This is a genomic window from Lysobacter arseniciresistens ZS79 (assembly GCF_000768335.1).
In the GTDB taxonomy this organism is placed as follows: Bacteria; Pseudomonadota; Gammaproteobacteria; order Xanthomonadales; family Xanthomonadaceae; genus Novilysobacter; species Novilysobacter arseniciresistens.
This window is the reverse complement of record NZ_AVPT01000018.1, coordinates 1-50,627: the sequence shown is the minus strand read 5'-3', so window position 1 is coordinate 50,627 and position 50,627 is coordinate 1. Positions and strand designations below refer to the sequence as shown.

The window sequence follows — 50,627 nt, the reverse complement described above, 5'->3', positions numbered from 1 at the left end:
GGTCGGCCGCGCGCGGTGCGGGCGCTGCGCCCAGCTGCGCCGAGCCGTCGGCGGCGGCCTGCTTGACGTCGGCCATCGTCACCACGCCGTCGGCGCCGGTGGCGCGCACGCGGGTCAGGTCGACCTTGAGCTTGCGCGCGAGCGCGCGCACCGCCGGCATCGCCTTGACGCCGCCGACCGTGCTGGCCTGCTCGCTGCGCACCGCATCGGACGACTGCATCGCGCCGACCACGGTGCCGCTGTCCTGGCGCGGCTGGCCCTTGGCGGCGGGTTCGCCCTCGTCCTGGATCGCGCCGCCGTCGTCCGAGGCGACCACCCGGTGGTCCGGCGCCGGGTCCTCGCTGCCCACGCCTTTTGACGGCTGGCCGCCGCCGTGGTGGTGGCCGGTGTCCTGGCCCTCGGCGCGCTGCGGCATCGACGGGTCGACTTCGAACTCGGCCAGCATCGCGCCGGTGGTGATCACGTCGCCGGCGGCGCCGGCCAGCTTCAGCACCTTGCCGGACACCGGCGAGGGCACCTCGACCACGGCCTTGGCGGTCTCCATCGAGACCAGCGCGTCGTCCAGCTTGATCGTGTCGCCGACCTTGACCGTCCATTCGACGATGGTCGCGTCCGGCAGGCCTTCGCCGAGGTCGGGCAGGAAGAAGGTTTTCTTGTTGCTCATGGCAGTCCTTCGTTTTGCGGGGGCGCCGCGGCGCCCGGGCAGTGCATCGGTGGGTGCATGGCGGCCGGTGGGTGCCGGCCACCGCGGCCGGCGGTCAGCCGGCGACCATCGCCCGCTTCGCCGCGGCGACCACGCGGTCGACGCTCGGCAGGTACTTCATCTCCAGCCGGAACAGCGGGATGTGGGTGTCGTAGCCGGTGACGCGCTCGACCGGGGCGAGCAGGTCGTACATCGACTCCTCGGCCAGGCGCGCGGCGATCTCGGCGCCGAAGCCGGCGGTCTTGGGCGCCTCGTGCACGATCACGCAACGGCCGGTCTTGGACACCGACTCGGCGATGGTGGCGAAGTCCAGCGGACGCAGGGTGGCGACGTCGATGACCTCGGCGCTGATGCCTTCCCCGGCCAGCTGTTCGGCGGCCTCCAGGGTCTCCTTCACCTGCGCGCCCCAGGTCACCAGGGTCACGTCGGAGCCGTCGCGCAGGACGTAGCAGACGTCCAGCGGCAGCGCCTCGCCGTCGTCCGGCACGTGTTCCTTGTACTGGCGGTAGATGCGCTTGGGCTCGAAGAAGATCACCGGATCCGGCTCGCGGATCGCCGCCAGCAGCATGCCGTAGGCGCGCTGCGGCGAGGACGGCATCACCACGCGCAGGCCCGGCACGTTGGTGAAGATCGCCTCGTTGGCCTCGCTGTGGTGCTCCGGCGCGCGGATGCCGCCGCCCCACGGCACCCGCAGCACCATCGGGCAATGCAGGCGGCCGCGGGTGCGGTAGCGCATACGCGCGGCGTGGCAGACGATGAAGTCGACCATCGGGTACATGAAGCCGTCGAACTGGGCTTCGGCGATCGGCTTCATGCCCTGGCTGGCCATGCCGACGGTCAGGCCGGCGATGGTGGTTTCGTCCAGCGGGGTGTCGATCACCCGCTCGGAGCCGAACTGCGCGTGCAGGCCGGCGGTGGCGCGGAACACGCCGCCGTTGACGCCGACGTCCTCGCCGAGCACCACCACGCTGTCGTCGACGCGCATCTCGTGGGCCATCGCCTGGGTCAGCGCCTCGATCAGCGTGATCGGGGCTGCGGTGTCGTTGCTGCTCATGCGCGGCCCTCCCGTGCGATCGCCTGTTCGCGCTGGGCCAGCAGGTCCGCCGGCGGGTCGGCATATAGGTGGTCGAACATCGCTTCGACAGGCTGCACCGGGGTCTCCAGGTAGGCGTTGATTTCGACGTCGACCTTCGCGCCGCATTCCTCGATCCAGGCCTTCTCCTCGGCGTCGCTCCACACGCCGGCGGCGGTCAGGTAGGTGCGCAGGCGGGTCATCGGCTCGCGGGTCCAGCCGTCCTTGACCTCGGCCTCGTCGCGGTAGCGGCTGGCGTCGTCGGCGGTGGTGTGGTCGTGCAGGCGGTAGGTCATGAACTCGATCACGCTGCCGCCCTCGCCGTTGCGCGCGCGCTCGGTGGCGCGGCGCATGCCCTCGAGCACGGCGACCAGGTCGTTGCCGTCCACCTGCAGGCAGTGCAGGCCGCCGGCCAGGCCCTTCTGGGCGAGCGTCTGCGCGCCGGTCTGGGCATGCCGCGGCACCGAGATCGCCCAGCCGTTGTTGACCACGCACAGCACCAGCGGCGACTTGTAGGCGCCGGCCGAGTTGAGCGCGGCGTAGAAGTCGGTCTTGGACGAGCCGCCGTCGCCGCAGCAGGCCACGGCCACGCGGTCCTGCTTGCGCAGCTTGAACGACAGCGCCGCGCCGGCGGCCATCAGGCACTGGGTCGAGATCGGTACGCACCACGGGTAGTCGTTCTTCGCCTCGGCGAAGTCGTTGCCGCGCTCGTCGCCGCCCCAGTACAGCAGCACCTCGCGCGGCTTCACGCCGCGCATGAACTGCGCGCCGTACTCGCGGTAGCTGGGGGCGAACACGTCCTCGGGCCGCATCGAGGCGCCGATGCCGACGTGGGTGGCCTCGTGGCCGAGGCAGGCGGCGTAGGTGCCGAGCTTGCCGGTGCGCTGCAGCTTGATCGCCTTGCTGTCGAAGGTGCGCACGAACAGCATCTGCTTGAACAGCGGCAGCAGGGCCCTGGGGTCACGGAAGGCTTCGGGCAGCTCGGCGACGGGCTGGCCGTCCGGCCCGATGTATTGCAGGTACTCGATCTCGAACGATGCGGCGACCGTCATTGCGCGCGTTCCTCGGTCATGCGAAAGACCCCCGATGATACCGGCGGCCCCGGAAAAATCCGTTGCGCGATGCGGCAAGCGGCCGGCGTACGGCGCGCCGCCGGGACGGCCTGGCGATCGCGCCTGATCCAGGTCAGGGCGTAGCGGCCGCGCATGTGCGATACCCTTTCGCCCCCCGCAGGAGCAGGCGATGAGCGTCGACAGGAACGAGCGAGCACTGGAAACCGGCATCCACACCGACCTGTCGGGGCGGCTCAGCTATGGCGGCTACCTGCACCTGGACCGGCTGCTCGATGCGCAGCATCCGCTGTCGAATCCGGCCGAGCACGACGAGCTGCTGTTCATCGTCCAGCACCAGGTGTCCGAGCTGTGGATGAAGCTGATGATCCACGAGCTCAAGGCGGCCACCGTGCACCTGCGCGCCGACGAGCTGGGCAGCTGCCAGAAGATCTTCGCGCGCTGCAAGCAGGTGCTGCGCCAGCTGACCGAGATGTGGTCGGTGCTGGAAACGCTGACGCCGTCGGACTACATGCGCTTCCGCGACATCCTCGGGCCGTCGTCGGGTTTCCAGTCGCTGCAGTACCGCACGATCGAGTTCCTGCTCGGCAACAAGAACGCGGCGATGCTGAAGGTGTTCGCCCACGATCCGGCGGCGGAAACTTCGCTGCGCGAGGTGCTGGAGTCGCCCAGCCTGTACGACGAGGCGCTGCGCTTCCTCGCCCGCCAGGGCCACCCGGTGCCGGAACACCTGCTCGAACGCGACTGGTCGCGCCCGCACGTGTCCGAGCCGGCGCTGCTGCCGGTGTTCGGCCGGATCTACGAGGACCCCGACGCGCACTGGGCCGCCTACCACCTGCTGGAGGACCTGGTCGACCTGGAGAGCCAGTTCCAGCTGTGGCGCTTCCGCCACATGCGCACGGTGATGCGGATCATCGGCTTCAAGCGCGGCACCGGCGGCTCGTCGGGCGTGGGCTTCCTCAAGCAGGCGCTGGACCTGACGTTCTTCCCGGAGCTGTTCGAGGTGCGCACCTCGATCGGCACGGGCCGCTGAACCGCTGCTTGTGCTGCGTCGCAGCATCGCGCGCGTTCATTTGACGTGCTCGTTACATAGCGGTTAAACCTTCCCCCGTTTTCGCCCCTGCCGGCTCGCCGCCGGCCGAGGGGGGATTGCCACGAGACCGCCCAGCAGGGCGGCAGACCGACAGATTCCTTCAGGGGAGAAAAACCACCAGTGGCCACCAATCCAGTCCCGGCGGGGGAGAAGACCTTCCTCGGCCATCCGCGCGGCCTGTTCGTGCTGTTCTTCGCCGAGATGTGGGAGCGCTTCTCCTACTACGGCATGCGCGCCATCCTGATCTTCTACCTGGTGCAGCACTGGCTGTTCTCGGAGCAGAAGGCCTACCTGATCTATGGCGCCTACACCGCGCTGGTCTACATCACCCCGGTGATCGGTGGTTACCTGGCCGACCGCTACATCGGCCAGCGCAAGGCGGTGCAGTACGGCGCGGTCCTGCTGGTGATCGGCCACGGCCTGATGGCGTTTGAAGGTACCGGCGGGCAGGACTCGCCGATGCTCAACGTGTTCTGGCTGGCACTCGCGTTCATCATCATGGGCGTCGGCTTCCTGAAGGCCAACATCTCGGCGATCGTCGGCCAGCTGTACCGTCAGGGCGATGCGCGACGCGATCCCGCCTTCACGATCTTCTACATGGGCATCAACCTGGGCGCGGCGATCGGTTCGGCGCTGGTCGCCTACCTCGGCCAGGAGATCGGCTGGTCCTGGGGCTTCGGTGCGGCCGGCATCGGCATGCTGCTGGGCCTGATCGTGTTCGTCTGGGGCCGCCCGGCACTGCTCGGCAAGGGCGAGGCGCCGGACCCGGCGCTGCTGAAGAAGCCGATGCTGGGCGTCCCGACCGAATGGATGGTCTACCTGATCGGCCTGGTCGGCGTGGTGGTGGTCTGGTTCCTGGTGCAGTACCAGTCCGTCGTCGGCTGGCTGCTGGCGCTGTTCGGTGCCGTCGTCGTCGCCTACCTGCTGTTCACGGCGGTGTTCAAGCTCGACCGGGTGTACCGCGACCGGATCCTCGCCGCGCTGTTCCTGATCGGCCTGCAGCCGCTGTTCTGGGCGCTGTTCGAGCAGGCCGGTTCCTCGCTCAACATCTACACCGACGAGCAGGTCAACCGCGAGCTGCTGGGCTGGGAAGTGCCGGCCGGCATGTTCCAGTCGCTCAACGCGATCTACATCATCCTGCTCGGGCCGGTGTTCGCGTGGCTGTGGCTGGCGCTGGCCAGGCGCGGGCTGGAGCCGTCCACCCCGGCCAAGTTCGGCCTCGGCCTGGTGCAGCTCGGCCTGGGCTTCCTGGTGCTGGTGGCCGGTGCGGTCGCGGCCGGTACCGGCAACCCGACCCCGGTGATCTTCATCTTCGCCATCTACCTGCTGCACACGATGGGCGAGCTGTGCCTGTCGCCGGTCGGCCTGTCGGCGATGACCAAGCTGGCGCCGGCGAGCATGGTCAGCCTGCTGATGGGTACCTGGTTCCTGGCCAGCGCGGCCGGCAACTACATCGGTGGCCTGATCGCCCACGCAACCGGTGCCGAAGCCGCCGAAGGCGCCGCCGCCACGCCGGTGCTGGACGTCTACCAGCAGATCGGCTGGATCGCGATCGCCGTCGGCGTGGCCGTGGTCGCGGTGTCGCCGCTGATCCGCAAGCTGATGCACGAGGACGTCGACACCGAGCGCCACGACCGTGCACTGGCCGGGCAGGAAGAAGTGGGCGAGCCGGCCGCGGCCGGTACCCGTACCGACCAGGAACTGCGGTAACCGCGACCCGGCCATGCCTGGCGCATGGCCGGTATGCGCGCGAACGGAAACGGCGGCCTCCGGGTCGCCGTTTCTTTTTCAGGTACCGCCCTCGGCCTGCAGTTCGAGCTCGTCGAGCCGGTCGAGCAGGCGGAACAGCAGGTCGCGCTCGGCCGGCTGCATGCCCTTCAGCAGGCGCTGCTCGAACTCGATCGCCAGCGGCGCGACCTCGTCGTAGATGCGGTAGCCGTCGGCGCTGAGGCGCAGCACCGAGCGGCGGCGGTCGTCGCCGTGGGTCTCGCGCCGGAGCCGGCCGGCCTCGACCAGCCGCGCGACCGCACGGCTCACCGCCACCTTGTCCATCGCCGTGCGCTGGGCGACCTCGCCGGCCGACAGGTCGGGATAGCGGCCGAGCACCGCCATCACCCGCCACTCGGTGACGCCGAGGTCGAAGCGTTCGGCATACATGCGGAAGATCGAGTCGCTGACGCGGTTGGACAGCACCGACAGCCGGTACGGCAGGAAGTGTTCGAGGTCGAGTTCGACGTGTCGCGGGCGTCGCGCGCCGGGGCGGGGGTCGTTCATGTTGCGCCGCGCCTTGTGTATGGTTTCATGTGAAACTATAACGTCGTTCCGCGGCCGCCGTGCCGCGCACCCTTCCCGTGCTTTCCAAAGCCGCAGATCCGGAGTCCCCCATGAGCGCCCAGCCCAACCTCGGCATGCAGGTCACCACTTTCGAGAACCCGATGGGTATCAACGGGTTCGAGTTCGTCGAGTTCGCCGCGCCGGCCGGGCAGGGCGAGAAGATGCGCGACTACCTGCGCAAGCTCGGCTTCACCGCGGTCGCCCGCCACCGCGAGCGCGCGATCACCCTGTTCCGCCAGGGCACGATCAACTTCCTGCTCAACGAGGAGCCGGGTTCGTTCGCCGCCGACTTCGCCGCCGAGCACGGCCCGTCGGCCTGCGGCTTCGCGATCCGCTTCCGCAAGCCGGTTGGCGAGGTGCTCGACCACGTGCTCGCCAACGGCGGCGAGAAGGCCGACCACAAGCCGGAGACCGGCGCCGTGTCCGCGCCGGCGATCAAGGGCATCGGCGACTGCATGCTGTACCTGATCGACGACTCCGCCGAGGACATCTACGCCGGTTACGAGCCGCTGCCGGGCGTCGACCAGCACCCGGAGGGCTTCGGCCTGACCTTCATCGACCACCTGACCCACAACCTGTTCCTCGGCAACATGCAGAAGTGGTCGGACTACTACGAGAAGCTGTTCAACTTCCGCGAGATCCGCTACTTCGACATCAAGGGGGCCAAGACCGGCCTGCTGTCGAAGGCGATGACCGCGCCGGACGGCATCGTGCGCATCCCGCTCAACGAGTCGTCCGACGAGAAGAGCCAGATCAACGAGTACCTGCGCGACTACAAGGGCGAGGGCATCCAGCACATCGCGCTGTTCACCGACGACATCTACGCGTCGGTCGAGAAGATGCGCGAGGCCGGCATCGCCTTCCTCGACACGCCCGACACCTACTTCGACGTGATCGACCAGCGCGTGCCGGGCCACTCCGAGGACGTCGAGCGCCTGCGTCGCAACGCCATCCTGATCGACGCCGACATGGAGACCAAGAAGCGCCTGCTGCTGCAGATCTTCACCCAGAACGCGTTCGGCCCGATCTTCTTCGAGATCATCCAGCGCAAGGGCAACGAGGGCTTCGGCGAGGGCAACTTCCAGGCGCTGTTCGAGTCGATCGAACGCGACCAGATGAAGCGCGGCGTGCTGTAAACCACTTTCCGGGCCGGAGGCAGTCGCGTGAAGGGATACATGTCGGGGTTTGGCAACGAGTTCGCGACCGAGGCGGTCGCCGGCACGCTGCCGGAAGGACGCAACTCGCCGCAGCGGGTGGCGCACGGGTTGTACGCCGAGCAGCTGACCGGCTCGGCGTTCACCGCGCCGCGCGGAAGCAACCGCCGCAGCTGGCTGTACCGGATCCGCCCGGCCGCGGTGCACGGGCCGTTCGAGCCGATGCGGCGCGACGACGGCCCCGCGCGCTTCCACAACGATTTCGGCGACGGCCCGGTGACGCCCGATCAGCTGCGCTGGGACCCGCTGCCGATGCCGGCCACCGACGCGCCGACCGACTTCGTCGACGGCCTGTTCACCATGGCCGGCAACGGCGGCCCGGCGGCGATGACCGGCATGGGCGTGCATCTGTACGCCGCCAACCGCTCGATGGACGGGCGGTTCTTCTACGACGCCGACGGCGAGCTGCTGATCGTCCCGCAACTGGGGCGGCTGCGGATCGCCACCGAGCTGGGCGTGCTCGAGGTCGAACCGCAGGAGATCGCGGTGATCCCGCGCGGCGTGCGCTTCCGGGTCGAACTGCCCGACGGCACCGCCCGCGGCTACGTCTGCGAGAACTTCGGCGCGCTGCTCAAGCTGCCCGACCTCGGCCCGATCGGCAGCAACGGGCTGGCCAACCCGCGCGACTTCCTGACGCCGCAGGCCGCGTTCGAGGACGTCGAGGGCGACTTCGAACTGGTCGCCAAGTTCCAGGGCCACCTGTGGCGCGCCGACATCGGCCACAGCCCGCTCGACGTGGTCGGCTGGCACGGCAACTACGCGCCGTACAAGTACGACCTGCGCCGCTTCAACACGATCGGCTCGATCAGCTTCGACCACCCGGACCCGTCGATCTTCCTCGTGCTGCATTCGCCCAGCGACACCCCGGGCACCAGCAACCTCGACTTCGCGATCTTCCCGCCGCGCTGGCTGGTGGCGCAGGACACGTTCCGGCCGCCCTGGTTCCACCGCAACATCGCCAGCGAGTTCATGGGCCTGGTGCACGGCGCCTACGACGCCAAGGCCGAGGGCTTCGTCCCCGGCGGCGCCAGCCTGCACAACTGCATGACCGGCCACGGACCGGACGCGGCGACGTTCGACAAGGCCAGCGCCGCCGACCTGTCCCGCCCCGACGTGATCCGCGACACGATGGCGATCATGTTCGAGGCGCGCGCGGTGATCCGGCCGACCAGCCAGGCGCTGGCCGCGAACCACCGCCAGCGCGGGTACCAGGCCTGCTGGGACGGGCTGGGCAAGCACTTCCGCGGCTGAGCACCGTGGGCGTCGACGCGCGCGGGGCATTCGCGCGCTGTTGACGACGCGGTGCAGAAGATCGGGCGCCGTCCTCCACGAGTGTGCCCATGCCGAGCCGTCCCGACCGCATCCTCGCCGCAGCGTTGCTGGCGCTGGCGATCACCGCCTGCAGCGCCGACGATGGGGCCGCCGTCGACCCGTCCGCCGCCGCTGGCGACCCGCCGACCACGATCGGTCCCGATGCGCCCAAGCCGGCCGCGCCGGCGCCCGCGCCCGCCGAGCCCACCGCCACCGGCGACGCACGCTTCGATGGCTACGGCCCCGCGCGCTTCGGCATGAGCGCGGACGCGGTGCGCGCGGCCTGGAACGGCGGCGACCTCGGTGAACCCGGCGACGCGCCCGCCGGCGGTCCGGACGGCAGCGACGCCTGCTTCCACCTCAGTCCGGTCGGCCAGCCGGACCAGGCCTATTTCGCGATGATGTTCGAGGGCGGCCGCTTCGTCCGCTACTCGGTCGCCAACGACGGCATGGCCGCTCCCGGCGGCGGTCGCCGCGGCATGGACGAGGCCGGGCTCGAAGCGCTCTACGGACCGGTCACCGACCGCAGCCCGCACAAGTACGTCGACGGCGAATACCTGCGCGTCGCCGACCCGTCCGGCAGCGACGCGGTTTTGTTGTTCGAGACCGATGCCGACGACGTGGTGACCGAGTGGCGGGTCGGGCTGCCGCCGCAGGTCGATTACGTCGAAGGTTGCTCCTGAGCCGCGGCTCAGGCCTAGAATCGACCCGTTCACACCGGAGGATCCGCGATGCTGGCAGCACTTGGCTTTTTCGTGCTCGGACTGCTGCTGCTGGCACTGGGCGGCGACTCGCTGGTGAAGGGCGCCTCGGGACTGGCGCGGCGCGGCGGGCTGTCGCCGTTCGCGACCGGGCTGGTGCTGGTCGCGTTCGGCACCTCGCTGCCGGAACTGGCGGTCAATCTGCGCGCGATCGCGGTCGGCCAGCCGGAGCTGGCGCTGGGCAACGCGATCGGCAGCAACGTCGTCAACTTCGGGTTGGTGCTCGGCGCGGCCGCGGTCGCGGCGCCGCTGCTGGTGCGCTGGCGCGCGCTGTCGCCGCTGCTGCTGGTGCTGGTCGTCGGCACCGCGGCGGCGATCGTGTTCGGCCTCGACGGCCGCCTGTCGCGGATCGAGGGCGGGATGATGCTGCTGGCCTTCGTCGCGGTGCTGGCGTTCGCGTTCTCCCGCGCGCGACAGGAGGTGCCGGAGCTGCGGGCCGAGCTGGAAGCGTTCGCCCACACCGGCACCGACCTCAAGCTCAACCTGCTGCGGCTGGCAATCGCGCTGGTGCTGCTGTATTTCGGCGCGCGCTTCGTGGTCGACGGCGCGCTGGAGCTTGGCACCGGCTGGGGACTGTCGCCGCTGCTGACCGGCCTGGTCGCCGTCGCGATCGGCACCGCCCTGCCGGAGCTGGCCGCCGCGGTGGCCGCCGCGCGGCGGGGGCAGGGCGACATCGTGCTCGGCCACGTGGTCGGTTCCAGCGTGTTCAACCTGCTGGTGATCGTCGGCGCGATGGCGCTGTGGCAGCCGCTGGTGCTACCGGGTGTGCTGGTGCGCTACGCGCTGCCCGCGGCGCTCGCGTTCGCGCTGGTGGTGTACCCGATGCTGCGCGGCGACCTCGAGGTCAGCCGGCGCGAGGGCGGGGTGCTGTTGGCGGGCTTCGTGGTGTGGCTGGCGTTCGAGCTGGTGCTGCTCGACAGCGCCGGCCGGGTCGCCGCGATCGGCTGACCCGCGTGCCGCGTCGATGCGCGCTGCACGGCACGGACGGTAAGGTTGGGGGCGGTCGCGCGGTTGCTACACTGGCCCGATGAACCGTTCCCCCGAAACATCCCCGCCCGCCCGCCCGTTCTCGCGGCGCGCGGTCAATGCGCTCGCGCGCTTCCTCCGCCTCGAGGCCGCCGGCGGCATCATGCTGATCGGCGCGGCGGCGCTGGCGATGATCTTCGCCAACTCGCCGCTGGAAGAAGTCTACGAAGGCTTCCTGGAACTGCCGGTGCAGGTCCGCATCGGCGAGCTCGACATCGCCAAGCCCGCGCTGCTGTGGATCAACGATGGCCTGATGGCGGTCTTCTTCCTGCTGGTCGCGCTGGAGATCAAGCGCGAGGCGCTGACCGGGCAGCTGGCCGGGCGTTCGCAGCTGATCCTGCCGCTGGTGTGCGCGGCCGCCGGCGTGATGGTGCCGGCGCTGATCTTCACCTCGCTCAACCAGGGTGACAGCGAGGCGATGCGCGGCTGGGCGGTACCCACCGCGACCGACATCGCCTTCGCGCTCGGCGTGCTGGCGCTGCTGGGTTCGCGCGTGCCGGTCGGGATGAAGCTGCTGCTGTCGACCATCGCGGTGGTCGACGACCTGATCGCGATCGTGATCATCGCGCTGTTCTATTCGCACGGCATGTCGCTGGTCGCGTTGGCGTGGGCCGGTGCGGCGCTGGCGCTGATGTGGCTGCTCAACCGCCGTGGCGTGACCGCGCTGACGCCGTACCTGCTGCTGGGCGTGGTGCTGTGGGTGTGCGTGCTGAAGTCGGGCGTGCACGCGACCCTGGCGGGCGTCGCGACCGGCCTGATGATCCCGCACGTCAATCCGCGCAACGACATCGACGACGAGGTCGAGCATTCGCCGCTGGAGCACCTCGAACACGCGCTGCACCCATGGGTGGCCTACGCGATCCTGCCGGTGTTCGCGTTCGCCAATGCCGGCCTGGCGCTCGGCGACCTGAGCATCGAAGCGGCCTTCGCGACGCTGCCGCTGGGCATCGTGCTGGGGCTGGTGGTCGGCAAGCCGATCGGCATCGTCGGCGCGGCGGTGTCGATGCGGGCGCTGGGCTGGGCGCGCTTCCCCGACGGCATGGACCTGCGCGCGATGATCGGGCTCGGCCTGCTGTGCGGCATCGGCTTCACCATGAGCCTGTTCATCGCCTCGCTCGGCTACCGCGACCCGCTCAACTACGAAGCGGCGGTGCTCGGCGTGCTGTGCGCGTCGGTGATCGCGGCGCTGCTCGGCTACGGCTGGCTGCGCGCGGTGATGCCGGCGCCGCGCCGGCCCGGCTGAGCCATGCGCCACGCGCTGGTGTTCGGCGGCAGCGGCCAGGTCGGCCGGCCGCTGCTGGCGCGGCTGTGCGGGGCCGGCTGGCGGGTGAGCGCGGTGTCGCGCGCGCCGGCAGCCGATGCCGGTGCCGGCGCGCTGCGCTGGCTGGCCGGCGAGTTCGACGCGATGCCGGCCTTGCCGTCGCAGGTCGATGCGATCCTCAGCTGCGGGCCGCTGGACCGGTTCGCGCGCTGGTACGCGGCCGCGGCACCCGAGTGCCCGCGGGTGGTCGCGTTCGGCTCCACCAGCATCGACACCAAGCACGATTCGGCCGATGCCGGCGAGCGAGACATCGTCCGCCGCCTGCGCGAGGGCGAGGCGGCGGTGTTCGCGGCCGCGGCCGGGCGCGGTGCCGCCGCGACGCTGCTGCGGCCGACCCTGGTCTACGGCGCCGGCCGCGATGCCAGCCTGAGCCGGATCGCCGCGCTGGCCGGCCGCGCGGGGGTGTTCGCGCTGCCGCGCGGGGCCACCGGGTTGCGCCAGCCGGTGCACGTCGAAGACCTCGCCGACGCCGCGATGGCCTGCCTGGGTGCGCCGGCCAGCCACGGCCGTGCCTACGCCCTGCCGGGCGGCGAGACCCTGCCGTACCGGGAGATGGTCGGCCGCGTGCTGGCCTGCCTGCAGCCGCCGGCACGGCTGGTGGAGCTGCCGGCGCCGCTGTTCGCGATCGCGCTGCGGCTGGCGCAGCTGACCGGCCGTGCACGCGGCCTCGGCGACGCCGCGATCGGCCGCATGCGCGAGGACCTGGTGTTCGACATCGACCCCGCCGCGCGCGACCTGGGCTACGCGCCGCGACCGTTCCGGCCAAGCCCGGGAATGTTCATGCCCTCCGGGCCGGTGCGGTAATCCCGGAATCATCGGTAGGAGCGACGCCAGTCGCGACCCACTGACAATCGGATGGGTGGCGAAGGCGCGCACCCGCGGGCATGGCGCGGTCGCGCGATCGCGAATGCGCGTTGAACGCAGGTGTCGGGCGGGTCAGTGGGTCGCGCCTGACGTCGCGCCTACCTGGCGGGCGCCGCGCCGGTGGCCGGTCAGATATCCCGCGCCGGCGGCAGCGTCCGCGACTTCTGCAGCGCCCGCAGCGCCACCACCAGCACGCCGCCGAGCACCATCGCGCCGCCGATGAACAGCCGCGGCCCCGGCCGGTCGCCCCAGAACGCGATGCCCAGCCCGACCGCCAGCACCGGCACCAGCAGCAGCCACGGCGTCACCTGCGCCACCGGGTGGCGCTGCACCAGCACGTAGTACAGCCCGTGGCCGAGCAGCGACGACACGAACGCCGCATAGCCCACGCCGACCCACGCGACCCAGCTGGCCGATGGCAGCGCCGCGATCGCGCCCGGTTCCAGCCACGCGCTGACCGCCAGCAGCGGCAGCACCGCGATCACCGCGGTCCAACCCTGCATCGCGAACGCGTCGATCCCGCGCAGGCCCTTCATCAGCACCGTGCCGATCGCCAGGAACAGCGCCGCCGCCAGCATCATCGCCAGCGCCAGCGGGTCGTCCAGCACCAGCGGGTCGAAGCCCAGCACCAGCACGCCGCCGAAGCTGATCGTGATCGCCAGTCCGGTGCGCCAGGCGAACCGCTCGCCCAGCGCGAACCACGCCAGTAGCGTCGTCATCGGGATGTAGCTCTGGATCACGATCGCCGGCGATGACAGGTCGCCGGCCATCTTCAGCGCGACGAAGCTCAGGCCGAAGTGCAGCACGCCCACGCACACGCAGGTCGCCAGCAGCCGTCCCCACTGGCCCGGCGCCGGTCGCCGCAGGAAGAACACCAGCGGCAGCCCGAGCGCGACGAAGCGAAGCGCTGTGAACAGGAACGGCGGCACCTCGCGCAGCGCGTAGGCCGAGGTCAGGAAGTTCCCCGCCCAGGCCACCACCACCACCATCACCAGCAGCAGGTCGCGGGCCGGCATCGGTGCGCTCAGTAGCCCAGCCCGAGCCGCCGGTACAGCTTGGCCAGCACCCACGCGGGGCCGATCAGCAGGTAGCGCAGATCGGTCAGGAAACTCGGGCGGCGGCCCTCGAAGCGCGCGCCGTGGCCGATGAACTGGCCGATCCACGCCACCACGAACACCACCGCCGCGCTGCACAGCAGCACCGGGCGGCCGAAGGCTTCGAGGATCGCGTTGGACAGCAGCGCCATCAGCGCGAACATCGCCAGCATGCCGAGCCCGAGTGCGCGCGACTGGCGGTAGTAGAACAGCGTCGCGGCGAACATCGCCAGGCCGGCCCAGAAGCCGTCGCGGAACCACGTGCCCGGCGCCGGGATGCACCACAGCAGGGCGACGATGCTCCACACGATCGCCGGCACGCAGACCACGTGGATGCGCTGGTTGCCGGGGTTGCGGTGGTCGGCCGCGTAGCCGGCGAACCAGCGGTCGATCGGGCGCTGGGTGGCGGCCATGTCAGTCGACGCTGATCCCGGCCAGCTTCCACAGCGCCTCGGCGTAGCGCGCGCGGGTGCGCTCGATCACCTCGGCCGGCAGCTTCGGCCCGGGCGCGGTCTTGTCCCAGTCCAGCGTCTCCAGGTGGTCGCGCACGATCTGCTTGTCGTAGCTCGGCGGGCTGGTGCCGACCTGGTACTCGTCGGCCGGCCAGTAGCGCGAGGAGTCCGGCGTCAGCATCTCGTCCATCACGTACAGCCGGCCGTCGGCGTCGGTGCCGAACTCGAACTTGGTGTCGGCCAGCAGGATGCCGCGCTCGGCGGCGTGGCTGGCGGCGTAGCGGTACAGGCGCAGGGTGGCGTCACGCACGGCCTCGGCCAGCTCGGCGCCACACAGGCGCACCGCGGTGTCGAAGTCGATGTTCTCGTCGTGGTCACCGACGGCGGCCTTGGTCGACGGGGTGAAGATCGGCTCGTCCAGCTGCTGCGCCTGCTGCAGGCCGTCGGGCAGGGCGATGCCGCTGATCCGGCCGGTGCGCTGGTAGTCCTTCCAGCCGCTGCCGATCACGTAGCCGCGCGCGATGCACTCGATCGGCACCGGCTTGAGGCGCTTGGTGACGACGGCGCGCTTGGCGTAGCGCGCGGCGTCGACGCCGGCCGGCAGCACCGCGGCGACGTCGATCCCGGTCAGGTGGTTGGCGACGATGTGCTCGGTGCGGCCGAACCAGAAGTTGCTGATCTGGCAGAGCATCTCGCCCTTGCCTGGGATCGGGTCGGGCAGCACCACGTCGAACGCACTGAGGCGGTCGGTGGCGACCATCAGCAGGTAGTCCCCCGGCGGGGTGCCGGCGGGCAGGCGGTCGGACGGCAGGTCGAACACGTCGCGGACCTTGCCGCGGTGGCGCAGCGGCAGGCCGGGCAGGTCGGATTCGGAGAGCGCGGAGCGGAGCACGGTGGTGGACAACGTCGGTTCCCTGGATGGCACACGTGGCGCGGTGGCCCGCCGTCGCAATCCGCACCGGTGGTCGCGCGCGTGCGCGACGGGGTCGGGCAGTGTACGCCGGCCGGGCGCCGGCTGCAGGTAGACTGGCGGGCCATGCCGGGCGGTCTGCGTGCCCGGCCCGCCACGAGTCGATGAAGGGGCCGCCGATGGGGCGCTGGTACGGCAAATTGCTGGGCGTGTTCGCCGGTGCCGCGCTGCTGCGGGCCAACCCGTTGCTGGGCGCGCTGGTCGGCCTGCTGATCGGCCACGCCTTCGATGTCGACTGGTTCCGCCTGCGCCGCGACGACCCCTACGCGGTGCTCGGGCTGACCTCCGACGCCAGCGACGAGGAGCTCGACCGCGCGTACCGTCGCCTGATCGGCCAGTACCACCCGGACCGCGTCGCCGGCGCCGCCAGCGAGTTGCGCCGGCAGGCGGAGACCCGGGCGCGCGAGATCAACCGCGCCTACGACCGGATCAAGACCCTGCGCGGGCGGAAATGACTCTGAACTCCCCCTTCGTTGTACGAGCGACGTCAGTCGCGACCCGCCGACCGCCCGATTCCTTCCGCGTTCGCGACTGACGTCGCTCCTACGGATCACCGAGACCACCACATGCAACCGACCATCATCGCCCCGTCCATCCTCTCGGCCGACTTCGCCCGCCTCGGCGAGGAAGTCGACAACGTCCTCGCCGCGGGCGCCGACTGGGTCCACTTCGACGTGATGGACAACCACTACGTGCCCAACCTGACGATCGGGCCGATGGTCTGCGAGGCGCTGCGCAAGCACGGCGTCACCGCGCCGATCGATGTGCACCTGATGGTCGAGCCGGTCGACCGGATCGTGCCGGATTTCGCCAAGGCCGGCGCCAGCATCATCAGCTTCCACCCCGAGGCCAGCCGCCACGTCCACCGCACCGTGCAGCTGATCAAGTCGCACGGCTGCCAGGCCGGGCTGGTGCTCAACCCGGGGACGCCGGTCGAGGTGCTCGACTACGTGCTCGACGAGCTCGACATGGTGCTGCTGATGTCGGTCAATCCGGGCTTTGGCGGGCAGGCGTTCATCCCGTCCACGCTCGACAAGCTGCGCCGCGTGCGCGAGCGGATCGACCGCAGCGGCCGCGCGGTGCGGCTGGAGATCGACGGCGGGGTCAAGGTCGACAACATCGGCGAAATCGCGGCCGCGGGCGCCGACACCTTCGTCGCCGGCTCGGCGATCTTCAACGCCAGCGACTACGCCGATGTGGTCGGCCGGATGAAGGCCGCGGTCGCCGGCGTTCGCGGCTGAGCGGACAAAAAAAAAAGACCGGACACCGATGGCATCCGGTCTTCGGGGAATTTGGAGGCAATCCCGCCTCCGCCGGTCGTCCCTGTTATGGCCTCCCATGCTGGGCATCGACCATGACCGGGTGATGACAGGCGCGGCCGTTCACCGCGCCTGCGCGAGCGGCTGCTAGCCTCGCCGCATGCACGCCCCGCCAGCAGCCCCCGCACCCGTTGCCGCGCGGCCGCGCTGGCGGCTGATCCTCAACGGCAAGTCGGCCGGCGACGAGCCCCTGCGCGAGGCCGTCGCGACCCTGCGCGGGCGCGGCGTGCGGCTGGACGTGCGGGTGACCTGGGAAGGCGGCGACGCGGAGCGCTATGTCGCCGAAGCCATTGCCGACGGTGTCGACACCATCGTCGCCGCCGGCGGCGACGGCACCCTCAGCGAGGTCGCCGCCACCCTGGCCCATCGCGACGAGGACGCCCACGCCCTGCCGACGCTGGCCCTGGTGCCGCTGGGCACCGCCAACGACTTCGCCGCCGCCGCCGGCATCCCGCTCGAACCGCTGGCCGCGCTGGAGGTCGCGTCCGGCCAGCCGGCGACGCCCGTCGACCTGCTGCGCATCGACAACCTCGACAGCGACCGCAGCCACTGGTGCGCCAACCTCGCCAGCGGTGGCTTCGGCACCCAGGTCACGGTCGAGACCGACGAGGGGCTGAAGAAGCTGCTCGGCGGCCTCGCCTACCTCGTCACCGGCATCGCCCGGCTCGGCCGGATCGACCCGGTCGAGGCGCGCTTCAGTGCGACTACCGCCGATGGCGCCGACTTCCACTGGCAGGGCGGCTTCATCGCGCTGGGCATCGGCAACGGGCGCCAGGCCGGCGGCGGCCAGGTGCTGTGCCGCGACGCCGTGCTGGACGACGACCTGCTGGAGCTGACCATCGTGCCGACGCTGGAGGGCGAGGTCGCCGCGACCATCGGCGCGGTCATCACCCGTGGCCGGCAGGCGGCGCTGGACCGCGTGGCGGTGCGCGCGCGGCTGCCGTCGCTGCGGATCGAGGCCGACCAGCCGTTCGTGCTCAACCTCGACGGCGAGCCGATCGAGTCGACCCGCTTCCGCATCGACTGCGTGGCCGGCCGCGTGCGCATGCACCTGCCGCGGGGCTGCGCGCTGCTGCGGCCGTCGCGCTCGGCGCCGGAAGCGGATAAAGTAGCGCGATGATCTCCCGGGCGACCCCGATTTCCTGCACTGCCGACACGGGTTGGCGATGGTGGCCTGCAGCCGCCGTCCACGCCCCGTCGCATCCCCAGGAAACGCCCCATGACCACGCCCCACAGCGCCGCGCCCGCCGCGGCCGATAGCCGCTTCGAACGCTTCCAGCAGCAGGCCGCCGCCGGCCACACCCGCATCCCGGTCGTGCGTGAGGTCCATTCCGACCTCGACACCCCGCTGTCGGTCTACCTGAAGCTGGCCGACGGCCCGCATACCTACCTGTTCGAGTCGGTCGAGGGCGGTGAACGCTTCGGCCGCTACTCGATCATCGGCCTGCCGGCCGCGCGCGTGTACGCCTTCGCCGGCCACACCCTGTACGTCACCGAGCACGGCGAACTGGTCGAGGCGCGGGAGGTCGCCGACCCGTTCGCCGAGGTCGAGCGCCTGCGCACGCTGCACTCGGTCCCCGCCATCGACGACCTGCCGGGCTTCACCGGCGGGCTGGTCGGCTGGTTCGGCTTCGAATGCATCGGCTTCATCGAGCCGAGGCTGGCCGGCGGCGGTCCCGATGGCGAGCCCAAACCCGACGGCCATCCTGTTGACGAGCTGGGCACCCCCGACATCCTGCTGATGCAGTCCGAGGAAGTCGCGGTGTTCGACAACCTCAAGGGCCGGCTGTACCTGGTCGTCCACGCCGACCCGTCCGAGCCGCAGGCGTGGGCACGGGCCAACCGCCGGCTCGACCAGCTGGTGCACCGCCTGCGCACCGGCGCCGCCTACCCGGAAACGCTCGACCCGGCCGGGCTGGACGAGGCCGACTTCGTCTCCGGTTTCACCCGCGAGGGCTTCATCAAGGCGGTCGAGCAGTCGAAGGAGTACATCCGCGCCGGCGACATCTTCCAGGTGGTGCTGAGCCAGCGCCTGTCGGTGCCGTTCAAGGCGCGCCCGGTCGATGTCTACCGCGCGCTGCGGGCGCTCAATCCGTCGCCGTACATGTACTTCCTCGACGTCGGCGAGATGCAGGTGGTCGGTTCCTCGCCGGAGATCCTGGTGCGGCTGGAGCACGACGTGGACGGCCGCGGCACCGTCACCGTGCGTCCGATCGCCGGTACCCGCCCGCGCGGGGCGACGCCGGCCGAGGACGCCGCGCTGGAGGCCGAGCTGCTGGCCGACCCGAAGGAGCGCGCCGAGCACCTGATGCTGATCGACCTCGGCCGCAACGACGTCGGCCGGGTCAGCGAGGCGGGCACGGTCGAGGTCGGCGAGCAGTTCGTGATCGAGCGCTACAGCCACGTCATGCACATCGTCAGCGAGGTCACCGGCACGCTGAAGGCGGGCATGAGCTATGCCGACGTGCTGCGCGCGACCTTCCCGGCCGGCACCGTCAGCGGCGCGCCGAAGATCCGCGCGCTGGAGGTGATCCGCGAGCTGGAGCCGATCCGTCGCAACGTCTACGCCGGCAGCATCGGCTACCTCGGCTGGCACGGCGACGCCGACATGGCGATCGCGATCCGCACCGCGGTGATCCAGGACGGCCGCCTGCACGTGCAGGCCGGCGCCGGCATCGTCCACGACTCGGACCCCGGGAAGGAGTGGGACGAGACCATGAACAAGGGGCGCGCGCTGTTCCGCGCGGTCGCCGAAGCGGCGCGCGGCCTGTGAGCGGCGCCCCGTCCGCGCTATCCGGCCGCGCGCGCGTCCGTTCCGGTGGCCGCGGCATGGCCCGGCGTGACCTGCCGGACCCGGACCACCGCCGGGTCGTCGGCGTGCTCGACCAGCAGCCGGCGCACGCGCTCCTGCCAGACCTCGCCGAACTGGCGGCGCCGGGCCTCGTCGGCCTGGCCCTGGATGACCTGCGCGACCAGCATCCGCTGCTCCGGCCGCGCCGGCACCGGGGACGGGTCGAACACGACCTCGACGGTGGCCCCGGTGTCCAGGCGCCGCAGCCGCACCGCGGCGGCCGCGGCATCGCCGTAGCGCAGCAGGTTGTTGCGCGCGTGCTGGCCGCCCAGACCCTTGAACCCGCCGGTACCGGCCGCGCCGGTGACCAGCGTCAGCACCTGGCCGATGACGCCGGCGACGCCTTCGTCCTCGGCTTCCGGCAGGCTCACCGCGACGCCCCCGCGCTCCGGCGTCCGCGTCGCGTACAGGGCGCGCAGGCCGGCGCGCGCGCACAGCCAGGCGCCGGCGACGGTGGGACAGGAGTGCCCGGCCAGCCGCACGGCATCGCCGTAGCGATAGTCGATCACGCCGTCGGGGCTGGCCCCCAGCAACCGGGCCAGCCCGTCGCGCATGCGGATCACCGGTGCCCGCTCGAAGAACTCCGGGAACGCCACGGCTCAGCTCCGGACGATGAAGTCGATCACGATCGCGCCCGGGTCGCGCTGCAGGTAGGCGATCTCCACCGCCTCGCCGAAGCGGTCCTGGATCTGCGCCAGCAGCGGGATCGGGTCGTGGTCGTTGACGAAGCGCATCGCCTCGCCCGGCTGCAGCGCGCCGAGCGCGCCGAAGATCGCCGAATGGCGGAAACGCCGCGCGATGCCGCGCGCGTCGAAGGGGTAGGGGGTGTACTCGGCGGCCGGCTGGGCGTCGGGTGCGGTCATCTGTCTGCTCCGGACTATGGGACCACCAGCCTGTGCCGGTCCGGTCGCCGGCGCGCTGATCCAGATCAGGAACCCGCTTCATGCTGCTGATGATCGACAACTACGACAGTTTCACCTTCAACCTCGTGCAGTACCTGCAGGTGCTGGGGGCCGAGGTGAAGGTGGTCCGCAACGACGAGCTTTCCGTCGACGAGGTCGAGCGGCTGGCGCCGGAGCGCATCGTCATCTCGCCCGGGCCGTGCACGCCGAACGAGGCTGGCGTTTCGATGCAGGTGATCGAGCGGCTCGGGCCGCGGGTGCCGGTCCTCGGCGTCTGCCTCGGCCACCAGGCGATCGGCCAGGTCTACGGCGGCGAGGTGGTGCGGGCCAAGCGGATCATGCACGGCAAGACCTCGCCGATCCGGCACCAGGGCAGGGGCGTGTTCGCAGGCCTGCCGGACGGCTACGAGGCGACGCGCTACCACTCGCTGGTGGTCGCCCGCGACAGCGTGCCGGACTGCCTGGAGATCACCGCCTGGACCGAGGACGGGGTCGACGGCGACGGCGCGCCGGTGTTCGACGAGATCATGGGCCTGCGCCACCGCGAGCACCCGGTCGAGGGCGTGCAGTTCCACCCCGAATCCATCCTTACCGAGCACGGCCACGCGCTGCTGCGCAATTTCCTCGAGCGTTGACGAAGGCCCGTCGACAACCGTTGCCGGTGCCGATGCAGGAGCGACGCGAGTCGCGACCCGCCGAACGCCCGGGGCCATGTACAGGTCGCGACTTGCGTCGCTCCTACAAGAAGCCGCTTTCCAGGAGAGACACAATGCCCATCACCCCCCAGGAAGCCCTGCAGCGCACCATCGAGCACCGCGAGATCTTCCACGACGAGATGGTCGAGCTGATGCGCCAGATCATGCGCGGCGAGGTCAGCCCGACCATGACCGCGGCGATCCTGACCGGCCTGCGGGTCAAGAAGGAGACGGTCGGCGAGATCGCCGGCGCGGCGCGGGTGATGCGCGAGTTCGCCCGGCCGGTCGAGGTCGCCGACCGCCGCCACCTGGTCGACATCGTCGGCACCGGCGGCGACGGCGCCAACACCTTCAATATCTCCACCGCCAGCACCTTCGTGATCGCCGCCGCCGGCGGCCGGGTGGCCAAGCACGGCGGCCGCAGCGTGTCGTCGAAGTCGGGCAGCGCCGACGCGTTCGAGGCGCTCGGCGCGGCGATCGAGCTGGCGCCGCAGCAGGTCGCGCAATGCATCGGGCGCACCGGCATCGGTTTCATGTACGCGCCGCTGCACCACCCGGCGATGAAGGCGGTGGCGCCGGTGCGGCGCGAGATGGGCGTGCGCACGATGTTCAATATCCTCGGCCCGCTGACCAACCCGGCCAACGCGCCGGCGGTGCTGATGGGCGTGTTCCATCCTGACCTGGTCGGCATCCAGGTGCGCGTGCTGGAGGAGCTGGGCGCCGAGCGCGCACTGGTGGTGTGGGGCAGGGACGGCATGGACGAGCTGTCGCTCGGCGCCGGCTCGCTGGTCGGCGAACTGCGCGACGGCAAGGTGCGCGAGTACGAGGTGCACCCGGAGGATTTCGGCATCGCGATGGCCGCCAGCCGCAACCTGCAGGTGTCGGGGCCGGCCGAGTCGAAGGCGATGGTGCTGCAGGCGCTGGAGAACGTCGATGGCCTGCCGAGGGAGATCGTCGCGCTCAACGCCGGTGCGGCGCTGTACGTGGCCGGCGTCGCCGAGGACATCGCCGACGGCATCGATCGCGCGCGCAAGGCGATCGCCTCGGGTGCGGCCCGCGCGAAACTGGACGAGTTCGTCGCCACCACGCGCGAACTCGCGGGACAATAGCCGCATGACCGACATCCTCCAGCGCATCCTCGCCCGCAAGCACGAGGAGATCGAGCAGCGCAGCAAGATCCGCTCGCTCGACAGCGTCCGCGCCCGCGCCGCCGCGCAGCCGCCGGCGCGCGGTTTCGTCGCGGCGATCCGCCGCAGGCACGCGGCCGGCGAGGCGGCGGTGATCGCCGAGGTCAAGAAGGCCAGCCCGTCGAAGGGACTGATCCGGCCCGACTTCGACCCGGCCGCGATCGCCCGCAGCTACGAGGCCGCCGGCGCGGCCTGCCTGTCCGTCCTCACGGACGTCGATTTCTTCCAGGGCAGCAACCGCTACCTCGGCGAGGCGCGCGACGCCTGCACGTTGCCGGTGCTGCGCAAGGACTTCATCGTCGACCCCTACCAGGTGTACGAGGCGCGCATGATCGGCGCCGACTGCATCCTGCTGATCGTCGCCGCGCTGGAGGACGCGCCGCTGGTGGAGATGGCCAACCTCGCCCACGAGCTCGGCATGGACGTGCTGGTCGAGGTGCACGACATCGACGAACTCGAGCGCGCGCTGCAGACCGACTGCGAGCTGATCGGCGTCAACAACCGCAACCTGCGCACGTTCGAGGTCTCGCTCGACACCACGCTCGAACTGAAGAACGCGGTCCCGCCGGACCGCACGCTGGTCACCGAAAGCGGCATCGCCACCCCGGCCGACGTCGCCCGCATGCGCGAGGCCGGCGTGGAGAGTTTCCTGGTCGGCGAGTCCTTCATGCGCGAGCGCGACCCCGGCGCGGCGCTGCAGCGGCTGTTCGCGCGATGAGCACCGCCGGTCCCGGTCCGCGCACGGACGCCGCCCGCGAGGCCTATCCGGCCGCCCGCGACGGTGCGCCGCTGGTGGTGTTCGACTTCGACCACACCCTGTACGACGGCGACTCCGGCGGCCACCTGTTCAAGTGGTTGATCCGGCGCGCGTGGTGGCGCACCGCGCTGGCGGCGCTGATCGCGCCGGTGTTCGCACCGATGATCGCGTTCCTGCCGACCCGGCGGGTCGGGATCTCTGGCTTCGTCTGGGCCGGCACGGTCGGCTTCCACCGCCGGCGCGACCTCGACGCGTTAATCGACCGCTACGTCGCGCTGCACACCGACGGCATCCGGCACCGTTTGCTGCCGGCCGCGCTGGAGGTGCTGCACCGGCACCGGGCCGACGGCGACCAGGTCGTGATCGCGACCGGCGCGCCGCCCGAACTGGCCCGCGCGATCCTTGCCTTCGTCGCCCACGAAGACGTGCCGGTGGTCGGCACCGAGGTCGGTCCGCGGTTCGGCGCGGTGGTCGCCACCCGCCACTGCCACAACGAGATGAAGATGACGATGCTGCGGGAAGCCGGCTTCGCCGCGCCGGTCGCGGTCGCCTATTCCGACAGCAGCGCCGACCTGCCGCTGCTGCGGGCCGCGGCAAAGCCGGTGGTGGTGAACCCCAAGGCCGATCGCGTCGACATGTTCCGGCGCGTGTTGCCGGCCGGCACCCCGATCCTCAACTGGGGTTGCCCGGGGCGGGCGGGGGACCCGGCGTCAGACAGCCATGTAGGAGCGACGTAAGTCGCGACCCACTGACAACCGGATGGCGACGCTCGACGCGAAACCTCGTTCGTTCGACGGGACATGACGTTGACCGACGTGCTTCGACGGGTCAGTGGGTCGCGACTTACGTCGCTCCTACGGGCGCGTGGTCACCCGCCCTGCGAGGGATGCGATCTCCCCCCCCAAATGGAACGGGCGACCCGAGGGCCGCCCGCTCAGCCTTCATGGACGCCTGCGCTCAGCGGGTGCCGTACAGCACCACCGTCTTGCCACGGGCGTGCAGCTTGCCGTCGGCCTGCAGCTTCTTGAGCACGCGGCCGGCCATCTCGCGCGAGCAGCCGACCAGCCGCGACAGCTCCTGCCGCGAGACCCGCAGCTGGGTGCCGTCGGGGTGGCTCATCGCCTCCGGCTCCTTCGCCAGGTCGTGCAGGGCGCGCACGATGCGGTCGGTGACGTCGAGGAACGCCAGCCGCCCGGCCTTCCGGCTGGTGTCCAGCAGCCGCCGCGAGATCTGCGAGCCGATCGCGTACAGCAGCTTCGGCGCGTCCGGCGCCAGCCGCGACAGCAGCAGGTCGTAGAAGCGCTCGTGGCCGATCTCGGCCAGCTCGCACGGCGTGCGGGTGCGCAGGATCACCTCGCGCTGGTCGTTCTCGATGAACAGTCCCAGCTCGCCGACGAACTCGCCCGGGCCGAAGTAGCCCAGTACCAGCTCGCGGCCGTCGTCCTCCTCGGTGATGATGCTGACCGAGCCGGAAACCACGTAATACAGCGTGCTGGCCGGGTCGCCGGGGCGGAACACATCGGTGCGCGAGGGGTAGCGGCGGCGGTGGCAGTGGGCCAGGAAGCGTTCGATCACCGCCCCGTCTGGCATCAGGGGGCTGTTGGTTCGGCTCAGTGCAGTCAAGGGGGCTACCGGATTGGCGGACATGTGAGTGAAACCTGAATGATCAGCGAGCTTAGGTCCAACTGGCGCCGCGAGGCAAATCCTGCCCTTGCGGGACAATCGCCGGGCGGGCGCATTTTCCCATCACGGTCGATTGCCCCATAATCGCCCCCTTGCTCATCCAACCGGAAAACGCCGTGGTCAAGCCGTTGCCGCGCCTGAGGTTGCAGGGTTTCAACAACCTCACCAAGGCACTCTCGTTCAACATCTACGATGTCTGCTTCGCCGCGTCCGAGGACGAGCGGCGACGGTACATCGAGTACATCGACGAGGCCTACAACGCCGACCGCCTGACCCAGATACTGACGGACGTGGCGGACATCATCGGCGCCAACATCCTCAACATCGCGCGCCAGGACTACGACCCGCAGGGCGCGTCGGTCACCATCCTCATTTCCGAGGAGCCGGTGATCGACAAGAAGGACGCCAAGGGCGTGATCTCCGACGCGGTGGTCGCGCACATGGACAAGTCGCACATCACCGTGCACACGTATCCGGAGACCCACCCGGACAACGGCATCGCGACCTTCCGCGCCGACATCGACGTGGCCACCTGCGGCGTGATCTCGCCGCTGAAGGCGCTGAACTACCTGATCGAGTCGCTGGAGTCCGACATCGTGGTGATGGACTACCGCGTGCGCGGCTTCACCCGCGACATCAAGGGCAAGAAGCACTACATCGACCACAAGATCAACTCGATCCAGGACTACCTGGCCAAGAACATCAAGTCGCGCTACGAGATGCTCGACGTGAACGTCTACCAGGAAAACATCTACCACACCAAGATGCACCTGAAGGAGTTCGACCTCGACCGCTACCTGTTCGAGGAGAAGGCGCGCAACCTGTCGTTCAAGGAGCGGATGAAGATCGAGGCGCGGCTCAAGCGCGAGATCGAGGAGCTGTACCACGGGCGCAACCTGGTCGACTGACCGCGTGCGCGGTGGATGCGAAAAGGCCGGCATGTCGCCGGCCTTTTTCGTGTGCGGTTCCGCCCGGGTCAGATCCGGTAGGCGACGGTCTTCATCAGCTTCGACGCGGCCGCCATCACCCGCGGGATCGGGAATGGCAGCACCCGCGCGCCGGCCGCCTCGGCGTTGTCGGCGTGGCGCGCCTCGTCGGCCTTCATCACCCGCAGGATCGCGCGGCTGCGGTGGTCGTCGGCCGGCAGCGAGGCCAGGTGCTCGTCGATGTGGGCCTCGACCTGGCGCTCGGTCTCGACCACGAAACCCAGGTTCCAGCCGTCGCCGCGCAGGCCGGCGGCCACGCCGATCGCGTAGCTGCCGCCGTACCACAGCGCGTTGAGCAGGCTCGGGCGGCTGTCGAGCTCGCGCAGGCGGTCGGCGCACCAGGCGAGGTGGTCGGTCTCCTCCTGCGCGGCGGCGAGCAGGTGGGCGCGGGTGGCCTCGTCGCGGGCGACGGCGGCCTGGCCGGTGTACAGCGCCTGTGCGCAGACCTCGCCGACGTGGTTGATCCGCATCAGCCCGGCCGAATGGCGGCGCTCCTCGTCGGCCATGACGATGTCGGGCTCGCCGGCGGCGGGGTTGGGGCGCTCGGCAACCGGCGCGCCCAGCACGGTTTCGAGCGCGCGCTGGGTCTGGTCGAGGAAGCGGTCGAGCGGGCCGAGATGGCGTGCGGTGGCGGTCATGGCGCCAGTCTAGCGAACCGCCGCGGCCAGCAGTTCCAGCGGGTGCTGGACCGGCGCGGCGGTGCCGTTGGCCAGGTGCAGCCGGCAGCCGATGTTGGCGCTGAGCAGGAGAGTCGCACCGCTGGCGGCGAACTGCTCCAGCAATGGCTGGCGATACTCCGCGGCACCCTCCGGATCGACCAGCATCGCGGTGCCGGCAGCGCCGCAGCAGCCGAATCCGGCGTCCAGTTCGACCACCTCCAATCCCGGCACCGACGCCAGCAGCCGCCGCAGCGCCGGCACCGACTTCACCACGTTGCGCTGGGTGCAGGGCAGGTGCAGCGCGACCCGCTCGCGCCGCTCGGCGAAGCGCAGGCGGTCGCGGTGGCGGTCGAGGAACCCGAACGCGTCGAGGGCGGACGCGCCGACCGCGGCGGCGACCGCTTCGTGGCAGCCGCTGGCGAGCGTCAGCACGGTGTCGCTGCCGGCGAACGCCTCGCGGTTGCGCCGGCCGAGCCGGGCCGCTTCGCCAGCATTGCCGCCGTGGGCGTGGATGGCGCCGCAGCAGCCCTGGCCGGCGGGTGTCCGCAGCTCGACGCCGGCGGCGGTGCACAGCCGCGCGAGCGCGTCGCGCACCGGACCTTCGTAGGCGCCGGCGACGCAGCCGATGAACAGCGTCGCGGTGGTGGCGCCCTGGTTCCCGGTCGCCGGCTGGCCCATGACTCGCGGCGGCCGCGGCAACGGCCGCAACCGGGCGGGCAGGGCCGGGTGGAGCAGTCGGTACAGGCCGAAGGCGCGGCTGAGTAGTTGTGGTCGCGCGGTGAACCATTCGGTCAGCCGTTGCCGCAGGGACGCGCCGCGCCGCGTGCGCCGCCGGGTACGCGCCAGTTGCAGCAGCGCGCCGTACTCGACCCCCGCGGGGCAGACCGCCTCGCAGCTGCGGCAGCCCAGGCACTGGTCGAGGTGGCGGTCGCCGATGGCCGTGGGCTCGATCGCCTGCAGCGCCCAGGCCCGCGCCAGCGCGATGCGGCCGCGCGGGGACTCGGCCTCGAGCCGCCCGCGGGTATAGGTCGGGCACACCGGCAGGCACAGCCCGCATTGCACGCAGCGGTCGGCCAGCGCCACCACCGCCGCAGCGGCCGGGTCCGGACGGGCGTCGGGCGCGGGCATAGCAGGGGGCATGCGGCGATGCTAGCATGGGCGGTCCGGTGGCTTGCGATGTTCCGCGAGTGCCGCTATCATTCCGCCTCTTTCGTTCCGCAGTCGTATCGCGGGCGATCCAACGCGCGGCGAAGTTCCGGCCGCGTCCCTCGACGGACGCCGCCGCAATCAGCCCGACCAGGTACCCATAGAAGACCCGTCATGAAGACATTCACCGCCAAGAACGAGACCGTCCAGCGTGACTGGTATCTCGTCGACGCCACCGGCAAGACCCTCGGCCGCCTCGCCGCCGAACTCGCGCACCGCCTGCGCGGCAAGCACAAGCCGGTCTACACCCCGCACGTCGACACCGGCGATTACCTGGTGGTGATCAACGCCGAGAAGATCGCCGTCACCGGCAACAAGCTGGCGGACAAGAAGTACCACCGCTTCACCGGCTACATCGGCAACCTGAAGACCGAGACCCTGGGTCAGGCGCTGGAGCGCCACCCGGAGCGCGTCATCGAGATCGCGGTCAAGGGCATGCTGCCGAAGAATCCGCTCGGCCGCGCGATGTACCGCAAGCTCAAGGTCTACGCCGACGCCGAGCACCCGCACGCCGCCCAGCAGCCGCAGCCGCTCGACATCTAAGGTACCGACATGGCAATCCAGCAGAATTACGGCACCGGCCGCCGCAAGTCCTCCACCGCCCGCGTCTACCTGCGCAAGGGCGATGGCAAGATCACCATCAACCAGCGTTCGATCGACGAGTTCTTCGGCCGCGAGACCGCGCGCATGATCGTGCGCCAGCCGCTCGAGCTGACCCAGTCGACCGACAAGTTCGACGTCAACGTCACCGTTGCCGGCGGCGGCACCACCGGCCAGGCCGGTGCCATCCGCCTGGGCATCGCCCGCGCGCTGGTCGAGTATGACGAGTCGCTGAAGTCCGAGCTGCGCAAGGCCGGCTTCGTGACCCGCGACGCCCGCGAGGTCGAGCGCAAGAAGGTCGGCCTGCACAAGGCACGTCGTGCAACCCAGTTCTCGAAGCGCTAAAATACGCTCCGACACCAGTTCCACAGCCCCGTCGCCAAGCGGTAAGGCACCTGACTCTGACTCAGGCATTCGGTGGTTCGAATCCATCCGGGGCTGCCAGATCCGCAAAGAACCCGCCGCAAGGCGGGTTTTTTGTTGCCCGTCCGCCGGCGCTTCCGGAGCGCGCCGCCGGTGCCGCTGGCCTGCGCGCGGCAAGCCGTTACAATTGAAACCATCGCGCGCCACGCGCCCAGTAACGGAAGGACTGCACCGATGAAGCTTGGTTCCCTCAAGGAAGGCGGCCGCGACGGCACCCTGGTGGTCGTTTCCCGCGACCTCGGCCGCGCGGTGCGCGCGACCGGCATCGCCGACACCCTGCAGCGCGCGCTGGAGGACTGGAGCAACACCGCGCCGCGGCTGGTCGCGCTGTCGGAGAAGCTCGCCGCGGGCGAGGCCGAGGGCGCCTTCGATCTCGACCCCGCCGCGTTGGCCGCGCCGCTGCCGCGCGCCTACGAGTTCGTCGACGGCAGCGCCTACCTGCCGCACGTCGAGCGCGTCCGCCGCGCCCGTGGCGCCGAGGTTCCCGAGAGCTTCTACACCGACCCGCTGATGTACCAGGCGGTCAGCGCCGGCTTCTACGGCCCGCGCGATCCGGTCCGCGTGCCGAGCGAGGAGTACGGCATCGATCTGGAGGCCGAACTGGTGGTGGTCACCGACGACGTGCCGATGGCGGTCACGCCCGAGCAGGCCGCCGGCCACATCCAGCTGGTCGGGCTGGTCAACGACGTCTCGCTGCGCAACCTGATCCCGGGCGAGCTGGCCAAGGGTTTCGGCTTCCTGCAGTCCAAGCCGCGCTCGGCCCTGAGCCCGGTGTTCGTGACCCCGGACGAGCTCGGCGACGCGTGGCGCGACAGCAAGCTGCACCTGCCGATGCTGACCCATGTCAACGGCAAGTGGTTCGGCGCGCCGGAAGCCGGCGTCGACATGCAGTTCAACTTCGCCCAGCTGGTCGCGCACGCGGCGAAGACGCGGCCGCTGTCGGCTGGCGCGATCGTCGGTTCCGGCACCATCGCCAACGAGGACACCGGGCTGGGCGCGTCCTGCTTCGCCGAACAGCGCACGGTCGAGACCCTGCGCGACGGCAAGCCGTCGACGCCGTTCATGAGCTTCGGCGATGTCGTCCGGATCGAGATGCTCGACCGCGACGGCAACAGCATCTTCGGCGCGATCGAGCAGCGCATCGAGCGCCACGACAGCTGACCGGCGGCCATGCCGCGCCGTCGGACGGCCGTCCGGCGGCGACGGCACCGTATTACCGTTGCGCGGGGGGGGCGCACATGACAGAAGGAAGGTCGCGGATGGCGGACCATTTGCAGCTGTATTCGTACTGGCGCTCCAGCGCCGCCTACCGCGTGCGGATCGGCCTCAACCTCAAGGGGCTGGCCTACGAGACGCTGCCAGTGCACCTGGTCCGGGACGGCGGCGAGCAACACACCGACGGCTTCCGCGAGCTCAACCCGCAGGAGCTGGTGCCGGTGCTCAAGCACGGCGACCGCATCCTGCGGCAGTCGGTCGCGATCCTCGAATACCTCGACGAGACCTGGCCCGAGCCGGCGCTGCTGCCGGCCACCAGCCGCGACCGCCAGCGCAGCCGCGCGATCGCGCTTGCGGTGGCCTGCGACATCCACCCGCTCAACAACCTGCGCGTGCTGCAGTACTTCGACCGCGAATGGAACGTGCCGCAGCCCGAGCGCGACGAATGGGTGCGGCACTGGATCACCGACGGTTTCGCCGCGGTGGAGGCGATGCTGACCGACCACCCGTCCACCGGCGAGTTCTGCGAGGGCAACACCCCGGGCCTGGCCGACTGCTGCCTGGTGCCGCAGGTCTACAACGCGCGCCGCTTCGGCGTCGACCTGTCGCCGTACCCGACGATCGAGCGGATCGAGCGGGCCTGCCTCGCGCTGCCGGCATTCGACGTCGCGCGTCCCGAGAAGCAGCCGGACGCGCCGCAGCCGAACTGAGGCGCGTCGTCCCCGGACGGGCCCGTTACTGCGGCGTGAACACGTCGGCGTAGGGGTCGTGCTCGGCCCCGGCGCCTTCCGACAGCCGGAACTTGAGCGCCAGGCCCTCGCGCGAGTCGGCCGCGCGCAGCGCTTCCTCGACCTCGATCCGGCCTTCCTTCGCCAGCCGGAACAGGCACTGGTCGAAGGTCTCGACGCCTTCCTCCAGCGACTCCTCCATCGCGTGCTTGATCTCGTGCACCTGGCCGCGCCGCATCAGGTCGCGGATGTGCGGGGTGTTGATCAGCACCTCCGATGCCGGCAGGCGGCGGCCGTCGGTGCCGATCACCAGGCGCTGGCTGATCACCGCCTTGAGGTTCAGCGCGAGGTTCATCAGCACGTTCTTGTGCGCGGCCTCGGGGAAGAAGTTGAGGATGCGCTCGAGCGTCTGGTCGGCATTGTTGGAGTGCAGGGTGGCCAGGCACAGGTGGCCGGTCTCGGCGAACGCGATCGCGGCCTCCATCGTGGTCTGGTCGAGGATCTCGCCGATCAGGATCACGTCCGGCGCCTCGCGCATCGCGTTCTTCAGCGCGTTGTGGAAGGCGTGGGTATCGAGGCCGACCTCGCGCTGGTTCACCAGCGAGCGCTTGTGCCGGTGCAGGTATTCGATCGGGTCCTCGATGGTGAGGATGTGGCCGGACATGTTGGAGTTGCGGTAGTCGATCATCGACGCCAGCGTGGTCGACTTGCCCGAGCCGGTGGAACCGACGATCAGCACCAGCCCGCGCGGTTCCATGATGATGTTCTTGAGCACCTGCGGCAGCTGCAGCTCCTCGATCGACGGGATCACGCTGCGGATCGCGCGGATCACCATGCCAACCTCGCCACGCTGCTTGAACACGTTGACGCGGAAGCGCCCGGCCTCGGGCAGCGCGTAGGCCATGTTCAGCTCCAGCTCGCGTTCGAACTGCGGGACCTGGCCCTCGTCCATCAGCGAGTAGGCGATCTTCTTGACCATGCCCGGCGGCAGGCCGGTGTTGCCCAGCGGATGCAGCTTGCCCTCGATCTTGATGTAGACCGGTGCGCCGGTGGACAGGAACATGTCCGACGCGTTCTTTTCCGTCATCAGCTTCAGGAAATAGCCGATGTCCATGCATCCACCTCTCGTTTGCGGCGCGCGCCCGTTGCAAGCGCGGCGCCGGCCTGATCACAATGCCCGGGCGACAGACCGCCATCCGGGACTCCCCATGTACGCCAGCTTCGCACAATTCCGTTATCTGCTTGTGGGCGCAGTTCTCGCTTGCGCGCTCGCCGCCTGCGCCACCCTGCCGCCGCCGACCGCCGAGCTCAACGCCGCCGAGCAGGCGGTCGTCCGCGCCACCGGCGCCGATGCCGACCAGTACGCCAGCGCCGAGGTCGAGCTGGCCCGCGACGGCCTCGCCCGCGCGCAGGCCGCGATGGCCGACGGCCGCCACGACGACGCCCGCCGCCTCGCCGCCGCCGCCCACGCCGACGCCGACCTTGCCCACGCGCTCAGCCGGCAGGCGCTGGCCGAGGCCGAACTGGCCCAGCGCGAGGCCGAAGTCGAACAACTGCAGCGCCGTCTGGGAGGTGCCCGATGAACCGCATCCACGAACCGTCCGCGACGCTGCTCGGCGCCGCCCTGCTGGCGGCCGCGCTGGTGCTCGCGCCGGCGCACGCGCAGGACGGCGATGCCGCGGTGATGCAGATGTCGCAGCAGCTGGCCGCGCTGGACGCCGACCCCGACACCGCCAGCGCCGCCGCCTATGAGCGGCTCCAGGCCCGGCAGGCGCTCGATGCGCTGGCCAACGCCCGCGGCAGCCAGAAGGACGTCGCCCGCTACGTGGCCGAGCGCCGCGTCCGGATCGCCGAGGTCGCCGCCCGCACCGAAGCGATGCAGCGCCGGATCGACCGGCTCGAGCGCACCCGCAGCGAGCTGATCGTCGAGGCCAGCCGCCGCGACGCCGCCGAGGCCCGCGCCGAGGCCGAGCGGCTGCGCATCCAGGCCCGGATCCAGGCCGAGGAGGCCGCCCGCCTGCGCGCGCAGGCCAGCAGCAGCGCCGAGGCGATGCAGGACATCGAGTCGACCCTGCAGAACGTCGCCGGCGCCGAGGCCGCCCGCCTCAAGGCCGCGCGTGCGCGCGAGGCCGAACTGGCGCGGCAGGAGGCCGAACTGCTGCGGCAGGCCGAGGAAGCCTCCGGCGACGACTGAGCCGATCGCTTAAAAAATCGTTATTCATCAACCGGTTGGCTTCGTGCCGCGGCCCGGCGCAGGATGAATGCGGCGGAGCTCACAATCCCCCTCCAAAGCCCTTGTCGTCCCCGCGAACGAGGAGTACGGTCGGATACCCAGACGGACGATTTTCCGTCTGGCGATGAGCCAGGCCGACATGCAGACACCCGTTCCGCCAGACCCTTCCGGGCAGGACCGCGCTACCGAACCGGTGGCCGGATTGCCGGGGGCCGGAACCGGACCGATCCGCCGCGCAGCCGGCCCTGCACCGCAAAGAACCCCACGCAACGCCTCGGCCGTCCGGCCGGGGCGTTTGCATTCGTGCCGAAGGAGGCTTTCATGTTCGAAGAACAATCGCAGCCGGAAATCGACGCACTGATCAAGGCCAACCCCGAGTTCAGGCAGCTCTACCAGCACCACAAGAAGCTCGACAAGAAGGTGATGGACGCCGAACTCGGGGTGCTGCCGATCGATGACACCACCCTGGCCCGGATGAAGCGCGAAAAGCTGGCCGCGAAAGATCGCCTGGTCCGTATGTACGACACGCAGCACCACTGAGGTCCGCCGCGGGCGGTGGTGGCCTCCTCGTCGGCCGCCACCGCCCGCCCATGCGGACGCGGCGCGCCCGTTCCATCCCGTAGAATCCCGGGACTGCCGCGGTTTGCCGGCGCCAGCCCGTCCGTCCGAATGCCCATCGCCCCCTCCGTCCTCGACCTGATCGGCAACACGCCGGTCGTGAAGGCCCAGCACCTCGACACCGGCCCCTGCGAGCTGTACTTCAAGCTCGAATCGCAGAACCCCGGCGGCTCGATCAAGGACCGCATCGGCCTGTCGATGATCGAGGCCGCCGAGAAGCGCGGCGACATCAAGCCCGGCGACACCCTGGTCGAAGGCACCGCCGGCAACACCGGCCTGGGCCTGGCGCTGGTGGCCCAGCAGAAGGGCTACAAGCTGATCCTCGTGGTCCCGGACAAGATGAGCCGGGAGAAGATCTTCAACCTCAAGGCGATGGGCGCGCAGGTGGTGCTGACCCGCTCCGACGTCGCCAAGGGCCACCCGGACTACTACCAGGACCTCGCCGAGCGGCTCGCCCGCGAGACCCCGGGCGCGTACTTCATCAACCAGTTCGGCAACCCCGACAACCCCGCCGCGCACGAGCACGGCACCGGCCCGGAGATCCTCGCCCAGATGGCCGAGGTCGGCGGGCTGGACGCGATCGTGTTCGGCTGCGGCAGCTCCGGCACCATGACCGGCCTGTCGCGCCACTTCGCCGAAGCCTCCCCGCACACCGAGCTGATCCTGGCCGACCCGGTCGGCTCGATCCTGGAGGACTACATCAACCGCGGCGAGATCGTCGAGAAGTCCGCCAGCTGGATGGTCGAGGGCATCGGCGAGGACTTCCTGCCGCCGATCTCCGACTTCACCCGGGTCAGGAAGGCCTACGCGATCTCCGACAAGGAGAGCTTCCTGACCGCGCGGCTGCTGCTGGAGAAGGAGGGCATCCTCGGTGGCTCGTCCACCGGCACCCAGCTGGCCGCCGCGCTGCGCTACTGCCGTGAGCAGACCGAACCGAAGAAGGTGCTGGTGCTGGTCTGCGACACCGGCAACAAGTACCTGTCGAAGATGTACAACGACTACTGGATGCTCGACAACGGCTTCATCGAGCGCGAGCAGCACGGCGACCTGCGCGACCTGATCCTGCGGCCGTTCTCGCAGCGCGACACCGTCGTGGTCGGCCCGAAGGACCTGCTGGTGACCGCCTACCAGCGCATGAAGCTGTACGACGTCAGCCAGCTGCCGGTGATGGACGGCGACCGCCTGGTCGGCATCGTCGACGAGTCCGACCTGCTGCTGCACGTGTACGGCGACGAAGCCCGGTTCCGCGACCCGGTCTCGACCGCGATGGTCAGCAAGCTCGACAAGATCGACGTCGGCCAGCCGATCGAGTCGTTGTTGCCGGTGTTCGACCGCGGGCACGTGGCGATCATCAGCGAGGGCGAGCGGTTCCTCGGGCTGATCACGCGGATCGACCTGCTGAATTACCTGCGGCGGCGGGTGGAGTAGGCGCGGGCGTCTGCAGGAGCGACGTGAGTCGCGATCCGAACCCCGCCAACCTGCGTCATCCTCACGATCGCCCACACACTGCCTGCTAAACTCCGCGGTCGCCTCGCCGCGGTAACGGAGTGCAAGAATGACCCCACAAGACAACGGCACGCCGGACCGAAAACACGGCCTCGGCACCCTCGCCATCCACGCCGGCCAGCAGCCCGACCCCAGCACCGGCGCGGTGATGACGCCGATCTACCAGACCTCGACCTATGTCCAGTCGAGCCCGGGCGTGCACCAGGGCTTCGAGTACACCCGCAGCCACAATCCGACCCGCTTCGCCTACGAGCGCGGCGTCGCCGCGCTTGAAGGCGGCACCCGCGGCTATGCGTTTGCGTCCGGCATGGCGGCGACCTCGACGATCCTGGAGCTGCTCGACAGCGGCAGCCACGTGATCGCGATGGACGACGTCTACGGCGGCACCTACCGCCTGTTCGAACGTGTCCGCCGCCGCACCGCGGGGCTCGACTTCAGCTGGATCGACCTCAGCGACGCCGCGGCGTTCGAAGCGGCGATCCGGCCCGAAACGAAGATGGTCTGGATCGAGACGCCGACCAATCCGCTGCTGAAACTGGTCGACATCGCGCAGATCGCCGCGATCGCCCGCAAACGCGGCCTGATCGTGGTGGTCGACAACACCTTCTCCTCGCCGATCCTGCAGCGTCCGATCGAGCACGGCGCCCACATCGTCATGCACTCGGCGACCAAGTACCTCAATGGTCACTCGGACATGGTCGGCGGCATGGTGGTGGTCGGCGACGACGCGGAGCTGGCCGAGCAGATGGCTTTCCTGCAGAACTCGGTGGGCGGCGTGCAGGGGCCGTTCGACAGCTTCCTCGCCCTGCGCGGCCTGAAAACCCTGCACCTGCGCATGAAGGCGCATTGCGAGAACGCGCAGGCGCTGGCCGAACGGCTGGAGACGCACCCGGCCATCGAGAAAGTGATCTATCCCGGCCTCAAGTCGCACCCGCAGCATGAGTTGGCGAAGCGCCAGATGGACGGGTTCGGCGGCATGGTCTCCATCGTGCTCAAGGGCGGCCTTGAAGCGGCGACGCGGTTCTGCGAACGGACCGAACTGTTCGCGCTGGCCGAGTCACTCGGCGGCGTGGAGAGTCTGGTGAACCATCCGGCGATCATGACGCATGCGTCGGTGCCGGCGGAGCGGCGGGCGGAGCTGGGGTTGTCGGATGCGCTGGTGCGGTTGAGCGTGGGGGTGGAGGATGAAGCAGACCTCCTTACCAGTTTGGAGCAAGGCCTCGCGTGAGCGCTTGCTATGGATCAGCGCAGACACGTGCTGACTCCTGTTGTGAGCAGCGTTAGTAGCCCCGTGAGAATGTCAGCCTTGCTGAAGCTGCTTTCACGGATGCGTGCAAATGTGTGCCTGATGGCTGCCTACCGCTTGTTGCCGGCTGCGGTCCGGAAGCGACTGTCGGCGACAATGTCGCGGACGGAAGCTCGCTCCATGGAATTTCGGAAGTCTCCCCGCTGGCATATGCAGGGAGCTGGCGACCAGGAAGGCCAGTCGTCGATCTCCGAGGCGCCGGGCCTGTCTCTGGGCGTGAACGTATATGCGTTTCTTCGCGGCCGCTTCGGACTTGCAGAGAGCGCCCGCCGATACACGAGTGCTCTTTTGGCATCCGGGTGTCGAGTGTGGTTGTGCGACATAGCTGACGGGCTGGGGGTTCCCCACGACATGAAGGATAAAAGTCTAGATGGACTGATCGGGAGAGGCGACCAGCACGGTATCAATCTTGTCTTCGTGAACCCCGACTATCTGGAGAGGGCCATGGAGACGCATATGTGCAATGCGGCAAACAAGTCCTACACCATAGGCGTTTGGTTCTGGGAAGGAGAGCGCTTTCCGTTGGAGTGGACGTCCGCCCTGGACGTAGTTGACGAGATTATGGTTGCCAGCGTCCACCTCGAGAATGCAATCCGAAGAGTGACGGATAAACCGGTCTTCCGTGTGCCCCTGCCGGTTGATAGCTTGTTGGCCAGCGATTTGAAGCGTAAAGACTTTGGCATCAGAGAAAGCGCGTTTGTTTTTCTCAGTATGTTCGACTTCAATTCATATCTTGAGCGGAAGAATCCAGCTGGCGTCATCCACGCCTTTCGCTTGGCGTTTGCGACCGGTGAGTCAGACGTCCAATTGTTACTTAAATCTATCAACGGCCATAGATTTCCCGATGAAATGAACACGCTTCGTGAGGCCGCTGCCGGCGATCCGCGAATCGTCATTCGTGACGATATTATAGAGAACCGTCACGTCCACGCCCTCCAGCAATGCGCGGATTGCTTCGTCTCGTTGCACAGGGCGGAAGGATTCGGTATGGCGCTGGCGGAGTGCATGTGGTTTGGGAAGCCAGTGATTGCGACCGGATGGTCTGGAAACATGGATTTCATGACGCCAGAGAACAGTTGTCCTGTCAGGTTCAAACTTGTTGAAATCCAATCTGGGGATTATGCACATCACCAAGGGCAGAGATGGGCCGAGCCAGATATCCATCATGCTGCGGGACTAATGAAGCGGCTCGCGGATGACCCCCGGGCCGCTCGCAGAATTGGCAATCAAGCATCGCGCGATGTAAGGCGCCTCCTTTCCAGCAACAACGCCGCAGCATTGATCAAAAACCGATTGGAGGAAATAACGATGGATCGTCTGCAGTCACTCACAGACGAGCCGGGCAGAACATCCGACGTAAGGCTGAACTCGTGAAGAACATGTTCTCTGCCCTTTGGGCATATCGCAACTTCATTTTTTCGTCGATCAGGACCGAGATTTACACTCGCTTCTCGCGCAGCAAGCTGGGTTCGCTTTGGATGATTCTCCAGCCCTTGGCTCAGAGCGCCATCTACGCGTTGGTGCTGTCACAGGTGCTATCGGCTCGGCTTCCTGGGAGCACCAGCGCTTATTCGTATGCTATTTACCTGATGGCTGGCATGGTTGCTTGGGCGTTGTTTAGTGAGCTCGTGCTGCGGTCCATGGCAATGTTCGTCGAAAATGCGTCAATTATGAAGAAAATTCTTTTCCCTAGAATATGCTTGCCGGTAGTGACGCTGGGTTCCGCGTTGTTGAACAATTTGTTACTCCTCTTCGCGACCTTGCTCATTTTTGCTCTCATCGGACACTGGCCATCAACCAGTATCATCTGGCTGCCGTTTCTAATGTTGGCGACCATATGCTTGGGAATGGGCCTCGGAATTGCCCTCGGTGTCATCAACGTATTTGTGCGGGATGTCGGTCAAGCGGCGGGTGTTGTGCTCCAACTGTGGTTTTGGCTTACACCTGTCGTGTACATGGTGGGCATCGTCCCGGGGTCGCTTCAGAAATATTTGCTTTGGAATCCGATGTATTACATCGTCAGCGGATACCAAGCGGTGCTGTTCCAGCAGGCATCGCCGGACGTGCAAAGTCTGGTGGTTATAGTGCTGGCCTCAATGATCTTGCTGGCGTTCTCACTTGTGCTTTTCCGCCGCGCCGCGCCAGACATGGTGGATGTCCTGTGAAAGAACAAGTTGATCTGTTGAGAGTTGAAAATCTAGGGAAGGCTTATCGGGATTACGAGAGTGAATGGCATCGATTCGCCTCGTGGGCCGGTGTTCGGTTTACGCCGAAAAACGAGAGTTGGGTCCTGCGTGGCGTGTCGTTTGCGATGGGGTGCGGTGAGGCGATCGGGATTGTTGGTCAGAACGGCGCCGGCAAGAGCACGCTCCTGAAGCTGATCACCGGTGTGCTGCGTGCTACCGAGGGATCGATTGAACTGAGTGGCCGCGTGGCCGCAATTCTTGAACTCGGGATGGGGTTCAATCCGGACATGACGGGCCGCCAGAATGTATATCATGCTGCCGGTCTCATGGGATTTTCCGCCCAGGAGATTCATTCCCGAATTGATGAGATCGAGGACTTTGCCGAGATTGGAGAGTACTTCGAACAGTCCATGAGGACCTATTCGAGCGGCATGCAGATGCGTGTGGCATTCAGCGTTGCAACAGCCTTCCGTCCGGATATCTTGATCGTGGACGAAGCCTTGTCTGTTGGTGATGCATACTTTCAGCACAAATGCTTTGAGCGGATCCGCCAATTTCAGAAGGACGGGACTTCGTTACTGATAGTCTCCCATGACCGTGGTGCAGTGCAGGCGCTCTGCAGCAGGGCGATCCTGCTGGAACAGGGCGTGTTGGTTAAAGACGGCGAACCACAAGCGGTCATGGACTTCTACAACGCGATCATCGCCGAGAAGGAGAGCGTGACTGTTCGCACCAACCGCCGTTCTGATGGTCGAGTTCAGACGATCTCGGGTACCGGTGAGGCGGTAGTAGAGCGTATTTCGCTCCTTGATGTTTCGGGGACCGAGGTTGAGTTCATGGGGGTAGGCCAGAAAGCCTGCCTCCTTGTGGAGGTAAGGGCTCTGTCATCTATTCCAAGATTGGTTCTTGGCTATATGCTGAAAGACCGCCTGGGGCAAGTCGTTTTCGGCACGAATACGCATCACACAGGTCAGGCCCAGCTAGATGTGGCGGCCGGTGAGTTGCTTCAGTTCAAGATCGAGTTCGCCATGAATCTCGGGCCCGGTAGTTACTCGATCTCAACTGCGCTGGTCAGCGCGGACACGCATCTCCAGAATAATTATGAGTGGCGTGATTTGGCGCTGGTCTTCAACGTGCATAACAGCAACCTGCCAGTCTTCATCGGTAGCTCATGGATGGCACCAGAGATCGAGATCGCGCGGCCGTGACATTCGTTTCATACGCGCAGAACTTTGAGGACGTAATGCTCGCAAGGGCATTACGCGACGTGTCGAAGGGTTTCTATATCGACGTAGGTGCGCAGGATCCGACCGAGTATTCGGTAACCAAGGCCTTCTACGATGTTGGTTGGCGGGGAATCAACATTGAACCGTCGGAACAGTGGTTCAGCAAGCTGGAGGACGAGCGACCCCACGACCTCAACCTGATGGTCGCTGCTTCCGACGTTGAAGGGAGCCTGCGGTTCTTTAACGTGGACTCTACGGGGCTCTCGACCACCGTGAGTGATTTTGCAGAGAGACATGCTGACGCAGGATTCCAGGTCACTGAACAGATAGTGCCCTGCGACACCTTGGATAGAATCTGCGAGGAAGCGGCGGTCGATGTCGTGCATTTTCTCAAAGTAGACTGCGAAGGTGCGGAGTTGAGCGTGTTGCGCGGCCTTTCATTGAAGAAGCTGCGTCCATGGATCGTACTGGTCGAAGCAACGGAGCCGCTCTCCGAGAAGTCTAGTTATGAGGCTTGGGAGCCGCTTCTAACCGGGCGTGGCTATCACTTTGTTTACGACGATGGTCTGAACCGATTCTACGTGGCTGATGAGAAAGCCTCTCTCGACGCCGCCTTTCTTCGTCCGCCCAACGTATTTGATGACTTCATACGCTCGGATATTCTCCACCTGCGACGCGACCTCGAGCATGCTAAGAGCGCCGTGGTTGAGTGCGACCAATGGCGTTCAACAGCGGGTTACCTTCAAGATGAGAATGAACGCAGAGAAGCAGCGCTAGCGGATCTGAGGAAGCGCTTCCATGACTTAGAAGGGCGCGATTCGCTTGACCCCAATCGGCTCCAGCAGACGATCGAGTACCTGACCAGCGAGAACGAGCGACGCGAGACCGCTCTTCAGGAACTTCGTACGCTCCTTGATGAGAAGAGACAGCGGGAATCGGCTGAGCGTGAGCGACTTGAAGCGACTGTCGCGTACCTTCAGCAGGAGAACGAACGCCGTGAAGCAGCGCTCGTCGAGCAGCGTCAGTCTCTTACGAGCGTCGAGTCAGCGCTTGATGCTGAGCGAAAGCACCTGCAGGCGACCATCGAGTATCTCCGGCAGGAGAATGAACGTCGCGAGGCGGCGCTGGTTCAGCACCGTCAAGCCCTTGAAACTGTAGGGTCCAACTTTGGTGCTGAGCGAGAGCGCTTGCAGACGAGCGTCCAGTACCTTCGGCAAGAGAACGAGCGACGGGAAGCGGCATTGATTGAGCTTCGCCAAGGCATTGAAGCCTCCGGCGCGCGCGAGCTGGCGGAACGCCAACGGCTCCATGACTTAATCGACCATCTTCGACACGAGAATGAACTACGAGAGGCAGCGCTGGCGGACCATCGGCTACTTCTCGAGCAGGCGGGGCGACGTGAATCGGGCGAGCGATCACAACTGCAGGCGACTATTGAGTACCTTCGCGAAGAGAACGAGCGTCGTGAGGGAGCCCTGGTGCATTACCGCCAACTCATCGAGAACGCGGGTGAGCGGGAACGGTGCGAGCGTGTGCAGCTGCAATCGACTATCGATTTCCTACGCCAAGAGAACGAGCGCCGCGAGGCGGTCTTGGTTGACCAAGGACGTGCTCTCGAGAGCGCGCGGGACGAACTTGGTGACATGGATGAGAGACTCCAAGTGGCGGCCCACGAGCTGGATTCAGCCCGCAGCGAGCTGCGCCGTAAAGAACTGGAGTCCTCCACCCGACAGGCGGAGATGACGCGCGTGCTGGTTGAGCTCGCAGCTAGATCGCAGGAGATCTTGCGCTTGGATACCGAGCTGCGTTCCATTCTTGGTAGCACGTCCTGGCGGATAACCGCGCCTGGACGTGCGGTCAGACGACTTTCCATCTCCGCAGCGCGCTTCACCAAGCGCGCAGGATATCTAATGGCCCGAGGGCCCGCCCGGTTCATGCGTCCGGCGCTTCGCGCTATCGCAATGTGGCCCGGCGTACCGGAGTTCGCAGCGGGAATTGTCGGGCGGGATTCAGCAATTGCGCATCACACGCGACTCTTTTTGTTCGGAAACGGCGTGCCAAAGGAAGGGGCCGTTGGGCAAACCAATGCGTCACTTGATTTGGGCTGGCAAGCGAGCCGCGTGCGCGAGCGGATGGAAATATTAAGGCGCCAAGCAATTACAAGAAAGGGGAGGGGCTAGCTTGCACATAGTACTTGACCTCCAGGCGTGTCAGTCGCCGGAGAGCGGGCGCCGGGGCATCGGGCGGTATTCGCTCGCGCTTGCGAAGGCAATGACAACCTCGTCGCGAGGACACCGGATTTCAGTCCTGCTGAATTCTGCGATGGTTGAGTCCGTCGAGTACATCCGCGCCCAGTTTTCCGGGATTATCCCACCCGAGCAGATCGTCCTCTGGCATGGACTGGCGCCCACTGGTGCCGTCGATCCGGCTAATCGATTCCGCAGTCGCGCGTCGGAGGTTCTGAGGTCACACGCGCTTAAGGCCCTTCAGCCGGATATCGTGCACGTCGCCAGCCTCTTCGAGGGAGTGGCCGACAATGTTGTCAGTTCGATTTCTGGACGTGATCCTTATCGAACGGTCACCACGCTGTACGATCTGATTCCCTTGGCGCACGAAGATGTCTACCTCGCCGACAAGCGTATCCGGGATTGGTACATGGAGAAGGTTGGCCATCTTCAACGTGCGGATCAGTTGCTGGGTATCTCAAGATTCTCTTGTGACGAGGCTAGGGAACTTCTAGGTGTCCCTGAAGACAGGTTGACGGATATATCGGGCGCAGCTGATGAAATTTTTGCCCCGCTGGAGGGTGCGGAATATTTCCGGTCTGCGCTCGCTGCCAAGTATGGGCTTCGCCGAAACTACGTCATGTACGCAGGAGGCTTTGATTCGCGGAAGAACATTGCCGCCCTCATTCGGGCGTTCGCGAAGTTGCCTCCGGAAACAAGGAATAGTCACCAGTTGGCCATCGTAGGAGGGGCCCCCACGCCGGAGAGATCCGCGCTTGAGCGGGTCGTGGATGAAGTCGGGCTTTCTGTCGAGGATGTCGTGTTTACGGGCTTCGTACCCGATAGCGACTTGGTCAAACTCTACAATCTCTGTGCGTTGTATGCGTTTCCGTCTCTACAGGAAGGGTTTGGTCTTCCAGCCTTGGAAGCGATGTCGAGTGGTGCCGTGGTCATCGGCTCCGCGACATCGAGCTTGCCTGAGGTCATTGGCTTCGACGACGCGTTGTTTGACCCGCGTGACGTGGATTCGATCGCTCACAAGATGCAGGTGGCTTTGACGGATACTGGTTTCCGCCGGCGATTCCTTGAGCACGCGGAGCTTCAAAGCCTCAAATTCTCGTGGGTCGAGTCTGCGAACCGTGCGTTCGATGGGATCGAATTGGCGCTTGATCGCGTTTCGATTGCCCGGGGCGCCCCACGACGCGAGTCCGCTCGTCAGCGCAGACGGAGAACTGCGCTGCTCCCCGCTCCCCGCTCCGACTCGCCTCGCCGCCTCCCGCGCGTGAAAGTGTTTGCCGATTCCGATTGCACAGGGATTGCCGCTAATTACCCCATCGCTTCGCTTGGGAAGCATCGTCACAAGTTTGACCGGATCGTGGCTGAGGTGTCAGACGATGGATACGGGGCGAAAGTCCTTGAAGCGAGCGCCGTGGAGGCCGCTGACATCGTCGTGCTTGATTCGACTCTCGGGAACGCACTTGAGCACTTGGCGAGGCGCGACCGAAAATTGGTAATTGAATTGGTTCTGCGCCAAGGAGGATATGCCGCATTGAAACGGGCCCTCGGCAATGGTCTGGATTCGAGCGTGCTTTCCGAGCTGGTCCCGCCGAGCGCGCTTGATCTGATGGGACAAGCACAGGTGATTTCCATCGGTGATGCTGGAGCGAAAGGCTGCGATGGTTGGCGCGACAACGTGGATTCGGTGATATCCGCAGTGTTGGGAGACCCCTTGGCGGACCAGGCGACAGAAGGAGAGCTGGGCTGTATAGCTGCAGCGATCGCGGCAAGTTTGGGAAGAGGAAGCGCCGGTGACCGCTGGCTCGTTGACATTTCGATTCTCGGGTTGCATGACGCGGGCACCGGCATTCAGCGGGTCGTTCGACACGTGCTCGACGAGCTTATGGATGTTCCGCCCGAGGGGGTGCGGATTGAGCCGGTGATGCTAGGCGATGACGGCGTTGTTCGGTACGCCCGATCCTATTGCCAGCGTAGATACTTCCCGGATGAACAGCTCCCTGGGGATGAAGCCGTAGAGTTCAGCCCAAGCGATGTGTATGTGGGGTTGGATTTGGCCGCGCATCTCGTCCCCCCACATGTGGATGTTTTTCGGCGCCTGCGCGCGATTGGCGTCAGGCAGTACTTCGTGGTGTACGACCTGTTGCCGCTGCTTAGGCCCGAGTGCTTCGACGCCAACTTGCTGCCCATCTTCCGCTCCTGGTATGAGGCGGTGGCGGAAGTCGCGGACGGTGTGGCCTGCATTTCCCGATCGGTGGCTGACGAGTTCGAGGCCTGGCTGCACCAATTCCGCCCCAATCGGTTGCGCCCGCTCCACGTCGGCTGGTTCCACCTCGGCGCAGACGTCGGCGCTTCGGGTCCGGCGAGTCGGAAGACCAGTGTTGCAAGTCCCGAATTGAGTGCGCTCGGCGAAAGGCCGACCTTCCTCATGGTCGGTACGATCGAGCCGCGCAAGGGACATGCGCAGGTGTTGGAAGCATTCGAACAGCTATGGGCAGATGGTCAAGAGATCAATCTGCTGATAGTCGGCAGGCCAGGATGGATGGTCGACGAACTACTGGCGCGGCTGCGGCAGCACCCGCAGCGCAACGAGAAGCTGTTCTGGTTCGAAAACGCCGACGACGACCTTCTGGTGTCCTCGTATGCGCGTGCGTCCGCGCTTGTCATGGCGTCAGAGGGCGAAGGCTTTGGCTTGCCCCTGATCGAGGCCGCACACCAAGGGATCCCTCTGATCGTGCGTGACCTGCCGGTGTTCCGCGAAATTGCGGGTGAGAACGCCCACTACTTCAGCGGCTATGTTCCAGACGACCTGGCGGTGTCGCTGGGACGATGGATCGAGCTACACGTCGCCGGCAAAGCCCCCCAGTCAACCGGTATGGGGTGGAAGACATGGGCGGAGGCGACACAACAGTTGGTCGAGGTCGTTCGCGGCCGGCGCTGGGTGCACAGTTGGCTACCGGGCCCTACGCACCGCTTTGGTGCCTATGACTACAGGTTCCAGTCGCAGGTCGGGCAGTTGGCCAGAGGGCGGATGGCCAGCACCGGGGAGCCGGGCGTACTCCTGTATGGCCCTTACGTGACGATGCCGGCAGGCCGATATTCGATGGCGCTGCATGGGCGCGGCGCGGGGTCTGGGTGGATGGACGTGTGCAGCGAAGCCGGAACCAGCATCCATGCCCGGATGGGGCTTGAGCTTTCGCACTTGGAAGATGGCGCCGACTGCGTGCTCGCGCGTATGGAGTTCGAGTTGTTCCACGATGTACGTGACCTTGAACTGCGCGTCGGCCTGGACCAGAGGGCATGGATGGAGATCGCTCACGTCGAGATCCACCGGGAGCTGGCAAGAGGGCCTGCCACGCAACAGAGGCTCAAAGCCGACCTTTCCACATCGGCTGGGCCATAATGCCCGCTTTATGTATGTCCACTTGACATACGCGAGCCGAAAATTTTTATAAGGAGCTATTTGATGAAGACTGCAGTGATCACCGGGATCTCCGGACAGGACGGGGCCTACCTGGCGGAGTTGCTGCTCGACAAGGGGTACCGGGTGTATGGCACCTACCGGCGGACCAGCTCGGTCAACTTCTGGCGTATCGAGGAGCTGGGCATCGAGCGCCACCCCAACCTTCATCTTGTCGAATACGACCTGACCGACCTCGGGTCGAGCTTGCGCCTCCTTGAGACGACACAGGCGACGGAGGTCTACAACCTTGCAGCCCAGAGCTTTGTCGGCGTCTCGTTCGACCAGCCCGCTACGACCGCCCAGATCACCGGCCTAGGCGCCGTGCACCTGCTTGAGGCAATTCGCCAGGTGGACACGAAGATCCGTTTCTACCAAGCATCAACCTCGGAGATGTTTGGCAAGGTACAGGCGGTGCCCCAGAGGGAGGACACTCCCTTCTATCCGCGCAGTCCCTACGGTGTCGCCAAGCTCTATGCGCACTGGATGACCGTCAACTACCGCGAGTCCTACGATATCTTCGGATCCAGCGGCATCCTCTTCAATCACGAGTCCCCACTGCGTGGCCGTGAGTTCGTGACGCGCAAGATCACCGACTCGGTGGCGAAGATCAAGCTGGGCAAGCAGGACGTGCTGGAACTCGGCAACCTCGACGCAAAGCGGGACTGGGGCTATGCCAAGGAGTACGTCGATGGTATGTGGCGCATGCTGCAGGCCGACGAGCCGGACACGTTTGTACTCGCGACCAATCGCACCGTGACTGTGCGGGATTTCGTCGCAATGGCGTTCAAGTCGGCAGGGATCGAAGTCATTTGGAAGGGCGAGGGCGAGGGCGAGCGGGGTCTCGATGCCTCGAGTGGCCGCGAGCTGGTTCGGATCAATCCGCGCTACTACCGGCCCGCGGAGGTCGATCTCCTCATCGGGAACCCGGAGAAGGCAAAGCAGGTGCTAGGTTGGGAGCCGAAGACGACGCTTGAGGAACTGTGCTCGATGATGGTGAAAGCCGATCTCCGCCGAAACGAAGCAGGCGCTTCCTTCTGATGGCGGCGATGGGCAGGCGCGCCCTCATCACGGGCATCAAAGGCTTCACCGGCCGCTACATGGCGGCCGAACTGAAGCGGCACGGTTACGAAGTATTGGGAACCGGAACAACAGTTGTGGACGGCCCCGGATATTTTCAGGTCGACCTCAATGATGTCGAAGGACTGCGCCTGCTCTTTCAACAGGAGCAGCCCGATGTGGTGATCCACCTTGCGGCCCTCGCTTTTGTAGGGCATGGCAGGGCGGACGACTTCTACCGGGTCAATCTCATCGGCACCCGCAATCTGCTCGAGGCGATTGCGGCGTCGGGCAAAGATCCTGACTGCGTACTTCTGGCTAGCAGTGCAAACGTCTACGGCAATGCCTCTCCGGGTATCATCGACGAGGACACGCCGCCAAATCCCGCGAACGACTATGCGGTGAGCAAGCTCGCGATGGAGTACATGGCCAGGCTGTGGTCAGATCGGATTCCATTGGTCATTACTAGGCCCTTCAATTACACGGGCGTCGGGCAGGCCGGCCACTTTCTACTACCGAAAATTGTCGATCATTTCCGTCGCCGGGCAAGGACTATGGAACTTGGCAACCTGGATGTATGGCGGGATTTCAGCGATGTCCGCACCGTCGCTCAGTTGTACAGACGGCTCATCGAGGCGCCTTCAGCGATTGGAGGAACGTTCAACGTCAGCTCGGGGAGGGCGCACTCCCTGCGCGAGGTGGTGAGCCTCTGCGAACAGCTGACAGGACACACGCTCGAGATCGAAGTAAATCCCCAGTTCGTGCGCCCCAACGAGGTGCGGACGTTGTGTGGAGACAACGCGCAACTGAGAGGTCTGCTCGGGCCATGGAGCGCCATGCCTCTGCGCGATACGCTGGAGTGGATGTTAACTGTAGTGGATTAGGATCGCCCGCTCCCAGAGTCGGAGCCATGGCGCTAGTTTAAAAGCGCTGTGAATTATCTTTGCTTATTAAAGGATCTACAGGTGATTAGAATGGCGAGCCTGAATTCCCGACGAACTGTTCTGTCAATAGTTGCTTTAGTGCTCGTCGCTCTCGTTTGGAAAGTAATCTATCTCAAAACTGCTGAGAGCACATATAATACCGAAGAGCTACCGTTGGCTCCGATCACTTTAGTGGCGGGCAGCGATGTATTAACGGATATTGCAGCGACTCGGCTTTACGGGACCTCGGCAATTACTTCCGCGGCCAGCTTTGAATTGTTTGGATTTACCCCCCTTGGCGTTAAATTCCCAAACATTGTATTTTTCCTGACTACTATCATCCTCCTATGTCTGCTATGTAAGAGGCTGCTCTCCGAGGATAACAGATACTTATGGATGATGCCCGGTGTGCTCTTGGTTGTGGGGCCGCCGGTTATTCAAATTTGGGGAATGAAAAACCGAGGCGGGTTTATAGAAGGAATTTTCGCCTTAGTCTTATGCTTGTGGCTATGCAGCAGAACCCCGGAAGGTCGGCCGCTTTCTGATCTCCACAAGCTAATCATCGCACTTGTAATTGGCGTGGCGACCTGGTCCCAACCCCTCTCGTTGGTCTGGGGAATAGTTCTGGTCGGGTATATCCTTTGGCAGGATGCGGCATATTCCATACGCAACGTTCCAAAATCCAGCGTTATCGTTCTCATGGGCCTCTTAATTGGTGCCATGCCGTTAGTCTACCTTAACTTCATTTTTGGGTTCAATACGTTCCAAGTGTTGAGTCATGGGGAAGTTCCGGGGGGCGTGGATTTAGGAAAGGCCGGGCGGCTTCGCGAGATCCTAGTTGGGGGCGTACCCAGGCTCCTCGGCTTGAAGCGACAGTGGCAGGACGACTGGGTGTTATCGCCGCCTGTGGCATGGTGCCTGTACTTTATATTTGTGTTCCCAGCCATCCGGGCTGCAGTCCGTGCGGTGATAAATTTCTTGACAAATCGAAGGGTGGGCTTGGATCTCGCGTTAGTAGGGGTAGCACTAGCGGTTGTTGCTGCCAATGTAATATCGACATGGGGTAATTTTCAGGAAGAGCCTAGGCGCCTGCTTCTTCTGTACGTCCCTCTTGTTGTGCTGACCATGCAGGGCCTAAGGGGTAGCAGAATCTTTCTGCCCGTATACCTGCTTATCTGGGTCGCATTCAACTTGTTTTCGAATTATACGTATATCCGAGATCACGCGAATGGCTTTTCTAGTGGGCTTTACAGACCATTAGATGGGCTGGCCGAGAAATTGGCAGATAACGGAATCACTGGCGTGTATGCGGATGTATGGGTGGGCCCGCGTTTGACATTCGCCAGCAAGGGAACCATTCCTTGGTACCGGTCGCAGTACGTTCCGACCGCCTATGGTTATGTGGGCGATCAGATTCTAACAGCGAACGAGGCTATGCTTTTTAATATGCAGTCCAAAGCTGAACTTGATGCGCGGTCTAAGTTCTTTGCCGACGCCGCTAGCTTGGGAGCGAACTGTGCCGAGATTGTCTTCGATAACTTTTCGATCGTGCATCACTGTGATGCCGAGATCGATCTTGGGGTTGCGTTCGCCGGATTTGATGGCCAGCCGACATCGTCGTACGCAACCATCGGCAAGTTGTCGACCGCGGTAGATGGCGAAGGGACGCGGTATCTCGGTAAGGGCTGGAGTAAGCCGGAGCAGTGGGGGGTCTGGTTGGATGGAGGTTCGGGAGTTCTTACCTTTGGCGGTTTAGAGTCCCAGGGAGATCCTGCCGCCTATGTGATGCGTCTTGTTGGGCGTGTGTACACGTCTCCCAAGCATCCGACGCAAAGAATTCAAGTATTCGTCGCAGGAGAGCTCGTGACTGAAGTGACTACGAGATATCCGGAGACCAATTCGGTTATCAGCTTCCCCGTCAAGTCCGAGTGGGTGTCTAAAGGTGGCTTTAAATTGGTTCTAGTCACGCCCGATGCGATCTCTCCGAAGAATCTTGGTTATTCGCTGGACTCGAGAGAGCTCTCGTTTGGTTTGGAATATATTGAACTGGATATTTTGGACCTTGAATCCAGAGAGTAACTAACTGCCTCTTACCCGACGTGCTTGGATAGTGGGATGGCGTGGATGTAATTTTCATGTATTTTTTTAGTCACCGTCCCATTCGCCTCTTCGGAGCACTCGAATGAAAGGTGCTGGATCAGCGGAGCTTGTCGAGTCTTGCCTGCTCGTTTGGCCTTGCGAGACAGGGGTCTGGTATGCGCCTCACAGGTGGGCGTCGACCCGACGGGCTCGCCAGTTCCCAAGCGGTAGCGCTCAGTCGTTCGATGCCTTATCTCGAGTCGACGGCGGGCCACTACGAGGTTTGCGCCAAGGGCGGCTCCAAAACGTTACTTGGCTCGGCTCCTCCCCCGAACGGGCAGTTGCGTACACATCGCACACGCTCGCGTCAGTCGGAGGTGCTATGGGATAAGCTTGGTCTCAAGAATCAAGCGCAACACTCTGGTGAAAACTTCGCCATCTCTTCGGCCATGGCTTCCTCTGGTGTCTTCCACCCCAGCGTCTTCCTCGGACGGCCGTTGAGCAGGCGGGCGATATCGTTCAGCAGGGTTTGGCTGGCCAGCGACAGGTCGGTACCTTTGGGCAGGAACTGGCGCAGCAAGCCATTGGTGTTCTCGTTGCTGCCGCGCTGCCAAGGCGCATGCGGATCGCAGAACCAGATGTCCATCTTCAGCCGTCGGCTCAGTTCCTGGAAACAGGCCAGCTCACTGCCGCGGTCGTAGGTCAGGCTTTCGCGCAAGAACGCCGGCAGCTTCTTCATCTGCCGCGTGAAGCCCTCCAAGGCATCGGCCGCCGTGCAGCCGTCCATGCGACACAACACCACGAACCGGGTCTTGCGTTCGACCAGCACGCCGACCGCCGAACGGTTGAAGGCGCCCTTGATCAGATCGCCTTCCCAGTGCCCCGGGAACAGGCGGTGTTCGATGTCTTCCGGACGGTGTTGGATCCGCAGCTCGTCGGGCACGAAGCTCTTCGCGGTGGCCATGGTGCGCCGGCGACCGCGCGCGGGTTTGCCTTGGCGCAGGGCCTCCACCAACGCCTGCTTCAGCCCGCCGCGGGGCTGAGCGTAGATGGTGGCGTAGATCGTCTCGTGGCTGACCAGGCCGGGGCGCAGCGACTCGGGCATGTGGCGCAGTCTGGCCGCAATCTGCTGCGGCGACCAGCGCAGGAAGACCAGCCGGTCGTGGACGTATTGATAAAGCGCGCTACCTTCAGCCAGCACACGTGGCCGACGGCTGCGACCTCGGCGTTTACGGTAGCCATCGGCGGCCCCGGTGGCATCGTAATGTTAGCGCCGACGCAAAACTGACCCACCC

Annotated in this window: 47 protein-coding genes, 1 tRNA gene and 1 pseudogene; 35 read left to right on the top strand and 14 right to left on the bottom strand. The window is 66.7% G+C overall.

What is annotated here, in order from left to right; all coding sequences use genetic code 11:
- The 3 genes from N799_RS09840 to pdhA all read right to left on the bottom strand — a co-directional run.
- A partial coding sequence (locus tag N799_RS09840; RefSeq protein WP_036211618.1) for a biotin/lipoyl-containing protein occupies positions 1–664 on the bottom strand: 664 nt, incomplete at its 3' end.
- Positions 665–758: 94 nt separating this feature from the next.
- Entirely contained in the window at positions 759–1,757 is a 999-nt protein-coding gene (locus tag N799_RS09835; RefSeq protein ID WP_036211615.1) for an alpha-ketoacid dehydrogenase subunit beta, read from the bottom strand.
- Entirely contained in the window at positions 1,754–2,827 is a 1,074-nt protein-coding gene (gene pdhA, locus N799_RS09830) for a pyruvate dehydrogenase (acetyl-transferring) E1 component subunit alpha (RefSeq protein WP_036211612.1), read from the bottom strand. Before pdhA ends, N799_RS09835 begins: the two co-directional genes overlap by 4 nt.
- A gap of 190 nt (positions 2,828–3,017) precedes the next feature.
- Between pdhA and N799_RS09825 the strand changes: the two genes are divergently transcribed.
- Both N799_RS09825 and N799_RS09820 read left to right on the top strand, forming a co-directional pair.
- A complete protein-coding gene (locus N799_RS09825; RefSeq protein WP_036211610.1) occupies positions 3,018–3,878 on the top strand; it encodes a tryptophan 2,3-dioxygenase in 861 nt (286 codons plus the stop codon).
- 180 nt (positions 3,879–4,058) lie between these two features.
- Entirely contained in the window at positions 4,059–5,648 is a 1,590-nt protein-coding gene (locus N799_RS09820; RefSeq protein WP_036211607.1) for a peptide MFS transporter, read from the top strand.
- A gap of 78 nt (positions 5,649–5,726) precedes the next feature.
- On the opposite strand, the gene N799_RS09815 is transcribed toward N799_RS09820, so the two are convergent.
- Positions 5,727–6,212, bottom strand: a complete 486-nt coding sequence (locus tag N799_RS09815; protein ID WP_052101437.1) for a MarR family winged helix-turn-helix transcriptional regulator — start codon at positions 6,210–6,212, stop codon at positions 5,727–5,729.
- A 110-nt stretch (positions 6,213–6,322) separates the two neighbouring features.
- Here N799_RS09815 and hppD point away from each other — a divergent pair, with 110 nt between their 5' ends.
- The 6 genes from hppD (at position 6,323) to N799_RS09785 (ending at position 12,709) form a co-directional block, all read left to right on the top strand.
- Positions 6,323–7,408, top strand: coding sequence for a 4-hydroxyphenylpyruvate dioxygenase (hppD, locus tag N799_RS09810; protein ID WP_036211601.1), 1,086 nt, complete (start codon positions 6,323–6,325; stop codon positions 7,406–7,408).
- 39 nt (positions 7,409–7,447) lie between these two features.
- A complete protein-coding gene (hmgA, locus tag N799_RS09805; protein WP_036211598.1) occupies positions 7,448–8,737 on the top strand; it encodes a homogentisate 1,2-dioxygenase in 1,290 nt (429 codons plus the stop codon).
- An 89-nt stretch (positions 8,738–8,826) separates the two neighbouring features.
- Positions 8,827–9,480: a hypothetical protein gene (locus N799_RS09800; RefSeq protein WP_036211595.1), complete on the top strand. Its 654-nt coding sequence runs from the start codon at positions 8,827–8,829 to the stop codon at positions 9,478–9,480.
- A 48-nt stretch (positions 9,481–9,528) separates the two neighbouring features.
- A complete protein-coding gene (locus tag N799_RS09795; RefSeq protein WP_036211593.1) occupies positions 9,529–10,506 on the top strand; it encodes a calcium/sodium antiporter in 978 nt (325 codons plus the stop codon).
- Between the two features lie 79 nt (positions 10,507–10,585).
- Positions 10,586–11,827, top strand: a complete 1,242-nt coding sequence (nhaA, locus tag N799_RS09790) for a Na+/H+ antiporter NhaA (RefSeq protein WP_052101436.1) — start codon at positions 10,586–10,588, stop codon at positions 11,825–11,827.
- 3 nt (positions 11,828–11,830) lie between these two features.
- Complete coding sequence (locus N799_RS09785; RefSeq protein WP_052101435.1) at positions 11,831–12,709, top strand: NAD-dependent epimerase/dehydratase family protein; 879 nt, start codon at positions 11,831–11,833, stop codon at positions 12,707–12,709.
- 188 nt (positions 12,710–12,897) lie between these two features.
- Here the strand turns inward: N799_RS09785 and N799_RS09780 are convergent, their stop codons facing one another.
- The 3 genes from N799_RS09780 to N799_RS09770 are packed head-to-tail and all read right to left on the bottom strand — an operon-like array spanning position 12,898 to position 15,219.
- The gene (locus tag N799_RS09780; RefSeq protein ID WP_036211591.1) at positions 12,898–13,785 is read right to left on the bottom strand and encodes a DMT family transporter; all 888 of its coding nucleotides are present in this window, start codon (positions 13,783–13,785) and stop codon (positions 12,898–12,900) included.
- Between the two features lie 8 nt (positions 13,786–13,793).
- On the bottom strand, positions 13,794–14,276 hold the full coding sequence (locus N799_RS09775; protein ID WP_036211588.1) for an Mpo1 family 2-hydroxy fatty acid dioxygenase: 483 nt from the start codon (positions 14,274–14,276) through the stop codon (positions 13,794–13,796).
- 1 nt (position 14,277) lies between these two features.
- On the bottom strand, positions 14,278–15,219 hold the full coding sequence (locus tag N799_RS09770) for a phosphoribosylaminoimidazolesuccinocarboxamide synthase (RefSeq protein WP_036211586.1): 942 nt from the start codon (positions 15,217–15,219) through the stop codon (positions 14,278–14,280).
- A 170-nt stretch (positions 15,220–15,389) separates the two neighbouring features.
- Between N799_RS09770 and N799_RS09765 the strand changes: the two genes are divergently transcribed.
- The 4 genes from N799_RS09765 (at position 15,390) to trpE (ending at position 19,377) form a co-directional block, all read left to right on the top strand.
- Complete coding sequence (locus N799_RS09765; RefSeq protein WP_238978898.1) at positions 15,390–15,740, top strand: J domain-containing protein; 351 nt, start codon at positions 15,390–15,392, stop codon at positions 15,738–15,740.
- Between the two features lie 111 nt (positions 15,741–15,851).
- Entirely contained in the window at positions 15,852–16,526 is a 675-nt protein-coding gene (gene rpe, locus N799_RS09760; protein WP_036211584.1) for a ribulose-phosphate 3-epimerase, read from the top strand.
- Positions 16,527–16,704: 178 nt separating this feature from the next.
- A complete protein-coding gene (gene yegS / locus N799_RS09755; RefSeq protein WP_052101434.1) occupies positions 16,705–17,724 on the top strand; it encodes a lipid kinase YegS in 1,020 nt (339 codons plus the stop codon).
- Between the two features lie 99 nt (positions 17,725–17,823).
- Positions 17,824–19,377 (top strand): anthranilate synthase component I, encoded by a 1,554-nt coding sequence (gene trpE / locus N799_RS09750; RefSeq protein WP_052101433.1) that lies wholly within the window; start codon positions 17,824–17,826, stop codon positions 19,375–19,377.
- A 17-nt stretch (positions 19,378–19,394) separates the two neighbouring features.
- Here trpE and N799_RS09745 read toward each other — a convergent pair whose 3' ends face one another.
- Together N799_RS09745 and N799_RS09740 are read right to left on the bottom strand one after the other, a co-directional pair.
- On the bottom strand, positions 19,395–20,051 hold the full coding sequence (locus N799_RS09745; protein WP_036211582.1) for a hypothetical protein: 657 nt from the start codon (positions 20,049–20,051) through the stop codon (positions 19,395–19,397).
- Positions 20,052–20,054: 3 nt separating this feature from the next.
- The gene (locus tag N799_RS09740) at positions 20,055–20,318 is read right to left on the bottom strand and encodes a DUF2249 domain-containing protein (RefSeq protein WP_036211580.1); all 264 of its coding nucleotides are present in this window, start codon (positions 20,316–20,318) and stop codon (positions 20,055–20,057) included.
- 80 nt (positions 20,319–20,398) lie between these two features.
- Between N799_RS09740 and N799_RS09735 the strand changes: the two genes are divergently transcribed.
- The 4 genes from N799_RS09735 to N799_RS09720 all read left to right on the top strand — a co-directional run bounded on the left by N799_RS09735 (position 20,399) and on the right by N799_RS09720 (position 23,733).
- Complete coding sequence (locus N799_RS09735; RefSeq protein WP_036211578.1) at positions 20,399–20,992, top strand: anthranilate synthase component II; 594 nt, start codon at positions 20,399–20,401, stop codon at positions 20,990–20,992.
- A gap of 134 nt (positions 20,993–21,126) precedes the next feature.
- Positions 21,127–22,161, top strand: coding sequence for an anthranilate phosphoribosyltransferase (gene trpD, locus N799_RS09730; protein WP_036211576.1), 1,035 nt, complete (start codon positions 21,127–21,129; stop codon positions 22,159–22,161).
- A 4-nt stretch (positions 22,162–22,165) separates the two neighbouring features.
- Positions 22,166–22,957 carry an indole-3-glycerol phosphate synthase TrpC gene (gene trpC, locus N799_RS09725; RefSeq protein ID WP_036211574.1) on the top strand — a complete coding sequence of 264 codons (792 nt, stop codon included), beginning with the start codon at positions 22,166–22,168 and terminating at the stop codon, positions 22,955–22,957.
- The gene (locus N799_RS09720) at positions 22,954–23,733 is read left to right on the top strand and encodes a haloacid dehalogenase-like hydrolase (RefSeq protein WP_052101432.1); all 780 of its coding nucleotides are present in this window, start codon (positions 22,954–22,956) and stop codon (positions 23,731–23,733) included. The genes trpC and N799_RS09720 overlap by 4 nt, the downstream gene beginning before the upstream one ends.
- 220 nt (positions 23,734–23,953) lie before the next feature.
- Here N799_RS09720 and crp read toward each other — a convergent pair whose 3' ends face one another.
- Positions 23,954–24,643 (bottom strand): cAMP-activated global transcriptional regulator CRP, encoded by a 690-nt coding sequence (gene crp, locus N799_RS09715; RefSeq protein WP_036211571.1) that lies wholly within the window; start codon positions 24,641–24,643, stop codon positions 23,954–23,956.
- 152 nt (positions 24,644–24,795) lie between these two features.
- Here crp and speD point away from each other — a divergent pair, with 152 nt between their 5' ends.
- Entirely contained in the window at positions 24,796–25,587 is a 792-nt protein-coding gene (gene speD / locus N799_RS09710) for an adenosylmethionine decarboxylase (RefSeq protein ID WP_036211633.1), read from the top strand.
- Between the two features lie 68 nt (positions 25,588–25,655).
- On the opposite strand, the gene coq7 is transcribed toward speD, so the two are convergent.
- Both coq7 and N799_RS09700 read right to left on the bottom strand, forming a co-directional pair.
- Positions 25,656–26,303, bottom strand: coding sequence for a 2-polyprenyl-3-methyl-6-methoxy-1,4-benzoquinone monooxygenase (gene coq7, locus N799_RS09705; protein WP_036211568.1), 648 nt, complete (start codon positions 26,301–26,303; stop codon positions 25,656–25,658).
- Between the two features lie 9 nt (positions 26,304–26,312).
- The gene (locus N799_RS09700) at positions 26,313–27,464 is read right to left on the bottom strand and encodes a (Fe-S)-binding protein (protein WP_081974943.1); all 1,152 of its coding nucleotides are present in this window, start codon (positions 27,462–27,464) and stop codon (positions 26,313–26,315) included.
- 180 nt (positions 27,465–27,644) lie between these two features.
- Here N799_RS09700 and rplM point away from each other — a divergent pair, with 180 nt between their 5' ends.
- The 5 genes from rplM to maiA all read left to right on the top strand — a co-directional run bounded on the left by rplM (position 27,645) and on the right by maiA (position 30,478).
- A complete protein-coding gene (gene rplM, locus N799_RS09695) occupies positions 27,645–28,073 on the top strand; it encodes a 50S ribosomal protein L13 (protein ID WP_036211566.1) in 429 nt (142 codons plus the stop codon).
- 9 nt (positions 28,074–28,082) lie between these two features.
- On the top strand, positions 28,083–28,475 hold the full coding sequence (rpsI, locus tag N799_RS09690; protein ID WP_036211563.1) for a 30S ribosomal protein S9: 393 nt from the start codon (positions 28,083–28,085) through the stop codon (positions 28,473–28,475).
- A gap of 24 nt (positions 28,476–28,499) precedes the next feature.
- Positions 28,500–28,574, top strand: a tRNA-Gln gene (locus N799_RS09685).
- Positions 28,575–28,727: 153 nt separating this feature from the next.
- Complete coding sequence (locus N799_RS09680; protein ID WP_036211560.1) at positions 28,728–29,714, top strand: fumarylacetoacetate hydrolase family protein; 987 nt, start codon at positions 28,728–28,730, stop codon at positions 29,712–29,714.
- A 98-nt stretch (positions 29,715–29,812) separates the two neighbouring features.
- The gene (gene maiA / locus N799_RS09675; RefSeq protein ID WP_036211557.1) at positions 29,813–30,478 is read left to right on the top strand and encodes a maleylacetoacetate isomerase; all 666 of its coding nucleotides are present in this window, start codon (positions 29,813–29,815) and stop codon (positions 30,476–30,478) included.
- 25 nt (positions 30,479–30,503) lie between these two features.
- On the opposite strand, the gene N799_RS09670 is transcribed toward maiA, so the two are convergent.
- The gene (locus N799_RS09670; RefSeq protein WP_036211554.1) at positions 30,504–31,610 is read right to left on the bottom strand and encodes a PilT/PilU family type 4a pilus ATPase; all 1,107 of its coding nucleotides are present in this window, start codon (positions 31,608–31,610) and stop codon (positions 30,504–30,506) included.
- Positions 31,611–31,740: 130 nt separating this feature from the next.
- Here N799_RS09670 and N799_RS09665 point away from each other — a divergent pair, with 130 nt between their 5' ends.
- The 13 genes from N799_RS09665 to N799_RS14855 all read left to right on the top strand — a co-directional run bounded on the left by N799_RS09665 (position 31,741) and on the right by N799_RS14855 (position 49,332).
- Complete coding sequence (locus N799_RS09665; protein WP_238978894.1) at positions 31,741–32,079, top strand: DUF4398 domain-containing protein; 339 nt, start codon at positions 31,741–31,743, stop codon at positions 32,077–32,079.
- Positions 32,076–32,690, top strand: a complete 615-nt coding sequence (locus tag N799_RS09660; protein WP_052101430.1) for a hypothetical protein — start codon at positions 32,076–32,078, stop codon at positions 32,688–32,690. Before N799_RS09665 ends, N799_RS09660 begins: the two co-directional genes overlap by 4 nt.
- Positions 32,691–33,050: 360 nt before the next feature.
- The gene (locus tag N799_RS09655) at positions 33,051–33,269 is read left to right on the top strand and encodes an HP1242/YdcH family protein (protein ID WP_036211548.1); all 219 of its coding nucleotides are present in this window, start codon (positions 33,051–33,053) and stop codon (positions 33,267–33,269) included.
- A 129-nt stretch (positions 33,270–33,398) separates the two neighbouring features.
- Positions 33,399–34,775 carry a pyridoxal-phosphate dependent enzyme gene (locus N799_RS09650; protein ID WP_036211545.1) on the top strand — a complete coding sequence of 459 codons (1,377 nt, stop codon included), beginning with the start codon at positions 33,399–33,401 and terminating at the stop codon, positions 34,773–34,775.
- 127 nt (positions 34,776–34,902) lie between these two features.
- Positions 34,903–36,081 (top strand): cystathionine gamma-synthase, encoded by a 1,179-nt coding sequence (locus N799_RS09645; protein WP_036211542.1) that lies wholly within the window; start codon positions 34,903–34,905, stop codon positions 36,079–36,081.
- Positions 36,082–36,159: 78 nt separating this feature from the next.
- The gene (locus tag N799_RS14870) at positions 36,160–37,533 is read left to right on the top strand and encodes a glycosyltransferase (protein ID WP_160279967.1); all 1,374 of its coding nucleotides are present in this window, start codon (positions 36,160–36,162) and stop codon (positions 37,531–37,533) included.
- Between the two features lie 5 nt (positions 37,534–37,538).
- On the top strand, positions 37,539–38,324 hold the full coding sequence (locus N799_RS09640; RefSeq protein WP_036211539.1) for an ABC transporter permease: 786 nt from the start codon (positions 37,539–37,541) through the stop codon (positions 38,322–38,324).
- Positions 38,321–39,553, top strand: a complete 1,233-nt coding sequence (locus N799_RS09635) for an ABC transporter ATP-binding protein (RefSeq protein WP_036211536.1) — start codon at positions 38,321–38,323, stop codon at positions 39,551–39,553. Before N799_RS09640 ends, N799_RS09635 begins: the two co-directional genes overlap by 4 nt.
- Before the next feature lie 35 nt (positions 39,554–39,588).
- On the top strand, positions 39,589–41,751 hold the full coding sequence (locus N799_RS14865) for an FkbM family methyltransferase (protein ID WP_203225046.1): 2,163 nt from the start codon (positions 39,589–39,591) through the stop codon (positions 41,749–41,751).
- A 1-nt stretch (position 41,752) separates the two neighbouring features.
- A complete protein-coding gene (locus tag N799_RS14860; protein ID WP_081974936.1) occupies positions 41,753–45,214 on the top strand; it encodes a glycosyltransferase family 4 protein in 3,462 nt (1,153 codons plus the stop codon).
- A 63-nt stretch (positions 45,215–45,277) separates the two neighbouring features.
- Positions 45,278–46,312, top strand: coding sequence for a GDP-mannose 4,6-dehydratase (gene gmd, locus N799_RS09615; RefSeq protein ID WP_036211530.1), 1,035 nt, complete (start codon positions 45,278–45,280; stop codon positions 46,310–46,312).
- Positions 46,312–47,214: a GDP-mannose 4,6-dehydratase gene (locus tag N799_RS09610; RefSeq protein ID WP_036211527.1), complete on the top strand. Its 903-nt coding sequence runs from the start codon at positions 46,312–46,314 to the stop codon at positions 47,212–47,214. The genes gmd and N799_RS09610 overlap by 1 nt, the downstream gene beginning before the upstream one ends.
- 90 nt (positions 47,215–47,304) lie before the next feature.
- Positions 47,305–49,332, top strand: a complete 2,028-nt coding sequence (locus N799_RS14855) for a glycosyltransferase family 39 protein (protein ID WP_081974934.1) — start codon at positions 47,305–47,307, stop codon at positions 49,330–49,332.
- Positions 49,333–49,738: 406 nt separating this feature from the next.
- Here N799_RS14855 and N799_RS09605 read toward each other — a convergent pair.
- Positions 49,739–50,596: pseudogene (locus tag N799_RS09605) on the bottom strand (IS30 family transposase); the annotation flags it as partial.
- Between the last annotated feature and the right edge of the window lie 31 nt (positions 50,597–50,627).

What these genes read in the sequence shown, in the direction of transcription:
- N799_RS09835 (WP_036211615.1), bottom strand. Translation starts at nt 1,757, where the DNA reads ATGAGCAGCAACGACACCGCAGCCCCGATCACGCTGATCGAGGCGCTG.
- pdhA (WP_036211612.1), bottom strand. Translation starts at nt 2,827, where the DNA reads ATGACGGTCGCCGCATCGTTCGAGATCGAGTACCTGCAATACATCGGG.
- N799_RS09825 (WP_036211610.1), top strand. Translation starts at nt 3,018, where the DNA reads ATGAGCGTCGACAGGAACGAGCGAGCACTGGAAACCGGCATCCACACC.
- N799_RS09815 (WP_052101437.1), bottom strand. Translation starts at nt 6,212, where the DNA reads ATGAACGACCCCCGCCCCGGCGCGCGACGCCCGCGACACGTCGAACTC.
- hppD (WP_036211601.1), top strand. Translation starts at nt 6,323, where the DNA reads ATGAGCGCCCAGCCCAACCTCGGCATGCAGGTCACCACTTTCGAGAAC.
- hmgA (WP_036211598.1), top strand. Translation starts at nt 7,448, where the DNA reads ATGTCGGGGTTTGGCAACGAGTTCGCGACCGAGGCGGTCGCCGGCACG.
- N799_RS09800 (WP_036211595.1), top strand. Translation starts at nt 8,827, where the DNA reads ATGCCGAGCCGTCCCGACCGCATCCTCGCCGCAGCGTTGCTGGCGCTG.
- N799_RS09795 (WP_036211593.1), top strand. Translation starts at nt 9,529, where the DNA reads ATGCTGGCAGCACTTGGCTTTTTCGTGCTCGGACTGCTGCTGCTGGCA.
- nhaA (WP_052101436.1), top strand. Translation starts at nt 10,586, where the DNA reads ATGAACCGTTCCCCCGAAACATCCCCGCCCGCCCGCCCGTTCTCGCGG.
- N799_RS09785 (WP_052101435.1), top strand. Translation starts at nt 11,831, where the DNA reads ATGCGCCACGCGCTGGTGTTCGGCGGCAGCGGCCAGGTCGGCCGGCCG.
- N799_RS09780 (WP_036211591.1), bottom strand. Translation starts at nt 13,785, where the DNA reads ATGCCGGCCCGCGACCTGCTGCTGGTGATGGTGGTGGTGGTGGCCTGG.
- N799_RS09775 (WP_036211588.1), bottom strand. Translation starts at nt 14,276, where the DNA reads ATGGCCGCCACCCAGCGCCCGATCGACCGCTGGTTCGCCGGCTACGCG.
- N799_RS09765 (WP_238978898.1), top strand. Translation starts at nt 15,390, where the DNA reads ATGAAGGGGCCGCCGATGGGGCGCTGGTACGGCAAATTGCTGGGCGTG.
- rpe (WP_036211584.1), top strand. Translation starts at nt 15,852, where the DNA reads ATGCAACCGACCATCATCGCCCCGTCCATCCTCTCGGCCGACTTCGCC.
- yegS (WP_052101434.1), top strand. Translation starts at nt 16,705, where the DNA reads ATGCACGCCCCGCCAGCAGCCCCCGCACCCGTTGCCGCGCGGCCGCGC.
- trpE (WP_052101433.1), top strand. Translation starts at nt 17,824, where the DNA reads ATGACCACGCCCCACAGCGCCGCGCCCGCCGCGGCCGATAGCCGCTTC.
- N799_RS09740 (WP_036211580.1), bottom strand. Translation starts at nt 20,318, where the DNA reads ATGACCGCACCCGACGCCCAGCCGGCCGCCGAGTACACCCCCTACCCC.
- N799_RS09735 (WP_036211578.1), top strand. Translation starts at nt 20,399, where the DNA reads ATGCTGCTGATGATCGACAACTACGACAGTTTCACCTTCAACCTCGTG.
- trpD (WP_036211576.1), top strand. Translation starts at nt 21,127, where the DNA reads ATGCCCATCACCCCCCAGGAAGCCCTGCAGCGCACCATCGAGCACCGC.
- trpC (WP_036211574.1), top strand. Translation starts at nt 22,166, where the DNA reads ATGACCGACATCCTCCAGCGCATCCTCGCCCGCAAGCACGAGGAGATC.
- N799_RS09720 (WP_052101432.1), top strand. Translation starts at nt 22,954, where the DNA reads ATGAGCACCGCCGGTCCCGGTCCGCGCACGGACGCCGCCCGCGAGGCC.
- crp (WP_036211571.1), bottom strand. Translation starts at nt 24,643, where the DNA reads ATGTCCGCCAATCCGGTAGCCCCCTTGACTGCACTGAGCCGAACCAAC.
- coq7 (WP_036211568.1), bottom strand. Translation starts at nt 26,303, where the DNA reads ATGACCGCCACCGCACGCCATCTCGGCCCGCTCGACCGCTTCCTCGAC.
- N799_RS09700 (WP_081974943.1), bottom strand. Translation starts at nt 27,464, where the DNA reads ATGCCCCCTGCTATGCCCGCGCCCGACGCCCGTCCGGACCCGGCCGCT.
- rplM (WP_036211566.1), top strand. Translation starts at nt 27,645, where the DNA reads ATGAAGACATTCACCGCCAAGAACGAGACCGTCCAGCGTGACTGGTAT.
- rpsI (WP_036211563.1), top strand. Translation starts at nt 28,083, where the DNA reads ATGGCAATCCAGCAGAATTACGGCACCGGCCGCCGCAAGTCCTCCACC.
- N799_RS09680 (WP_036211560.1), top strand. Translation starts at nt 28,728, where the DNA reads ATGAAGCTTGGTTCCCTCAAGGAAGGCGGCCGCGACGGCACCCTGGTG.
- maiA (WP_036211557.1), top strand. Translation starts at nt 29,813, where the DNA reads ATGGCGGACCATTTGCAGCTGTATTCGTACTGGCGCTCCAGCGCCGCC.
- N799_RS09670 (WP_036211554.1), bottom strand. Translation starts at nt 31,610, where the DNA reads ATGGACATCGGCTATTTCCTGAAGCTGATGACGGAAAAGAACGCGTCG.
- N799_RS09660 (WP_052101430.1), top strand. Translation starts at nt 32,076, where the DNA reads ATGAACCGCATCCACGAACCGTCCGCGACGCTGCTCGGCGCCGCCCTG.
- N799_RS09655 (WP_036211548.1), top strand. Translation starts at nt 33,051, where the DNA reads ATGTTCGAAGAACAATCGCAGCCGGAAATCGACGCACTGATCAAGGCC.
- N799_RS09650 (WP_036211545.1), top strand. Translation starts at nt 33,399, where the DNA reads ATGCCCATCGCCCCCTCCGTCCTCGACCTGATCGGCAACACGCCGGTC.
- N799_RS09645 (WP_036211542.1), top strand. Translation starts at nt 34,903, where the DNA reads ATGACCCCACAAGACAACGGCACGCCGGACCGAAAACACGGCCTCGGC.
- N799_RS09640 (WP_036211539.1), top strand. Translation starts at nt 37,539, where the DNA reads ATGTTCTCTGCCCTTTGGGCATATCGCAACTTCATTTTTTCGTCGATC.
- N799_RS14865 (WP_203225046.1), top strand. Translation starts at nt 39,589, where the DNA reads ATGCTCGCAAGGGCATTACGCGACGTGTCGAAGGGTTTCTATATCGAC.
- gmd (WP_036211530.1), top strand. Translation starts at nt 45,278, where the DNA reads ATGAAGACTGCAGTGATCACCGGGATCTCCGGACAGGACGGGGCCTAC.
- N799_RS09610 (WP_036211527.1), top strand. Translation starts at nt 46,312, where the DNA reads ATGGCGGCGATGGGCAGGCGCGCCCTCATCACGGGCATCAAAGGCTTC.
- N799_RS14855 (WP_081974934.1), top strand. Translation starts at nt 47,305, where the DNA reads ATGGCGAGCCTGAATTCCCGACGAACTGTTCTGTCAATAGTTGCTTTA.